Below are 57,671 nucleotides of genomic sequence, written 5' to 3' on the forward strand. Positions count from 1 at the left end.
TACGCCGCTCGCAGTTACCCGGACGCCGACGAACTGATGCTGCTGGCGCCGATGAAAAAGGATCTCCCGCCGGAGGTCTTCACCTCAATCTATAACCCGCCGAAATCAGACGGACGCGGGTTTGACCGGGAAAATCTGCTCAAGGCGCTCAGCCTGCTTAAAGACGCGGGCTGGGCGTTAAAAGACCAGAAGCTGGTGAATGTCAGCACCGGCCAGCCGTTTGTGTTCGAACTGCTGACCGGCACGGCCGGCAACACGCAATGGATCCTCCCCTTCCAGCGCAATTTGCAGCGCCTGGGCATCACCATGAATATCCGCCAGGTCGATAACTCGCAGCTTTCAAGCCGCCTGCGCAGCCGCGACTACGACATGATGCCAAGTTTATACCGCGCAATGCCTTACCCAAGCCCGGATTTGCAAATTATCTGGGCCTCGGAGTACATCAATTCCAGCTATAACGCGCCAGGGGTACAAAGCCCGGTGGTCGACAAGCTCATTGAGATGATTATCGCCAACCAGGGCGACAAGAAAAAACTACTGCCGCTGGGCCGTGCCCTTGACCGCGTGCTGACCTGGAACAACTACATGCTGCCGATGTGGTATATGTCGGCCGACCGCCTGGCCTGGTGGAATAAGTTCTCCCGCCCCGCCATTCATCCGCTCTACAGCACCGGATTTGATAACTGGTGGTATGACGTCAACAAAGCGGCGAAGCTGCCCGCCGACCGACGTCAGGGGGAATAACGTGGGCGCTTATATTCTGCGGCGTTTGCTGCTTATCATTCCCACGCTGTGGGCAATCATCACCATCAACTTTTTCATCGTGCAGATTGCCCCTGGTGGGCCGGTGGATCAGGCCATTGCCGCAATACAAATGGGCCACACAACCGGCATGCCGGGCATGAGCAACGACGCTATGGGCAGCGGTCATGCCCGAACGGGCGTGGGTGACGCCACCAGCAGCCAGTATCGTGGGGGCCGCGGCCTTGACCCGGAAGTCATTGCCGATATTGTGCATCGCTACGGGTTCGACAAACCGCTACACGAGCGCTATTTCACTATGCTCGGCGATTACTTGCGTTTCGACTTTGGCAACAGTCTGTTCCGTAGCTCCTCGGTGATTAAGCTGATAAAAGACAGCCTCCCCGTTTCCATTTCCATCGGACTGTGGAGCACGCTGATTATTTATCTGGTGTCGATTCCGCTGGGGATCCGTAAGGCGGTCAGCAACGGCAGCAGCTTTGATATCTGGAGCAGCATTTTCATTATTATCGGCTATGCCATTCCGGCATTTTTGTTTGCCATCCTGCTGATTGTGCTGTTTGCCGGCGGGACTTATCTCGACTGGTTCCCGCTGCGAGGACTAACGTCGGCCAATTTTGACGCCCTGCCCTGGTACAGCAAAATCACTGACTATCTGTGGCACATCACGCTGCCGGTGCTGGCGACGGTTATCGGCGGCTTTGCCACGTTAACCATGCTGACGAAAAACGCCTTTCTCGATGAAATTCGCAAGCAATACGTGGTGACGGCGCGAGCCAAAGGGCTGGATGAGAAAAAAATTCTGTATCGCCACGTCTTTCGTAACGCGATGCTGCTGGTGATTGCCGGTTTCCCGGCGACGTTTATCAGCATGTTCTTCACCGGCTCGCTGCTGATTGAGGTGATGTTCTCCCTTAACGGGCTGGGCCTGTTGGGCTACGAAGCCACAATTTCCCGCGACTACCCGGTGATTTTCGGCACCCTTTATATTTTTAGTCTGATTGGCCTGCTGACCAACATCATCAGCGATGTCACCTACACGCTGGTCGACCCCCGTATCGATTTTGAGGGACGCGGATGAGCCGATTAAGCCCGGTAAACCAGGCGCGCTGGGCGCGCTTTCGTCAGAACCGTCGCGGCTACTGGTCGCTGTGGATCTTTGCGCTGATTTTTGTCCTGAGCATGGGCGCTGAGCTGGTCGCCAATGAGCGCCCGCTGGTGGTGAACTACGAGGGCAAACTCTGGTTCCCGGCGCTGAAAAACTACAGCGAAAGTGATTTTGGCGGCCCGCTCTCAACCCCTGCGGACTACCAGGATCCCTGGCTAACGGAACGCCTGAATGAAAAAGGCTGGGTCCTCTGGGCGCCGATCCGTTTTAGTAGCAACACCATCAACTACGCCAGCAATGTCCCTTTTCCTTCGCCGCCCAGCGCACAAAACTGGCTTGGCACCGACGCCAACGGCAGCGATGTGCTGGCGAGGATCCTCTACGGCACACGAATTTCCGTGCTCTTCGGCCTGTTACTCACCTTTTTCTCCAGCATCATTGGCGTGCTGGCCGGGGCGGTGCAGGGCTATTACGGTGGACGCATTGACCTGTGGGGACAACGGTTGATTGAAGTCTGGTCCGGCATGCCGACGCTGTTTTTGATCATCATGCTCTCCAGCGTGGTACAGCCCAATTTTTGGTGGCTGCTGGGTATCACCGTTTTGTTTGGCTGGATGGGACTGGTGGGCGTTGTGCGGGCGGAATTTTTACGCACCCGCAACTTCGACTATATTTGCGCGGCGCGGGCGATGGGCGTCAGCGACTGGTCAATCATGACCCGGCATATGCTGCCCAACGCCATGGTGGCTACCCTGACCTTCCTGCCGTTCATTCTGTGCGCGTCGATAACGACATTAACCTCGCTGGATTTCCTTGGTTTTGGTCTGCCGCTGGGGTCGCCCTCTTTGGGGGAATTGGTGCTTCAGGGCAAAAATAATCTTCAGGCACCGTGGCTGGGCATCTCCGCGTTCTTATCTCTGGCCATTTTACTCTCCCTGTTAATTTTTATTGGCGAAGCGGTTCGTGACGCCTTTGATCCGGCTAAGGCGCGCTGACCATGACCACTCCGCTTCTCGCTATCAACGATCTTTCTATTGCTTTCCAGCAGGGCAAAAACCTGCGGCAGGTGGTGGACTCGGTTTCGCTTCAGGTGGAAGCGGGTGAAACCCTTGCGCTGGTCGGCGAGTCTGGCTCAGGCAAGAGCGTGACGGCGCTTTCAGTGCTGCGCCTGCTGCCGTCTCCGCCGGTGGTTTATCCCTCCGGGGAAATTTTGTTTCACGGCAAAGACCTGCTAAACGCACCGGAAAAGACGCTGCGTGGCGTGCGCGGCAACAAAATCGCAATGATATTTCAGGAACCGATGGTGTCGCTCAATCCTTTGCACACCCTCGAAAAACAGCTGTATGAAGTGCTCTCTCTCCACCGGGGAATGCGGCCTGAACCTGCTCGCGCGGAGATCCTCACCTGCCTCGATCGCGTGGGCATTCGCAACCCTGCGACCCGGCTCCAGGACTACCCTCACCTGCTGTCCGGCGGCGAACGCCAGCGCGTAATGATTGCGATGGCGCTGCTGACTCGCCCTGAATTGCTGATTGCCGATGAGCCGACGACGGCGCTGGATGTTTCGGTTCAGGCGCAGATCCTGCAACTGCTGCAAGAGCTGAAGCAGGAACTGAATATGGGCCTGCTGTTTATCACCCACAACCTGAGTATCGTGAAAAAGCTGGCGGACAACGTGGCGGTGATGCGTCACGGCAAATGCGTGGAGCAACAGCCCACCACCGATCTGTTCAGTCATCCACAGCATCCCTATACCCAACAGCTGCTGAACGCTGAACCGTCCGGCGACCCGGTGCCGCTGGCAGCAGACGTTATTCCCCTGCTCAAAGTTGAGGATCTGCAGGTTGCGTTTCCCATTCGCCGGGGCCTGCTGAAAAGAACGGTGGGACACCACTACGGGCTTAAAAATCTTAGCTTTGAACTGCGGCCAGGGGAAAGCCTCGGGCTGGTTGGGGAATCAGGATCGGGCAAAAGCACCACCGGCATGGCGCTGCTGCGATTGATTCATTCCACGGGCACTATTTGGTTTGACGGCCAGCCGCTCCACCAGTTCAACCGTAAGCAGCTGCTGCCGCTGCGCCGCCAGGTGCAGGTGGTGTTCCAGGATCCTAATTCGGCACTGAATCCACGCCTGGATGTGCTGCAAATTGTAGAGGAAGGCCTGCGGGTGCATCATCCGGCGTTAAACGCCGCAGAACGTAAGGCCAAAGTGGTTCAGGCGCTGGAAGAGGTCGGGCTGCAGGCGGATATGCTCCACCGCTACCCGGCTGAGTTTTCCGGTGGCCAGCGCCAGCGCATCGCTATCGCCAGAGCGTTGATTTTGCAGCCGCGGCTTATCGTGTTGGATGAACCGACCTCTTCGCTCGATCGCTCGGTTCAGGCTCAGATTCTGACGCTGCTAAAATCTCTCCAGGAAAAACACCGCCTGGCTTATATCTTCATCAGTCATGATTTACAGGTAGTGAAAGCACTTTGCCATCAGATGGTGGTACTGCGTCAGGGAGAAGTGGTCGAACAGGGAGACTGCAGGCAGATCTTTAGCGCCCCACAAAGCGACTACACGCGTCAGCTTCTGGCGCTCGCCTGAGATTCAGAAAGGGTTATGGCTGGAAAAAGATTCAGCGATAGCAACGCCCACGTTTTTCAGGCGACAGGTTGCCGCCAGCTCGTCCTGCAGGTTAACGAACAGGCACGGCTCGCCTTCACACTCCACGACGGAGCTGTCCACTTCAATATCGCTTAATGCCTGGCTGAGCGTATCCATGATTGGCCACGCTTTTTCCCCGTCCGGGCTAAGCAGCTTCAGGCCAATCAGGCAATCATCATCCTGTTGCGCATTTTGCGGAATCGGTTCAACTCTGGAGCCTGCAAAACCCGTCAACCAGCGGTAGCTCTGCGGCAGACGATGCACGATGGACAGTTGTATGGTGTTCAATTTCATTTCCCCGGAAGTTCCAATCGGCAATTTATCTCAAACTCTTTACACAAAGGTTAACACAATGTTGATAAATTGCGTTTAAACGAGCATTAAAACGGCTCACATCTCATGTAGAGATTTCAAAACTAACGCTTTATTTTTGTGCTATGGCACGCGTTTCGGCGCTATATGTATCGCTTTCTGAGATCTAACTCAACCTTTTTAACTACAAAGTTGTGACTTTTTACAGTTGAGCCTTTTACATATGCGAAACATATATCCTATATCAACAGAGATTATACGGGAATTTTCGGGAAGAGTACGGGCGTTTCTGAACTGAAACGCCCGCAGTTTTCAGGCTTTCGAGTGGCGGGCTTTGCTGGCGTAGAAGTAGAACAGCACGGAGGCCGTCGCACAAATAGCGATGGACCAGATCATCGGCCACGCGGTGTTAAAGGTGGCCACCGAGAGCAGCGCCCCGGTTAACGCGCCAATGCCAAAGCGGAATGTTCCGGCCAGCGAAGACGCCGTGCCGGCCATATGCGGGAATTCATCCAGAATGACCGCCATCGCATTGGATGACACCAGCGACACGCAGCTGATAAACACCGCCACGCCAAGCACCATCGCCCAGAAGCCAAAACTCAGCTGGCTACTGACCACCAGCCATACCGCCATGGCAAACTGAATGCATAGCCCGGTACGGAACATGTTGATCGCCCCAACCCGACGCACAAAGCGGCTGTTGATCATGGTCATGAAGAACAGAAACACAACGTTCAGCGCAAAGTAGTAGCCAAAGTGCTGCGGTGATACATGGTTTAATTCGATGTAGACGAACGGCCCGGCGCTGAGGAACGAGAACATCCCGGCAAAGCTGAAGCCGCTGGCCAGCATATAGCTCAGCACCCGCTTATGGCGGAAAAGCGTGGCAAAATTGCCCGCCGTGGTGCGCAGATTAAACTTCTGCCGCATTTCTGGGGCGAGCGTTTCGTGAATAAAGAAGAAAATCATCGCCGATGCAAGCAGCGCGGCGGCGGCCAGAATCCAGAAGATCGTGTGCCAGCTATACCACACCAGCACTGCGCCCCCGATCATTGGCGCTACCAGCGGCGCAATGGTGGTAATCAACATCACGAAGGACATCATCCGGGAGAACTCTTCCTTCGGATAGATATCGCGCATCAGGGCGTTGATCACCACGCTCGCCGCCGCGGCCGCTAGGCCGTGCAGAAAACGCATCCAAATTAGTTGATCGATAGTCTGTGAAAGCGCACAAGCAATTGCCGCCAGCGCGAACACCAGCGTGCCGCCCAGCACCACCGGCTTGCGCCCAAGGCTATCGGCCATCGGCCCGTAGAAGATCTGCCCGATGGCAAAACCCAAAATATAGGTACTGAGGGTCATTTGTGCGCTGCCCGCCGGGACATTAAAGCCCTGGGCTATCATCGGCAGCGCCGGTAAATACATATCAATGGACAGCGGCATCAGCATCGCCAGCAGGCCAAGGATTACGATAATACCGACAGAAGAGTTCTGTTTACGGCTCAAAAGTGACTCCGGTGATTAGGGCATGCCGACGCTGGCAATTTCCTGTTCGGTTAACGGGCGGTACTCCCCCGGCGCCAGTTCAGCATCCAGGGCGATGCCGCCAATCCGCTCACGGTGCAGGCCAACCACATGATTGCCCACGGCGGCAAACATGCGTTTTACCTGATGGTAACGGCCTTCGCTGATGGTCAGACGCACTTCCGTCGGCGTGATCACTTCCAGCACGGCAGGTTTGGTGAGGTCTTTCTCATTATGCAGTTGAACGCCTTTGGCGAAGTGTTCCGCCGTGCCTTCTTCAACCGGTGATTCCAGCGTCACCAGATAGGTTTTCTCGCAGTGATGGCGTGGAGAGGTAATGCGGTGTGACCACTGGCCGTCGTCCGTCATCAGTACCAGGCCGGTGGTGTCAATATCCAGACGACCTGCAGCATGTAACTTGTGCGCCACCGGCTCGTCGAGGAAGTAAAGCACCGTTGGGTGATCGGGATCGTCGGTAGAACAGACGTACCCCTGCGGCTTGTTCAGCATGAAGTAGCGCGGGCCGTGCTGCTGGGTCAGTGAATTACCGTCAAACGCGACCTGATGTTCCGGCAGCAGTTTAAAAGAGGCGTCGCGCACAACTTCACCGTCAATGGTGACGCGGTTAGCACGGATTTCACGGCCAGAAATAGCACGGCTGATGCCGAGCTGCTGAGAGATAAATTTGTCGAGTCGCATTAGTGTATTGCCTGTTTCATGAAGGTGCCGACAAGTGAGCGTGCGGCAGGGGCTGGAGCCCACATTCAGGTGGAAATTGGTTTGCCTGATAATTAGTTTGCCAGTATAGCGACATCAAAAACTCTCTCAAGGTAAAACGGTGCTTTATGGCATAATCGTTGCAGTCATTTGATAACAAGGTTGAAAAACCGCCCGGCCATGTCTTTTACTCTTCGTCCTTACCAGCAAGAAGCGGTGGATGCCACCCTCAGCTACTTCCGCAAGCATCCTGAACCTGCCGTCATCGTGTTGCCCACCGGTGCGGGCAAAAGCCTGGTGATTGCGGAGCTTGCAAAAGTGGCGCGCGGGCGCGTGCTGGTGCTGGCTCATGTGAAAGAGCTTGTGGCGCAAAACCATGCGAAGTATGTCTCTCTCGGGCTGGAGGCAGATATTTTCGCCGCTGGCCTGCAGCGCAAGGAAAGCCAGGGCAAAGTCGTGTTCGGCAGCGTTCAGTCCGTGGCCCGCAACCTCGAGCATTTCCACGGTGAGTTTTCCCTGCTGATTGTCGATGAGTGCCACCGCATCGGCGACAGTGACGAAAGCCAGTATCAGCAAATTCTGGCGCATCTGCGCGGCAACAATCCCCGGCTGCGGCTATTGGGGCTGACCGCCACGCCCTTCCGCCTCGGCAAAGGCTGGATTTATCAGTTTCATTACCACGGCATGGTTCGCGGCGATGAAAAGGCGCTGTTTCGCGACTGCATTTACGAGCTCCCGCTGCGCTATATGATTAAGCATGGTTACCTGACGCCGCCGGAACGGCTGGATATGCCGGTGGTGCAGTACGATTTTAGCCGTCTGCAGGCGCAGTCCAACGGGCTGTTCAGCGAAGCGGATCTGAACCGCGAGCTGAAACAACAAAAACGCATCACGCCGCATATCATTAGCCAGATCGTTGAATTTGCCGCAGACCGACGCGGCGTGATGATCTTTGCTGCCACGGTAGAGCACGCGAAAGAGATAACCGCCCTGCTGCCCGCAAGCGATGCAGCCCTGATCACAGCCGACACGCCAGGACCTGCCCGCGACACGCTCATCGACGCTTTTAAAAATCAGCAGTTCCGCTTTTTGGTGAACGTGGCGGTACTGACCACCGGCTTTGACGCGCCGCACGTGGATCTGATAGCCATTCTGCGCCCTACCGAGTCCGTGAGCCTTTACCAACAAATTGTTGGTCGCGGCCTGCGTCTCTCTCCGGGGAAAAAAGACTGTTTGATTCTCGACTATGCCGGAAACCCACACGATTTATTCACGCCCGAAGTGGGCCACGCCAAAGGGAGGAGCGACAACGTGCCGGTGCAGGTTTTTTGCCCTGCCTGCGGGTTTGCCAATACCTTCTGGGGAAAAACCACCGCTGATGGCAAGGTGATTGAACACTTTGGCCGCCGCTGTCAGGGCTGGTTTGAAGACGATGACGGCCTGCGCGAGCAGTGCGATTACCGCTTCCGCTTCAAAAACTGCCCAAACTGCAATGCTGAAAACGATATCGCCGCCCGCCGCTGCCATCAGTGTGACCACGTCCTGGTCGACCCGGACGATATGCTTAAAGCGGCGCTGAAGCTGAAAGATGCCCTGGTGCTGCGCTGCAGCGGCATGACGCTTCAGTCCGGCGGAGACGCTAAAGGCGATTGGCTTAAAATCACCTATTACGACGAAGATGGCGCAGACGTCAGCGAGCGCTTCCGTCTCCAGACGCCGGCCCAGCGCATGGCGTTCGAACAGTTGTTTATCCGCCCGCACTCGCGCGCGCCCGGCGTGCCGTTACGCTGGATCACCGTAGCGGATGTTGTGGCTCAGCAGCCGCTGCTACGCCATCCAGATTTTGTGGTAGCCCGTAAAAATGGCCAGTTCTGGAACGTCCGTGAAAAGGTTTTTGACTACCAGGGGCGCTTCCGCCGGGCCAACGAATTACGCGGCTAACGGGTACTTTTCATTGCCGGCAGAGCCGGATACGGCTATAATGCCGCCCGCTTTTGCATCCGCAAAGCAGAAAACTTTACCTGCTGCTGGGTCGCCTGTAGCAGGCTTATTTAAAGAGAAACAGTCAATGTTTACTATCAATGCAGTAGAACGTAAAGAGCATGGCAAGGGTGCGAGCCGCCGCCTGCGTGCAGCAAACAAATTCCCAGCTATCGTTTACGGTGGCGCGGAAGCTCCTGTATCCATCGAACTGGATCACGACGCCGTAATGAACCAGCAGGCTAAACCTGGTTTCTACGAAGAAGTTCTGACCCTGTCTATCGACGGTAAAGAAGTAAAAGTGAAAGTTCAGGCTGTGCAGCGTCACCCGTTCAAGCCAAAACTGACTCACATCGACTTCGTTCGCGCTTAATCGCGAGTTAAGTTCGAAAAAAACCCCGCTTCGGCGGGGTTTTTTGTTATATAAGCATTTCCGACGCCACGCCTGGCCAAAAGAGACAAATTCCATGGTTGAAAAAATCCCTGCGGGTGCATCGCGGGTACCCGCCGTAGAGAAGGATATCCAGGCTATCAGGACGATACAAAGCTACCACGCCCATATCTATTTCGAGACGCCTGAACAAAGGCTGATTGCGGAACGGATTCGGGCAGAGATTGCGCTGCGTTTTTCAGTCCTGCTGGGGCGCTGGCACGATGTGCCCGTTGGCCCTCATGCGCTGCCAATGTATCAGGTTGCTTTTATGCCGGAGGCGTTTGCTCGATTTGCGCCGTGGTTGATGCTGAACCGCTGCGGGTTAACCGTACTGCTGCATCCCAACACCGGGCAACCCAGGGCCGATCATACCGATCACGCCGTCTGGATGGGGCAAAAGCTGGAGATCCGCCATTTGCAGCAACTGCCTGAAAACGAAGGACCGGAGCCAGACTACATCCCGAATACTGCCCCGACGGTGTCGCCTTAAGCATCAGCAGGATGATACGGCCCGGCTAAAAACAGGCGGGCCGTGTTGGCAGGTTATTTACCAGAGGAACGGCGTTGAAGCTGATCGCGCAGATTCGGCGGCGTCCCCTTAATAGTTAGGGTGTCGGTTGCCGGATCCCAGAAAATACGCTCCCCCAGCAGCATGGCATCGAAGTTAATCGTCAGCCCGCCGCCGCTGCCAGCGTATTTGGTCAGCTGCCGCAGCGTGCCGCGATCCGCCGGGAAGCTCTCTTCCAGCTCATAGCCTTTTTCGGCGGTGAACTGCTGGAAGTTTTTGTCGTCAACCGCCCACGGCAGCTCATCCGCCAGCGAAGAAAGTTCAATCTCTTCCCCCGCCTGAAGCTGTTCGTTGCAGTAAGCGTAAACCTGCTGGCGCGCGGCCTGGCGTTCGTTTTTGTCCAGTTGAGCTTCGTTCGTGAAGTCGTCCAGCGCCTGCAGCAGACCTTTGTTCTGCGCTTTGGCGTTCAACCCTTCGCTGGCGCCCAGGAAATCCATAAAGAAATCGGCCACTTTGCGCCCCACTCTGCCCTTCAGGAAGGTCAGGTAGCGGGTAGATTCCGGGTTGGTTTCCCACTCGGTCAAATCAATACGCGCCACGATATCCGCATGGTTGATATCGAGATAGTGAGTCGCGCTGATATCCAGCTCTTCGTTAACGCGCATGCTGCTCAGATTGTTCAACACCGCCACCAGCAGATATTCGACCGCCAAATATCGATAATGGCAGAACAGCACGATACCGCCGTCGGCAAACGGGTATTTTGCCAGCTCATCGCGAAGACGACCGGTCGCCGCACGGGTAAAGGCAAGAAAATCCTCATCGCCATTTCGCTGCAGGCGCAGCGCTTCGGCCAGTTCGCTCTCTTCGCTGAACAGGCCGTAAGCTTTATTTTTAGCGCTATATACGCGATGCAGTTCCGCCATCATCTCTTCGACGGCACCGTCAGTTGCCAGCAGCGAGTCGCGCAGCACGACGTCCAGCGTCTGCTCATCGCGCTTAATCAATTGATGCAGGGCAATCTGGTTGATATCCAGACTCATGTTAAACTCTCCTTTAAGACCGGGCGGTATTCAACCACTGCCGCTCCCGGGACGCAAGTCGTGATAAAAAAGCGGAAAAATCGTCCCTGCTACGGTAAGATAATGCCCTTTCCCGAATACGAATGATTTTTAATTTATGCCACAAACATCCCGCTACAGTGACGAACAAGTTGAAGCGATGCTGACCGAACTGGCAGCCGTGCTGGAAAAACACCACGCGCCTACCGATCTTTCCCTGATGGTATTGGGAAATATGGTCACCAATCTGATAAACACCGACGTGGCGTCCGCTCAGCGTCGTCCTTTGGCTCGCTCCTTTGCTGAGGCGCTTCAAGCTTCGGTGAGCGAAGATAAAGCCCACTAAGGAACTATCGTAACAAGTTATGGTGACTAACCGTCAGCGCTACCGCGAAAAAGTTTCCCAAATGGTCAGTTGGGGGCACTGGTTCGCCCTGTTTAATATCCTGCTGGCCATGCTGCTGGGTAGCCGCTATCTGTTTATCGCCGACTGGCCAACGACGCTGACGGGGCGAATTTATTCGTACGTGAGCGTTGTTGGGCACTTCAGTTTTTTGGTGTTTGCCGCCTATTTACTGCTTATCTTTCCGCTGACGTTTATCGTCATGTCGCAGCGCCTGCTGCGCTTTATTAGCGCGGCCCTGGCCACGGCGGGCATGACGTTACTGCTGATAGACAGCGAAGTTTTCACGCGTTTCCACCTCCACCTGAATCCCACCGTCTGGGAACTGGTGATTAACCCTGACCAGGGGGAGATGGCCCGTGACTGGCAGCTGATGTTTATCAGCGTGCCGGTGATTTTGCTTATTGAGATGCTGTTTGCGACATGGAGCTGGCAAAAACTGCGCAGCCTCGGGCGTCGTCGGCAATACGCGCGTCCTTTAGTGATTCTGTTCTTTATTTCTTTCTTTAGTAGCCACCTGATGTACATCTGGGCGGATGCTAACTTCTATCGCCCGATTACCATGCAGCGGGCTAATCTGCCGCTCTCATACCCAATGACCGCCCGTCGTTTTCTTGAAAAACACGGTCTGCTGGATGCCAAGGAATACCAGCGCAGGCTGGTGGAGCAAGGTAGCCCGGCAGCGCTGTCGGTCCAGTATCCGCTGAGTAATCTGCAATTTCGCGATATGGGTCTTGGTAACAATGTGCTGCTGATTACCGTTGACGGGCTGAATGCCGCAAGCATGAGCAAAGATATGCCAGCGTTGAAGGCATTTGCCCACGATAATATCCGCTTTACTCAGCACATGAGTTCCGGGAATAACACCGATAGCGGCATGTTCGGCCTGTTCTACGGTATCTCCCCGGCTTATATGGACGGTGTGCTGTCAAACCGCACCCCTGCCGCACTGATTACGGGTTTAAATCAGCAGGGCTACCAGCTTGGCCTGTTTGCATCCGACGGCTTTAACTCGGCGATGTACCGCCAGGCCCTGCTGTCTGATTTCTCGTTGCGCCCGGCCAAAAACCAGACCGACGGCCAGACGGCAACACAGTGGATCAGTTGGCTTAACCAGTATGCTTCCGAGGACAATCGCTGGTTCTCCTGGGTCGCCTTTAACGGCACCAGCATCGACGATAACGAAAATCAACAGGGCTTTGAGCAGCGCTATTCCCGCGCAGCCGGTAATGTTGATGAGCAAATTAAACGCGTACTGGATGCGCTGGAAGCGGCAGGCAAGCTGCAAAACACGGTGGTTATCATTACCGCAGGCCACGGGATTCCGCTCGGCGACCAGCGTGACTCTTTCGCCTGGTCACGTGCGCGGATTCAAGTGCCGCTGGTGATTCACTGGCCGGGCACACCTGCGCAGACCATCACCAAACTCACCGATCATCAGGACGTGATGACCACCCTGATGCAGCGTCTGCTGCACGTTAAAACGGCAGCCAATGAGTACTCTCAGGGGGAGGATTTATTTGCCGCGACGCGCCGTAACAATTGGGTGATTGGTGCCGACAATCAAACCCTGGCCGTGACAACGCCCGAGATGACGCTGGTGCTGAATAACAACGGCAACTATCGGATGTACGATCTGCAGGGTAAACGGATCAATGAAACCAAGCCGCAGCTTGATTTGCTGCTGCAGGTGCTGACTGACGAGAAGCGCTTCATCGCCAACTAATTGTTTATTTATAAGACAGTTAGCTGCGTATTCCCTTGCAATCAACGCGGAAAAATGTACTATGATTCTTCTGCGTCGGCACGTAGCGCAGCCTGGTAGCGCACCGTCATGGGGTGTCGGGGGTCGGAGGTTCAAATCCTCTCGTGCCGACCAAATAAACATTGAAAACCAGCCTCTTATGGCTGGTTTTTTTGTGCCTGGATTTTGCCTGAACAGCCAAAAGAAAAGCCGCCTGAACTGGCGGCTTTGTGCGGTGTTTTACACTTACAACAGGAACAGCGTAGCCAGCCCCAGGAAGATAAAGAATCCGCCGGTATCGGTAATGGCGGTGATCATCACGCTTGAGCCGACGGCAGGATCTTTGCCCAGTTTGGTCATCGTCATTGGAATCACGACGCCCATCAACGCCGCAACCAGAAGATTCAGGATCATCGCCAGCGTCATCACGCCGCCCATTGCCGCGTCGTTGTACAACAGCCAGGTAATGCCCCCCATCACGCCACCCCACACTAGCCCGTTGATTAACGCGACGCCCAGCTCACGCAGCATCAGGAAGGAGATGTTTCCGGCCTGAATATGCTGCAACGCCAGCGCACGTACAATCATGGTGATCGTCTGGTTACCTGTGTTACCACCGATGCCCGCCACGATCGGCATCAGCGATGCCAGAGCCACTAGTTGCGAAATGGTATGTTCAAATAATCCAATCACGCGTGAGGCCACAAACGCCGTACAAAGGTTAATGGCAAGCCAGGCCCAGCGGGTGCGCACGGCTTTGCTGACGGGTGCAAAGACATCCTCTTCGGTGCTCAGGCCGCCCATGCGGCGCAGGTCGTTGTCGGTTTCCTCGTACACCACGTCAACAATCTCATCCACCGTTAAGCGCCCCATCAGCTTGCCGGTACTGTCAACCACTGCGGCGCTGATCAAGTCATCGCGTTCAAAGGTACGCGCGGCCTGCTCGTCATGATCTTCCGGCGCGAAGCAGGTGGGGTTGTCGTCCATCACCTTCAGCACCGGCGTTTGCGGCGAATGCAGTAGAATCGCGGTGAGGTCCAGCTCACCCAACAGCGTTTTGTCCCGGCTGGTGACAAACAGTTTGTCGGTGTTCTGCGGTACTTTGCCGCGAATACGAAGGTAGCGCTGCACAACGGCAAGCGTGACATCTGGGCGCACGGTGATCACTTCAAAATCCATGATTGCGCCAACGCTGTGCTTGTCATAATGCAGGATCTGGCGAACTTGCGTGCGCTCATTCTGCGGCAGCGTGGCCAGCAAACGCCCGACCAGATCGCGAGGAAGGTACTGCGCCAGATAGATCTGATCGTCGATATCCAGCGGGCGCAGCGCATTAAGCAGCGCTTTATCGCTCATATCTTCAATCAGGTCATCCCAGACCGTCTCTGAAGCCTCAACCAGCACGCTACCGCGTCGGTCTTCGGTGACGAGGCTCCATAGCGCTAAGCGCTCTTCCGTTGGCAAGGCTTCCAGGACATCGGCGAGATCCGGCGCGGGCAATCGCCCAACCAGCGTCACTATCTCGGCGATATCCTGCTCGGCGCTCTGTGTTTCAGCGAAAGGTTCTTTGGCCAGAATACCGCTGGCGACGGCTTTGTTGGTCAACAGAATTTGCAGAATACGTGCCCTGTCCTGGTCACGCTCTTTGGTGCTGTACTTCTGAATGGCGGTCATAAAATAATTCCCTGGAAACGACGAGTTAGTTTATAGCCTGACGGGACGAAGAAAACAAAAAACCAGCCTTAATTGGCTGGTTTTTTTACTTTGTTTAGGTGGCGCTGACTCAATGACCCGTTCTTGCCACGGCATCGCGTGAAGCTTGTGCCCGCTCGTCGCCGGTCAGCTCGCTGAGTTGGCCCTGGCGCATTTCCAGAAGCCGGTCAGCGTGAATAAAGTAGTGATCGTCATGGCTGATGGCAAAGACCGTTTTCCCCATTTGCTGCATTAACGGCAGCAATACCTGGTAGAATTCACGCCGGAAATGAGGATCCTGGTCTGCGGCCCATTCGTCAAGCAGGATGATATCTCGCTCTTCCGCTATCGCCAGCAGCAGCGCCACGCGCTTGCGCTGCCCTTTCGAAAGCTTGAGGTTGAGAATGGTGCCGTTGTCCAGCTCTAGCTTACTGCTCATTTTCAGCCGCTCGAGCCAGCTGTTTACCAGCTCAGAATTAGCCGGTTTACCCTGTGCCCCCAGAAGGCGGTCAAACAGCCAAACGTCGGTGAATACCGCTGAGAATAGCCGACGGTAGTCATCCTGCGTCCGGGCCTCAACGCGCTGGCCATCAAGATAAATCGCCCCGCTGACCGGCTGATAAAGTCCTGTCAGCAACATCGCCAGGGTCGATTTTCCGCTGCCGTTACCGCCAATCAGAAACAGCAGTTCCCCGCGCTTGATAGTGAGGTTCAGCGGGCCAACGCTAAAGCTATTATCCCCGTATTGAAACACCACATCGCGCATTTCAATCTGCTGCCAGTTCCCGGCGGCCTTCGAACGGGGGAACGCAGCATCGTACGGGGCGAGCTGGAACTTATTCAGCTTATTGAAGGCAACCTGGGCGCTCAGCAGCGTCGGTAACGCCCCGACGGCGGAAAGGAGTGGCGTACGCAAAAATAGCAACGTTAAAGAAAAGGTTGCCGCTACGTTGGTGTCGGACCAGCCCAGGCTATTAGCCATATAAAACACCAGCCCAATCGCACCCAGCATCATAATGTTGGACCAGTTCACGGCGCTAAGGTGGTAGGTATCTGCGCGGATAATATTGTTTCGATAATCGGCAGCGTGAGGCGTGTAGGTGTCTTCGTACATCCGCGCCGCACGTTCGCGGTTCAGGGCCAGTTCCTTACGCCCTTCGATAACGGTTTGATAATCGTGATAAAGCTGGTCTTCAATTTCACGAAGCTGGGCCATGTGTTTGTATACCCGCGCCACCAGCAGATAACCGCCCACAATGGTGATAACCAGCCATACGGTGGTCACGCCCAGCATTTTAGGTGACAGCCAGGCAAGGTAAGCGGCGGAACCGATAGCCAGAATAATGCCTTGTACCAGTTCCGGCAGGCGAACAAAGGCAATCGTAATGTTGCGCACGTCGCTGGTTAGCCCCGCCAACAGCGCAGCACTGCCCAACTGCTCGACGCGCTCTACGTCGGTGTCCATCAGGCGCTTGATAAACTCGCTACGCAGACGAAAAACAAAATGGTGTCCAAGGGTGGTTAACGCCAGCTGCGAACCCAGCGTCACGGCCATCAGCAACAAGAGTAATCCCATGAACTCTGGCAGAACCGCGAAGGTAAGATCGGGTGTCTCAATCAGACGCTGGTTAATGAACGCAATCAGGCCAATGCCTAGCGCCGCACTGGCCAGGCTTAACGCCATGACCATTACAAAAGGCCAGCGATACTGGCGATAAACCACACGAAGTAGCTCCATAATTCCCTACCGGCAAAATAAAACAGCGAGCAGTTTAAACGGCTCGCCGCCCACATCAAGAATAATTCTTATTTTTATTCGCCTTACGAAGCACGACGAAAGGTCAGGTTGTAGCGGAATTGGTCGGTGAGAGGATGAAAACCGGGTTTGAGCGGCAGAATACCGTGATAAAAAAGCCTTGATGCGCCCCCCCATACCACAACGTCACCATGCTCCAGCATGATACGTTGCAAAGGGTCTCCGCGCTGCAGGCCACCAAACTGAAATATGGCAGGCAAGCCAAGCGAAACCGAAACAATGGGCTGGCGCAAATTAGGCTCGTCTTTATCCTGATGAAGAGAGAGTTTGGTGCCTGCGGCATAGCGGTTGATCAGGCAGGCATCGGGTTCAAAATCCAGATAACCCGCCGCGAGCGAGGCTCGGTGGCAAATGGACAGAAATACTTCCGGAATCAATGGCCAGCCCTGCCCGGTCAGCGGATCCTGTGGCGAATAGAGGTAACCATTCTGATTGGTGCTCCAGCCTAATGCGCCGCAGTTGGTCATAGCCACCGACATGGTGTAGCCGCCAGGCGTCACCATATGGCGGAAAGGCGCCTGCTGAGAAACCTGCCCAACACCGGCCAGCAGCGCGGCGGCCTCTTCCCGGGCAAAGCGCCGCAGAATTGTCGCACCCTCGGCAAGCGGCTCTTCCCACGGAGATTCATCAGCAAACAAATCCAGCATTATTCTTTCTGCCTTCTCGTTTCGTTTTCCAGCAGCTGACGCTTGCGCTCCACGCCCCAGCGATAGCCGGACAAACCACCGTCGCTGCGGATCACCCTGTGGCAGGGAATGGCGACTGCAAGCGTATTAGCCGCGCAGGCTCCGGCCACCGCCCGTACGGCAGCAGGTTTACCGATACGTTCCGCCAGTTCGCTATAGCTAACGGTAGATCCTGGCGGAACGGATCGTAACGCCTGCCATACCTGTTGCTGAAATGCCGTCCCGCGAATGTCCAGCGGCAGCGAAAACTCAGCCGTAGGCGATTCGATAAAACCAATGACCTGTGCCACGCGTGAAGCGAATGCCTCATCGCCCGGAGTAAGTTGTGACGAAGGAAATTCAGTTTCCAGCTCACCGATAAGCGTTTCGGCGTTCTCACCCAACAGGATTGCACAAATACCGCGCTCGCTTTCCGCCACCAGGAATTCCCCCAGTTGGCAGGTGCCAACTACAAATTGGACATGAGCACGGGCACCACCTTTACGATACTGGCTTGCCGTCATGCCCAACGCAGCATCCGCCTGATGGTAATACGCGCTCCCTGACTGAAAACCCGCATCAAAAATGGCGTTTGTCACCCCTTTCCCTTGTGCCAGGCCAGCACGTAAACGACGAGCGCGATGCGCTTTTTGCCATGCGTTTGGCGTCAGGCCCGTGACGCTTTTAAAGAGGCGGTGGAAATGAAAGCTGCTCATGGCGACCCGCCCGGCTAGCTCATCCAGGGTCAGCGGCACTTCGCTGGATTCAATAATCCGGCAAGCTTCTTCAATGCGCGCCACTCGCTGGCGCTCAGGGGCAAGCTTATCCGGCTGACAGCGCTTGCAGGCGCGAAACCCGGCTTCTAGCGCCGCTTCGGGTGTGGCGTAGAAAGCGGTATTTTCACGTAGCGGACGGCGAGCGCTGCAGGAAGGCCGGCAGAAAATACCGGTGGTTTTGACGGCAAAAACGAATTGCCCGTCGGCCTGCGTGTCGCGCTGTTCCACCGCCTGCCAGCGCTGCTGCTCTGTAATATACCCGTTTGTCTGCTTCATCATCGCGACCTCATGCTTAATTTAACGATACCATCATGGCAGCACAGGCCGGATGAAAAACTCGGGTTCTTGCTTTTTAATTTTTTTCGTCAAGCAAGAAGGTTTTGAACTGAGGCGACATCCAGCTCCGGAATCCGTCCCCTTCTTTGCTGATAAGGTAAACGGCCAGGCCTTCTTTCTCCGCAACCTGTTTGGCTTTTTCTTCCCCTAAGACCATCAACCCCGTGTCCCAGCCATCTGCTTCCATCGCCGTTGGTGCAATGACGGTAGCGGAAACTAATTTATGTTCAATAGGCCGCCCGGTCTGTGGGTTAATGATGTGGGAAATACGCTTACCGTCCAGCTCGTAATAGTTGCGGTAACTGCCTGAGGTACTGATCCCGTGGCCGTTGATATCCACCATTGCCTGCACGGCATTCTCCCGATCGGTCGGTTTCTGAATAGCCACCCGCCAGGCTTTTCCCGCCGGATTAGTGCCGCGGGTGGTGACCGCGCCTCCGACAGAAACAAGATAGCGGCTAATGCCATTTTGCTCCATCAGGCGGGCCAGATGGTCGGCGGCGTAACCCTCCCCGATGGTCGACAGATCGACATACAGGCCGGGAAGATCTTTTTGCAGCCATTGCTTACCGGCAGCATTCACCACCTTCAGATGCTGCAAACCGGTTAAGGCTTTGGCGGCATCGATTTGTGCCTGATTCGGCGTGTGCAGCGGCTGTTTATCGGGCCCGAAGCCCCACAGATTGACCAAAGGCCCGACTGTAATGTCCATCGCCCCATCGGTTTTCGCACCGATGCGCAGCGACATCGTGACAATATCACTCATCGCCTCACTCACCGGATACGGTTCAGTGCTGGCGGACTGGTTAAAAAGGGAAAGCGCCGAGTCTTTTTTCCAGGTCGACATCAGCCGATCGTCGGCATCCAGCTGATCCTGAATTTTTTTCTGCAGTGAGGCTTTCTGTGCATCATCAACGTCCGCCAGGCTCACGCGCCAGTAAGTTCCCATGGTTTTCCCCTCAAGCACCATGGCCTTTGTGGCGTCAGGCTGAGCGTTATCGCAGCCTGAGAGAGCGAAAAGAGCGACGGCAAGCCAGCCGTAACGAATAATGCGTAAATCCATGGTGTCAGTCTCCAGTTTCGGGAGCGTAAGGGTACAGCAAAAGCGGCCGGGAGAGGGAGCAAGCGGCGAGCCATTGAGGTTTGAGACATAAAAAAGGCGCCTTGCGGCGCCTTTGTTAGCTTGAGCTAAATTAGAACTGGTAAACCAGGCCTACACCCACAACGTCATCGGTACCGATGCCGGTTGCCTGAGTGAAGGCATTTTTGTCCAGCAGATTGATTTTGTAGTCAACGTAGGTAGACATGTTTTTGTTGAAGTAGTAAGTCGCGCCCACATCAACGTATTTCAGGATATCCTGGCTGCCGTAACCTTCGATGTTTTTACCTTTAGACTGCAGGTAAGCGATGGATGGACGCAGGCCGAAATCGAACTGGTACTGAGCAACCACTTCAAAGTTCTGTGCTTTGTTTGCAAAGCCAGATTTGTTGATAGCAGTAGCGTTATAGCTCTGAGTGTACTGTGTTGCCAGATAGATGTTGTTCGCGTCGTATTTCAGACCACCGGTGTAGGTGGTTGCATCATCACCGTGACCCAGCACGCCGGCAGCGTTCTGATCTGCGGTACGTTTAGAGCTGGAAATTGCAGAACCAACGCTGAAGCCTTCGCCCAGTGCATAGGTCAGGGAGCCGCCGAAGCCGTCACCGTTTTGGTTTACAATACCACGACCGCCTTCGGATTTAGCTTCGCCAGACTGGCTACCGTTTTTACCCTGGTACTGCAGAGCAAAGTTCAGGCCATCAACCAGACCGAAGAAGTCAGTGTTACGGTAGGTTGCCACGCCGTTAGCACGAGACTGCAGGAAGTTATCTGCACCGTAAGTATCGCCACCAAATTCTGGCAGAACGTCAGTCCAGGAAGTGACATCGTAAACAACGCCGTAGTTACGACCGTAGTCGAAAGAACCCGCATCACCGAACTTCAGACCAGCAAAGCCCAGACGAGTCCAGGATTGGTTGCTGGAGTTTTCAGTGTTGTTCGCCTGAACGTTGTATTCCCACTGGCCGTAACCGGTCAGCTGGTCGTTGATCTGAGTTTCGCCCTTGAAGCCAAAACGAACGTAGGTTTTGTCGCCGTCATTACCTTTATCGTTGGAGAAATAGTGCAGACCATCAACTTTACCGTACAGGTCTAATTTATTGCCGTCTTTGTTGTAAATTTCGGCTGCATTTGCAGCGCCTGCTACCAGCAGAGCCGGTACCAGAAGGGACAGTGCTTTAACTTTCATCTTATTAACCCTCTGTTATATGCCTTATTTTATTTACCACTGCTTACTGATTAACCCTCTAATCAGTCGGCAAATTCATTGTCCAAAACAAATACTGAATAATCCAACGAGAATATGATACGAAAACTATATAGATGTTTCATTTATCAATATAGATGTATCAAAATGTAAATTAGAGGGAACTTTTTTTAGCACGAATAGCTAAAAATATAAGCATTAATAATCAAAAAATAATAACAGCACAATTAAATCAATATGTTACATCTAAAATAAAAAAGTAGCACTCAATGATAATTTTTTTATTAACTTAGGCGATAGAATCATTATCGCTATCATCATTAACTTTATTTATTACCGTCATTCGAATCTGAATGTCCGTTTACCCCTATTAGTACCGGATGCTTGCATCCGGTTTTTTTTTACTCATCTTTACACAAATTTAATATCTGTGTGCTAGCTATGCAATTTATAACGTCTGTTAATTAATCAGCCTGCTTTTTTTCTCCATATTTCATACAGAATGCGGATTTTTCTTAAACAATTCTATTTCCCACGCCCAACATACCCTCAGAAAATATTTGTACAAATCTCGCCCAGCTGTACAAATTACCAACAAGACTTAAGGTAAATTATTATTTAAGGATTTTTCCTAATAATCAGTCACCTGAAAAAAAACAGAGAACACCTTATACTGCGTCAGATTGCTGACGACACCGCCATATAAAGGTATTCTTAGCATCTGCAAGCGCTAAACCGCTAAGGCGAAACGGCTCACTCAAGCAGTTGGGCTACCTATCATCCAGGATTGGCGAGGCTTCGCCGGGTTGCATACATACAATGAGCCAGTCTGAAAATACGCCGCTAAATAAGTTTTCACTGTTCCCCGGCAACATTACCCGCTTCTTTTTGCTGCTGATCGTCGTTCTGCTCGTCTCGATGGGCGTCCTGGTGCAAAGCGCCGTTAATGCCTGGCTAAAGGACAAAAGCTACCAGATTGTCGATATCACCCATGCTCTGCATAAGCGTGTAGAAACCTACCGCTACGCCACATGGCAAATCTACGACAACATCGCGACAGCCCCGACAGCCTCTGGCGAAAATCTCCAGGAAACCCGGCTGCGTCAGGACGTCTATTACCTCGATAAACCGCGAAGCAAAACCGAGGCGCTGATTTTTGGCTCCCATGACAGCTCCACGCTGGAAATGACGCAGCGGATATCCGGCTACCTGGACACGCTGTGGGGAGCGGAAAGCAGCCCCTGGTCGATGTACTACCTTAATGGCCAGGACAACAGCATGATTCTGGTCTCAACGCTGCCGCTCAAGGACCTGTCATCTGGTTTTAAAGACTCCGGCGTCGGCACCATCGTGGATTCACGCCGCGCGGAGATGCTGCAGCAGGCTAATGCCCTCGATGAGCGGGAAAGCTTCTCGCCTCTGCGCAAACTTAACTGGCAAAACGGCCATTATTTCACGCTGAGAACCACCTTTAACCAGCCTGGGCATCTGGCAACCGTGGTCGCATTCGATCTGCCGATTAACGATCTTATCCCGCCCACTATGTCCCTGGACAGCTTCCAGTTGGATCCTGACGAACGCCAGCGGACAGCCGCGACAACTTCAACGGATAAAGACGATCCGGACAGCGTCAGCATTAACTTTAATAGTGCACGAATTGAAATTACGGCTCCGGTAGCGACGACGCAGCTCCAGCTGGTGTGGCAAGTTCCGTTTGGGACGCTGATGATGGACACGCTGCAAAATATTCTTCTGCCGCTGTTGCTGAACATCGCGCTGCTCGGTCTGGCCGTTTTTGGCTTTGCAACCTTCCGCCAGCAGCCTCAGCGGCAGGCGGAAAGCAATTCGGGGAATGGCGAGCTGCAAATACTGCGTGCGCTAAATGAAGAGATCGTCGCGATCCTGCCCCTTGGCCTGCTGGTTCACGACCTCGACGCGAACCGTACCGTGATCAGCAATAAAATTGCCGATCACCTGCTCCCCCACCTGAATTTGCAAAATATTATTTCGATGGCGGACCAGCATCAGGGGGTCATTCAGGCCACGGTCAACAACGAGCTGTATGAGATTCGTCAGTTCCGTAGCCAGATAGCCCCGCGCACGCAGATTTTTGTGATCCGCGATCAGGATCGCGAAATTCTGGTGAACAAAAAACTCAAACAGGCCCAGCGTCTGTATGAGAAAAACCAGCAGGGCCGGGCCGCCTTCATGCAGCATATCGGCGAAGCCCTGCAGCTTCCGGTTAAGCAACTGGCGGAACATGCTGCAGAAATTAACGACAGCAAACATCTGCAGCTGGCAAATGATGCCCAGGTCATTGTCCGTCTGGTCGACGAGATCCAGCTCCTCAACATGCTGGAAGCCGACAGCTGGAAAACCAGCGTCAGCGAGTTTTCTATTCAGTGCCTGATTGATGAAGTTGCCCTGTCGATGCTGCCGATTATCAAGCGTAAAGGGCTGCAGCTGCTCATCAACAATAACCTGCCGGCCGATGAAAAACGCCACGGCGACAAAGACGTGCTGCGCAAAATCCTTGAGCTGCTGCTGCACTATTCCGTGACCACTACGCAGATTGGCAAGATCACGCTTGATATTAGCGAGGAAGAAGTCGGGCCAGATCGCCTCTTGTTCCGCGTCCTGGATACCGGTAACGGTATCGGCGGCGGTGAAATTGATAACCTGCACTTCCCGTTCCTCAACGAAACCAGCGAAGACCGCTATGGGCAGGCCAACGGGCTGGCTTTCTACCTTTGCGATCGCCTTGCTCGTAAGCTCGGCGGGCATCTGAACATCAAAACGCGCCCGGACATCGGCACACGCTATAATTTACATATCAGGATGGCCGCAGAATCACAGGCAGATTCGCGGGATGAGAGACTGCTGGATGACGTTGTGGCGATGCTGGATATCACCTCCAACGAGGTCCGAACGATTGTGACCCGCATGCTGGAAAACTGGGGCGCGAACTGCATTTCCCCGGACGAAAGACTCGCGAGTCAAGACTTTGATATCTTCCTCACTGATAATCCGTCTAATCTTACTGCTTCGGGCTTGCTTTTAAGCGATGATGAAAACGGGATGCGGAAGATTGCACCTGGCCAGTTCCGGGTAAACTTTAATATCAGCAATGCGATGCAGGACGCCGTTCTGCAGCTGATTGAAAACCAACTGGCGGAGGAAGACACACCCGATTCGCCTCTGGGCGGCGACGAAAACGCTCAGCTGCACGCCAGCGGTTATTACGCGCTGTTTGTCGACACGGTACCGGAAGATGTCACCAGACTGTATACTGAATCTGCAGCGGGCGACTTTGCCGCTCTGGCGCAGACTGCGCACCGCCTGAAGGGCGTGTTTGCGATGCTGAATCTGGTGCCCGGCAAACAGTTATGTGAAACGTTGGAGCACCACATTCGTGAAAGTGATGCTTCAAACATACAAAAATATATCAGCGACATTGATGCTTACGTCAAAAGTCTGCTGTAGCAAGGTAGCCTATTACATGAACAACATGAACGTAATTATTGCTGACGACCATCCGATTGTTCTGTTCGGCATTCGCAAATCTCTTGAGCAGATCGAATGGGTGAATGTTGTCGGTGAATTCGAAGACTCCACGGCACTGATCAATAATTTACCAAAGCTTGAAGCCAACGTACTGATAACCGATCTGTCCATGCCAGGCGATAAATACGGCGATGGCATCACACTGATCAAATACATCAAGCGCCACTTCCCTAACCTGTCGATCATCGTGCTAACCATGAACAACAACCCGGCAATCCTCAGCGCGGTGTTGGATCTCGACATTGAGGGGATTGTGCTGAAACAGGGTGCGCCAACCGATCTGCCAAAAGCGCTCGCCGCGTTGCAGAAAGGCAAGAAATTCACCCCTGAGAGCGTTTCCCGCCTGCTGGAAAAAATCAGCGCAGGTGGCTACGGCGATAAGCGCCTGTCGCCGAAAGAAAGCGAAGTTCTGCGCCTGTTCGCCGAAGGTTTCCTGGTGACCGAGATAGCCCGTAAGCTGAACCGCAGCATCAAAACTATCAGTAGCCAAAAGAAATCAGCGATGATGAAGCTGGGCGTCGAGAACGACATTGCCCTGCTGAATTACCTTTCCTCAGTGAGCCTGACGCCGGCGGACAAAGAGTAATCTCCGCCACGGCCACCAAGAAAAAGCCCCGCATGAAAATGCGGGGCTTTTTTATGAGCTTAGTTTACGAGGCATCGCGTGTACTTCGCACTCGGGCAGCATAAACCGCCAGCGTCTGTTTAATCACATCCAGCGTGACCGGTTTAGACAAGCAGCTGTCCATACCGGATTCCAGACAGCGCTGCTTCTCTTCCGCCAGCGCGTTTGCCGTCACGCCGATGACCGGCAGCGTCAGCCCCAGTTGGCGAATGCGTTGCGTCAGGCGATAGCCGTCCATGTTCGGCATGTTGACGTCACTGAGTACGATATCGATATGATTTTTGCTGAGCACGTTCAGCGCATCAATCCCGTCATTCGCCGTTTTGCACTGATAGCCGAGCGATCCGAGCTGATCGGCCAGCAAGCGACGGTTGATCGGATGGTCATCCACCACCAGGATCATCATGTCATCGTTTCGCTCGCTTATCTCACTGGCCGCCGTCAGCGCCGGAGAACTGCCAGGCACATCCACAGTAATGCTGTAAATCCTCCCCAGCAGCGGCAGCAACTCGTGCGGTGCTGCGACGCTGTGCACCCAACGGCCAGGTTCAAATTCAACGGGAATACCGATATGGCGGCGGCAGAAGACAATTGCCGCCCGGCCGCCCCACGGCGCCACCAGATTATCATCGGTAATCAGAATATCGTCGCTGCCCGGCGTTTCACCCGACCAGGACTGCGCCTGTAGCCCGTTTTTGATCAGCAAAGATTCCAGGTAGCTACTGAGATAATCATTGCGAATAGCCAGCCAGCAGCGCTTGTCCGCCAGCCCTTCAACATTATTCTTCGGCGCAAACTGCGCTTTATACAGCGGGATACGCACCGTAAACTGGCTGCCCATTCCCGACTCGGTATCCACCGAAATATCGCCATCCATCATGCTGATTAGCTTTTCGCAAATCGCCAGCCCCAGCCCGGTTCCCTGGAAATTACGCTGCACGCCGGTCCCCACCTGGAAGAACGGGTCAAAAAGCCGGGTCACTTCTTTGGTCGGGATCCCTACCCCGGTGTCGCGCACCCGGAAGCTCAGGTAATCGCCGTTGATAGAAACATGCAGGATAATACAGCCAATATCGGTGAACTTAATCGCATTACTCAGTAAGTTGGAGATAACCTGCTGCAAGCGCATAGGGTCACCCTGCAGCGTGAGCGGTACATCATCGTCGATAAAGCAGTACAGCCCCAGCTGCTTGCGAACCACCAGCGGCAGATAGTTGGCGGTAATGTGGCTCATCACCTCGCGCGGAGAAAACTCACGCGGCTCAATTTTCAACTGCTCTGACTCGATTTTCGAGAAGTCGAGAATGTCGCTGATGATTTTCAGCAGCAGGCTGGATGAGTTGTTCATCGCCGTGACCAGCCTGTCCACGCCCTTCGGCAGCTCTTTGGTCTGCAGGAGATCCAGGTTACCTATGATGCCGTACAGCGGCGTACGCAGTTCATGGCTGACAGTGGCGAGGAACATAGATTTAGACTGGCTCGCCTGCTCCGAGGCCTGAGCCATTTCCTGCAGGGACTCCTCCATCTTCACGCGGGCACTGACGTCAACCAACACGCAAATTGCCACGTTCTCATTGCGGTAGCGCGAATGCACAAAGCTGATCTGCAGATTGGTGTGGTTGCTGGTCATGACATCGACAAAGTTGACCTGCTGGCCACAAATAATCTGCGTCAGCCGCTGCCTGTCCTCGTGCGTCAGCATATTGAGGTAATTGTGCGCCAGTTCGTTACTCAGAATATTAGTGCCGTCCTGGGTGCGCAAAATACAGATACCCACGGGTGCAGACGCGACGATCTTCCGGTTGAACTGCTCGTGCTCCTCCAGCCGCTGGGCATCGCTCTCGGCCGGAATAAATATCCGGCGCTCATACATTCGCGCCAGGGTAAACAGCACAATGCCTACCAGGACGTTGAGTAAAACCGCATTGAGGATAAGCATTCTGATGCTTTCCAGCACCAAATCGACAGGCACAGAGTAAATCACGCTCAGCGAGGACGGCGGCAGGTTTTTCTTTAGTACCAGCGCCTTAAAGCCAGAGGTATAGCCGAACCAGGAGCGATCCTGAATCCAGCGACTTTCCGGTTCAATGCGCGATTCCGGGCCGGTCAGCGATATCAGCGGGTGCCCGTTTTCATCCAGGATAGTGACGCCAATAGGCAGCGTGCCCGGCGTCAGGAAATTCTCCATACGCACCGTTTGCTCAATCCCCAGCAGCGCCTGGAGGCGGTTCGCCAGATAGACCGGCGTCAGCGTGTAGAAATAGCCAATGCCGGGGCGCGGCCCCTGCCCAATCCAGTAAATGCTGTTCGCCCGTTCATCCTGCGGCGCGGTACGATACTTCATGATGCGTTCATGCAGCGTTTTCAGCGCGTTTTCCCGTTCCAGCGGCATATCACGCAGCCCAAAATCTGCCATGCAGAGATTATCGCCGCCAATCAGGAACACCCGGTTGAGGTCGTACGCCGCGGAGAAGTTATCGCGCCAGTAGCGCAGGAACCAGGAGAGAGACTGCAGCGAGCTTCGCCAGGTCACGCTCACTGCCGAACAGTCAGAGTCCGGGAAAAGCGGCATAAACGTTGGCGCCTCGGTTTTATCCGCGCTTTGATCGAGCGGAGGAAGCACGCCATTGGGCGCCGTGAGACGGTTTTCAGCAATGTACTTCAGCTCTTTCACCACGTCCGAAGTGCGCTGGATGTAGCGCTGGGCCTGGTCAAAGCTGATGTTAAACTCCTGGCGAATCTCCGACTCTTTATCGTGCAGCGCGTTGACGATGTAAAACACGGAAAACAGCGCGATAAGCAGCCAGAGCAGAAGCGCCAGCGCCCTGAACAGGTAGCGCGAAATTTTAAGGGTGCTGCGAAAAGAGACGAAGTATTTCAAATTGGGCCTGAAAGTACGCGAGCGAGTGAACGGAGATGCGCTTAAGGTAGCCGCAAAACCTTTGTCCCGCAACGGCAAACAAAAAGGGCCGCCAAAGCGACCCTTTATTTACGACTATTCTGGATTATTCGTCCGCTTCATCGGCAACATCATCATCGGTATCCGCTTCAGGCGCGATATCATCGTCCCCTTCCGCCACGCTACCGTCGATGCTGTCCAGCTCTTCGTCATCCACAGGTTCGGCGACGCGCTGCAGGCCCACAACGCTTTCGTCTTCCGCAGTACGGATGAGAATAACGCCCTGGGTGTTACGCCCGACCACGCTGACTTCAGACACGCGGGTACGCACCAGCGTACCGGCATCGGTGATCATCATGATCTGGTCGGTATCCTCCACCTGCACCGCCCCAACGACGCTGCCGTTACGTTCGGTGACTTTGATAGAGATAACGCCCTGCGTTGCACGAGACTTGGTTGGATACTCGGCCGCCGCGGTGCGTTTACCGTAACCATTCTGGGTAACGGTCAGAATCGCGCCGTCACCGCGAGGAATGATCAGAGACACCACTTTGTCGTCACCGGCAAGCTTGATCCCGCGAACGCCCGTTGCGGTACGGCCCATGGTACGAACGGCGTCTTCTTTGAAGCGCACCACTTTACCTGCCGCCGAGAACAGCATGGCTTCGTCGCTACCGTTAGTTAAATCAACGCCAATCAGCTCGTCACCCTCGTTAAGGTTAACGGCGATGATGCCCGCTGAACGCGGACGGCTGAAGTCGGTCAGCGCAGTTTTCTTCACGGTACCGCTTGCGGTCGCCATGAACACGTTGATGCCTTCTGCGTACTCGCGCACCGGCAGAATCGCGGTAATACGCTCGTCCTGCTCAAGCGGCAGCAGGTTCACAATTGGACGGCCACGCGCGCCACGGCTCGCTTCCGGCAGCTGATAAACCTTCATCCAGTACAGGCGACCACGGCTGGAGAACAGCAGGATCGTGTCGTGGGTGTTGGCCACCAGCAGGCGGTCAATGAAGTCTTCTTCTTTAATACGGGCGGCCGACTTGCCTTTGCCACCGCGGCGCTGCGCTTCATAATCGGTCAGCGGCTGATACTTCACATAGCCCTGGTGAGACAGGGTGACCACCACATCTTCCTGGTTGATCAGATCTTCAATGTTGATATCTGCGGTGTTGGCGGTGATCTCGGTGCGACGGTTGTCGCCGAACTGATCGCGCATCGCTTCCAGCTCTTCGCGAATCACTTCCATCAGGCGCTCTGCGCTGCCCAGGATGTGCAGTAATTCAGCGATTTGCTCCAGCAGCTCTTTATACTCGTCGAGCAGTTTTTCGTGCTCAAGGCCGGTCAGTTTCTGCAGACGCAGATCCAGAATCGCCTGAGCCTGCTGCTCGGTGAGGAAATATTTACCGTCGCGGATGCCAAACTCTGGCTCCAGCCACTCAGGACGTGCGGCATCATCACCCGCACGCTCAAGCATTGCAGAAACGTTGCCCAGGTCCCAGGAACGGGCTACCAGGCCCGCTTTCGCTTCGGCAGCATTTGGCGAGTTACGGATAAGTTCAATGATCGGGTCGATATTCGCCAGGGCGATAGCCAACCCTTCAAGGATATGCGCGCGATCGCGGGCTTTGCGCAGTTCGAAGATGGTACGACGGGTCACCACTTCGCGGCGGTGGCGCACGAACGCAGACAGGATCTCTTTCAGGGTCATGATCTTCGGCTGACCATGGTGCAATGCCACCATGTTGATACCGAAGGAAACCTGCAGCTGAGTCTGGGAATACAGGTTATTGAGCACCACTTCGCCCACGGCGTCGCGTTTAATCTCAATAACAATACGCATACCGTCTTTATCAGACTCATCGCGCAGGGCGCTGATGCCTTCCACGCGTTTGTCTTTCACCAGCTCGGCGATTTTCTCGATCAGGCGAGCTTTGTTCACCTGATACGGAATTTCGTGAACGATAATGGTCTCGCGGCCGGTCTTCGCGTCCGCTTCTACTTCAGCACGGGCGCGAATATAAATTTTACCGCGGCCGGTGCGATACGCTTCTTCAATACCGCGGCGGCCGTTAATGATAGCGGCAGTCGGGAAATCCGGGCCTGGAATGTGTTCCATCAGCCCTTCAACGCTGATGTTCTCGTCTTCAATATAGGCGAGGCAGCCGTTGATCACTTCGGTAATGTTGTGCGGCGGAATGTTCGTCGCCATCCCGACTGCGATACCGGATGAACCGTTTACCAGCAGGTTAGGAATTTTGGTTGGCATGACGTCTGGAATTTTTTCGGTGCCGTCGTAGTTATCGACGAAATCAACCGTCTCTTTTTCCAGGTCTGCCATCAGCTCGTGGGCGATTTTCGACATACGGATTTCCGTATAACGCATCGCCGCGGCGGAGTCGCCGTCTACGGAACCGAAGTTACCCTGGCCGTCGACCAGCATGTAACGCAGGGAAAATGGCTGTGCCATACGGACGATGGTGTCATAAACCGCGGTATCACCATGAGGGTGATATTTACCGATAACGTCACCAACAACACGGGCGGATTTTTTGTATGCTTTGTTCCAGTCATTGCCCAATACGTTCATCGCGTAAAGCACGCGACGGTGTACCGGCTTAAGTCCATCGCGGACATCTGGCAGTGCGCGGCCGACAATAACCGACATCGCATAATCCAGATACGAGCTCTTTAGCTCTTCCTCAATGTTGACCGGCGTAATTTCTCTGGCAAGGTCGCTCATGTAACCGCTATCCCTCTACTGTTTTCCCGGATTCAAAGGTCGCAAATTATAACACATCCGGCCCTGTGTGGGGAAACCTCAACGCAATTGTCGGCGCTTTATTCACGCCGTTAGCCTGATATACTGCCAGCCTTAACATCTGCAAGGAGTCACCGCTGTAATGAATGCTGAAAACCAACCGGTTACGCAGAACGTCGACCACGAGGAAATCGCCAAATTTGAAGCTGTCGCTTCCCGCTGGTGGGATCTGGAAGGTGAATTTAAGCCGCTGCACCGCATCAACCCGCTGCGTTTAGGCTATATCAACCAGCGCGCCGGTGGGCTGTTCGGTAAAACCGTGCTCGACGTTGGCTGCGGCGGCGGTATTCTGGCGGAAAGCATGGCTCGTGAAGGTGCCAACGTCACCGGCCTGGATATGGGGTTTGAACCGCTGCAGGTGGCCCGCCTTCACGCACTGGAAAGCGGCGTTAAGGTGGACTATGTCCAGGAGACGGTTGAAGAACACGCGAGCAAACACGCCGGGCAGTACGACGTCGTAACCTGTATGGAAATGCTGGAGCACGTGCCTGACCCACAATCGGTGGTTCACGCCTGCGCGCGTTTAGTCAAACCCGGCGGCCACGTCTTCTTCTCTACCATTAACCGCAACGGCAAAGCCTGGCTGATGGCCGTCGTCGGCGCTGAGTATGTGATGCGCATGGTGCCGAAAGGCACGCACGATGTTAAAAAGTTTATCAAGCCCGCCGAACTCTTACGCTGGGTGGATGAAACCCCGCTGCGCGAGCGCCATATGACCGGATTACATTTCAACCCGATCACCAACGTATTCAAGCTGGGCCCAGGGGTAGATGTTAATTATATGCTGCATACTGAAGCATAAATCGGCATATCGTATAAGGATTGATTATCGATAATTGCGCCAGAACCGTTGCGCAATTATCGATGAAGTTTAAGAAATCAGCACCCGATCAAAATTTTCATTTTTTTTGCATCCCATTGACAATTCCCTCAAGCCTTATGTGACGTGGACTTACGAAAAAAGCGCTCCGCCGAACCTCATTTTATTGACGAAATCAATACTTGTACTGAACGGATTCCTTACTAGAATACTCACCATCTAGTGACCATTTTGTCACCCACCCCCTATATATAGTATTTATCCACAGAGTTAGTCACAGGCTGGCGGATGTGTATAAATCAGGGGAAAACTCATCTCACGGACAGGTAAAACTCACATGAATCAGAGTCTGCTGGTTACAAAACGCGATGGCAGCAAAGAGCGCATCAATCTGGATAAAATTCATCGGGTACTCGACTGGGCCGCTGAGGGTCTGAACAACGTCTCCGTTTCCCAGGTTGAACTGCGTTCCCATATCCAGTTTTACGACGGCATCAAGACCTCTGACATTCATGAAACCATCATCAAGGCCGCAGCTGACCTGATCTCCCGTGACGCACCGGATTATCAGTATCTCGCCGCTCGCCTGGCAATTTTCCACCTGCGTAAAAAAGCCTACGGTCAGTTTGAGCCGCCGAAGCTTTACGATCAGGTTGTGAAAATGGTTGAGATGGGTAAATACGATCGTCACCTGCTGGAAGACTACACGGAAGAAGAGTTCGAGCAGATGAACGATTTCATCGATCACTGGCGTGACATGAACTTCTCTTACGCGGCAGTGAAGCAGCTCGAAGGCAAATATCTCGTGCAGAACCGCGTTTCCGGTGAGATCTACGAAAGCGCGCAGTTCCTCTATATTCTGGTCGCCGCCTGCCTGTTCTCCGGCTACCCGCGTGAAACCCGCCTCAGCTACGTGAAACGTTTCTACGACGCGGTTTCCACCTTCAAGATTTCCCTGCCTACGCCAATCATGTCTGGCGTGCGCACCCCGACCCGTCAGTTCAGCTCCTGCGTACTGATCGAGTGCGGCGACAGCCTGGATTCCATCAACGCTACCTCCAGTGCGATCGTGAAATACGTTTCCCAGCGCGCAGGTATCGGCATCAACGCCGGCCGCATTCGTGCGCTGGGCAGCCCGATTCGCGGCGGTGAAGCGTTCCACACCGGCTGTATCCCTTTCTATAAGCACTTCCAGACGGCAGTGAAGTCCTGCTCCCAGGGCGGCGTGCGCGGCGGGGCTGCAACGCTGTTCTACCCGATGTGGCATCTGGAAGTGGAAAGCCTGCTGGTGCTAAAAAACAACCGTGGCGTGGAAGGTAACCGCGTGCGCCACATGGACTACGGCGTACAGATCAACAAGCTGATGTATACCCGCCTGCTGAAGGGCGAAGAGATCACCCTGTTCAGCCCGTCTGACGTGCCGGGACTGTATGACGCTTTCTTCGCCGATCAGGACGAGTTTGAGCGCCTGTACACCAAATACGAGAAAGACGACAGCATCCGTAAACAGCGCGTGAAAGCGGTGGAACTGTTCTCCCTGATGATGCAGGAACGCGCCTCCACCGGCCGTATCTACATCCAGAACGTTGACCACTGCAACACCCACAGCCCGTTCGACCCGGCGATTGCCCCGGTGCGCCAGTCCAACCTGTGCCTGGAAATCGCCCTGCCGACCAAACCGCTGGACGACGTCAACGACGAGAACGGCGAAATCGCCCTGTGTACGCTGTCTGCGTTCAACCTTGGCGTGATTGAAAGCCTGGACGATCTGGAAGAGATGGCTGTGCTGGCTGTGCGCGCACTGGACGCTCTGCTCGACTACCAGGATTACCCAATTCTGGCGGCAAAACGCGGCGCAATGGGTCGTCGTACCCTGGGTATCGGCGTGATTAACTTTGCCTATTATCTGGCGAAGCACGGCGTGCGTTACTCCGACGGCAGCGCAAATAACCTGACGCACAAGACTTTCGAAGCCATTCAGTACTACCTGCTGAAAGCGTCAAACGAACTGGCGAAAGAGCAAGGTGCCTGCCCGTGGTTCAACGAAACCACCTACGCAAAAGGCATTCTGCCAATCGACACCTACAAGAAAGACCTGGATGCTATCAGCAACGAACCGCTGCATCTGGACTGGGAAGGTCTGCGTGAGTCCATCCAAACTCACGGCCTGCGCAACTCCACGCTTTCTGCCCTGATGCCGTCTGAGACCTCATCGCAGATCTCCAACGCCACCAACGGCATCGAGCCACCGCGCGGCCACATCAGCATTAAAGCGTCGAAAGACGGGATCCTGCGCCAGGTTGTGCCGGATTATGAAGCGCTGAAAAACAATTACGAGCTGCTGTGGGAAATGCCGAGCAACGATGGCTATCTGCAGCTGGTTGGCCTGATGCAGAAGTTTATCGACCAGTCGATCTCTGCCAACACCAACTATGACCCAACGCGCTTCCCGTCAGGCAAAGTGCCAATGCAGCAGCTGCTGAAGGATCTGCTCACCGCCTATAAATTCGGCGTGAAGACCCTGTACTATCAAAACACCCGTGACGGCGCGGAAGACACTCAGGATGACCTGGCGCCTTCCATCCAGGACGATGGCTGCGAAAGTGGCGCATGTAAGATTTAACGCTTAATCCCCTCTTACGAGGGGATTTTTCCGACGTATTACAGGATTTAACCTCATGGCTTACACTACTTTTTCACAGACGAAAAACGATCAGCTCGCCGAGCCTATGTTCTTTGGCCAGTCGGTTAACGTGGCGCGCTACGACCAGCAGAAATACGACATCTTCGAAAAGCTGATTGAAAAGCAGCTCTCCTTCTTCTGGCGCCCGGAAGAAGTGGACGTCTCCCGCGACCGCATCGACTTCCAGGCGCTGCCGGAGCATGAGAAACACATCTTCATCAGCAACCTGAAGTACCAGACGCTGCTGGACTCCATCCAGGGCCGCAGCCCGAACGTCGCGCTGTTGCCGCTGATCTCCATTCCTGAGCTGGAAACGTGGGTTGAAACCTGGGCGTTTAGCGAGACCATTCACTCTCGTTCTTACACCCACATCATCCGCAACATCGTGAACGATCCGGCGATCGTCTTTGACGACATCGTCACCAACCAGGAAATCCTCAAGCGCGCCAAAGACATCTCTGGCTACTATGACGACCTGATTGAGATGACCAGCTACTGGCACCTGTTGGGCGAAGGCACACACAACGTGAACGGCAAAACCGTCACCGTGAACCTGCGTGCGCTGAAGCGTCAGTTGTACCTCTGCCTGATGAGCGTTAACGCCCTGGAAGCGATTCGCTTCTATGTGAGCTTCGCCTGTTCCTTCGCCTTCGCCGAACGCGAGCTGATGGAAGGTAACGCCAAAATCATCAAGCTGATCGCCCGTGACGAAGCCCTGCACCTGACCGGCACCCAGCATATGCTGAACCTGATGCGCAGCGGTGAAGACGATCCGGAAATGGCGGAAATCGCCGTTGAATGCCGCCAGGAATGCTACGACCTGTTCGTGCTGGCCGCCCAGCAGGAAAAAGAGTGGGCCGACTACCTGTTCCGCGACGGCTCGATGATTGGCCTGAACAAAGACATCCTTTGCCAGTATGTGGAGTACATCACCAACATCCGCATGCAGGCCGTGGGCCTTGACCTGCCGTTCCAGACTCGCTCCAACCCGATTCCATGGATCAACGCATGGCTGGTGTCCGACAACGTCCAGGTTGCGCCGCAGGAAGTGGAAGTCAGCTCCTACCTGGTGGGCCAGATTGACTCGGAAGTCGATACCGACGATCTGAGCAACTTCCAGCTGTAAACAATGGGCCGCATTACGCTCAGCATTACCGGCGCGCAGTTGATGAGCGAAGAAGAACACCCTTCGCTACTGGCGGCGCTGGAGTCACACAAAGTCTGCGTAGAGTATCAGTGCCGGGAAGGCTATTGCGGTTCATGCCGCACTAAGCTGCTGGCGGGGGAAGTTCAGTGGCTGACCGAGCCGCTGGCATTTATCCAGCCCGGTGAAATTCTCCCCTGCTGCTGCAAAGCACGGGGAGATATCGAACTCGAGATGTAGTGATGTAAAAAAGGCCGCAAATGCGGCCTTTTTCATTAGCGATTACGGCTTATTAAGAAACCGTACGGCTTTGTCCGGGAAGTCGGTAAACAGCCCATCTACGCCCGCCTGGTTATACAGCACGTCGTACAGCTGATTCACATCGCTCACGTAGTCCGGCAACGCGTCCGCCCTCACCGTATAAGGATGCACGGTCAATTTGTTGGCGTGTGCTTCGGTCACCATATCGGTGAGCCTCACGTTCCCTTTGGTTGACGCCTTCTCCACCAGCATATGGTAGTCCGGGCCAATGCCGTCGGCATACTCGGCAATCTGCTTCATCGCGCCCGGCTTAAACATCCAGTCGTAACTGTAGTTCACCCACTTGCCGTCCGGCTGTTTTTCCTGAGTCTCATTCCAGTCGGTATAGGCGATAAGCTGCACCAGGTTAAGGTTCATGCCCATCTTCGGCTCAAGCTCGTTTTTAATGCGCTTCAGCTCGGCGGCGTCAAAGCACTGAAGATAGATCTTGTCCTGCTTGCCGGTGTAGCCGTACTGCTTCAGTACCTCAAGGGTTTTTGCCGCGATATCTTTGCCTTCCTGATGGTGGAACCACGGCGCTTTTATCTCAGGATAGATACCGATGTTTTTCCCGGTGGAATGATTCAGCCCCTGAACAAACTCGATCTCTTCTTCAAAGGTGTGCACCCGGAAGTCGGATTTGCCCATCGGAAAACGCCCCGGATAAGTTTGCACCTGCTTGCCGTTAACGATATCGAAGCCCTCGGTGAACTTCAGGGACTTAATTTCCGCCAGCGTAAAGTCGATGGCGTAGTAGCGCCCGTCTTTGCGCGCCCGATCCGGGAAACGCTTCGCGACGTCGGTCACCCTGTCCAGATAGTGGTCATGCAGCACCACCAGCCTGTCGTCTTTGGTCATCACCAGGTCTTGCTCAAGGTAATCCGCGCCCTGGGCATAGGCCATCGCTTTTGCCGGTAACGTATGCTCAGGCAGATAGCCGCTGGCGCCCCGGTGGGCAATCACGATTTTGTCCGTGGTCTGGGCGAAGACGCTGCTGGTCGCCACCAGCACCACGCCCGCCAGTAAAGATTTTGCCATCAGTTTCATGATGCTCTCCTTAGCCGTTTTTCAGCATTTTTTCATCGTGGTGTTTGCGCTCGCCAATCATCACCACAATCAGCAACAGCACGGCCAAAATACTGCCGCCAATCATCACGATAAAGCCGCCGTCCCAGCCGAAGAAGTCCACGGTGTAGCCGACAATCGCGCTGGCCGCGACCGAGCCGCCCAGGTAACCAAACAGGCCGGTAAAGCCCGCTGCCGTCCCTGCCGCTTTCTTAGGTGCAAGCTCAAGCGCATGCAGGCCAATCAGCATTACCGGGCCGTAAATCAGGAAGCCGATAACAATCATACAGGCCATATCCACACCCGGATTACCCGGCGGGTTGAGCCAGTAAACCACGGTAGCAATCGTCACCAACACCATGAAGAACACGCCTGTCGCGCCGCGGTTACCTTTAAATACCTTATCCGACATCCAGCCGCACAGCAGCGTGCCTGGAATACCCGCGTATTCATAAAGGAAGTAGGCCCACGAGGATTTATCCAGCGCGAAGTGTTTTACTTCTTTCAGGTAAGTTGGCGACCAGTCCAGGATGCCGTAACGCAGCAAATAGACAAACACGTTGGCAATGGCGATGTACCACAGCAGACGGTTCGGGAAGACGTACTTCATGAAGATCTGCTTAGCCGTCAGCTCTTCTTCCGCTTTCTCGCTGTAATCGTCCGGGTAGTCGTTTTTGTACTCTTCAATCGGCGGCAGGCCGCAGGATTGAGGCGTGTCGCGCATCAAGCCGAAGGCAATAATGGCCACAATAATGGCGGCGAAAGCGGGCATGTATAGCGCCGCATGCCAGTCGTTAAACCACGCCATCCCCAGCAGGAACAGCAGCGGAGGAATACCGCCCCCGACGTTATGGGCGCAGTTCCAGACGGAAACAATGCCTCCACGCTCCTTCTGCGACCACCAGTGCACCATGGTGCGCCCGCACGGCGGCCATCCCATGCCCTGGAACCAGCCGCAGGCGAACAGCAGCACAAACATGACTGCGATGCTGGACGTTGCCCAGGGCACAAAGCCCATAAACAGCATCACGGCGGCGGCAAGAATCAGCCCGGCGGGTAGAAATACGCGCGGATTCGAGCGGTCAGAGACCGAGCCCATGATGAATTTCGAAAATCCGTAGGCGATCGAAATCCCTGAAAGCGCAAAACCGAGATCGCCTCGGGAGAAGCCCTGCTCCACCAGATACGGCATCGCAAGGGTAAAGTTTTTCCTTACCAGATAGTAAGCGGCATAACCGAAGAAGATACCCATGAAAATTTGCCAGCGCAGGCGGCGATAGGTCGGATCTATCTGCTCCTCTGGCAAACGCGTCTTATGCGCGGCGGGTTTGAAGATACTTAACATACGAGCCTCCGTGGCGTTGATGTTCAGCGGGAGCAAGCGGCTCCTGCCAAATGTTCTTTTGCGAGCGCATGGTAGTTATCCGGGCGCGTATTTACTGTGAAACATCGCACACAATGTTACATTTTTATTACAGAAAGGCGAAATGGTGCATATTTTCACTAATTATTTTCGTTTATTGCTCGAATTTGCTCGCAATCAAACATTCCACACTTTCTTTGTGGCTGAATAACGGTAAATAAAAAGGGGTAAAGGAGCACCATGTGAGCAGAGAAGCGGACGTGATTATCATCGGTGGAGGGGCAACCGGTGCCGGCATAGCGCGAGACTGCTCCCGCCGCGGGCTGAAAGTACTGCTGCTTGAGCGTCACGACATCGCAACCGGTGCCACAGGCCGCAATCACGGCCTGCTTCACAGCGGCTCACGCTATGCGGTCACCGATGGGGAATCCGCCAAAGAGTGCATCGAAGAAAACCGCATTCTGCGGCGTATTGCCCGCCACTGTATCGAGCCCACGGATGGCCTGTTTATCACCCTGCCGGAAGATGATCTGGCGTTTCAAAGCGGGTTTATCGCCGCCTGTCGCCAGGCCGGTATTCCTGCAGAAGCGTTGGATCCCCGAGAGGCATTACGGCTTGAGCCGTCCGCCAACCCATCGCTTCTCGGCGCGGTTCGTGTCCCGGATGGCACGGTCGACCCATTCCGCCTCACCGCCGCTAACATGCTTGATGCCAAAGAACACGGCGCAGAAGTGCTGACGGGCTGCGAGATCACCGGGCTGATTCGCGAAGGCTCACGCGTTTGCGGCGTGCGAGTCTTCAACCACCTTACCCGCCAGGCAGGCGAGTTTAGTGCACCAATGGTGGTAAACGCCGCAGGGATCTGGGGGCAGCACATCGCAGAATACGCCGATCTAAGCGTAAAAATGTTCCCGGCCAAAGGGGCGTTACTGATCCTCGGGCACCGCATCAACAACATGGTCATCAACCGCTGCCGTAAACCAGCAGACGCCGATATTCTGGTCCCCGGCGATACCATTTCGCTTATTGGCACCACCTCCACGCATATCGACTACGACCAAATCGACAATATGTGCGTCACACCGGATGAAGTGGACACGCTGATTCGTGAAGGGGAAAAGCTGGCACCGGTGCTTGGCCGAACCCGTATTCTTCGGGCCTACGCTGGCGTCAGGCCTCTGGTTGCCAGCGACAACGATCCCACCGGGCGCAGCGTCAGCCGTGGAATTGTGCTGCTGGATCACGGGAAACGCGACGGCATGGACGGCTTCATCACCATTACCGGCGGCAAACTGATGACCTATCGTCTGATGGCGGAGTGGGCAACGGATCTGGTTTGCGAGCGTTTAGGGAATACCACCCCCTGTTCCACCGCCTCGGCGTCGCTGCCGGGCTCCGAACATACGGCAGAACAAACGCTGGGGAAAGTTATCTCCTTGCCACCGACAATTCGCGGTTCCGCCGTCTGGCGGCACGGCGACCGCGCAACGCGGCTGCTGAATAACAGCCGACTCAGCAACAGCCTGGTGTGCGAATGCGAAGCCGTCACCACCGGCGAAGTGCGCTATGCCATTGATGCCCTCGGCGTAAAAAACCTGGGAGATTTGCGCCGCAGAACGCGCGTTGGCATGGGCACCTGTCAGGGCGAGCTGTGCGCCTGCCGGGCAGCCGGTCTCCTGCAACGCTTCCAGCTCACTACGCCTGCACAATCGCTGGAGCAACTCTCTCACTTCCTCAACGAACGCTGGAAGGGCGTTCGCCCTGTCGCCTGGGGAAATGCATTGCGAGAAAGCGAATTTACCGCCTGGATTTATCAGGGACTATGCGGTCTGGACAACGGAGAACAGGGATGAAATTTGACACGATTATCATCGGCAGCGGCCTGGCCGGGCTGACAGCTGGCATAAAACTGGCGGAAAGCGGCCAGCGCTGCGCCATCGTCAGCCGCGGGCAAAGCGCGCTGCACTTCTCTTCTGGTTCGTTGGATTTGCTTTCAACGTTACCGGACGGCACTCCCGTTCACCAGCCAGAGACGGCGCTGGAAAATCTGGCGGAGCAAGCGCCTCAGCATCCTTACAGCCTGATGGGCAAAGAGCGCGTGCTGGCGCTCGCTGCAGAGAGTGAGCAACTGCTGGCCAGGGCTGGCATTCCGCTGGTGGGTCATCATCGCCAAAATCACCTCAGAATCACGCCGCTGGGCAAGCAAAGGGCCAGCTGGCTCAGCCCGCCGGAAGTGCCGCAGGCGCCGTTGCCCTGGCAAAAAGTGACGGTCATTAATATTGCTGGCTTCCTGGATTTTCAGGCAGAGCTGGTGGCGGGTTCACTGTCTGCCGCCGGCTGTAACGTGCACGTCGCCGAGCTCACCCTGCCCGTACTGGATGTCTTACGTAACAACCCAAGCGAGTTTCGCGCCGTGAACATCACCCGGGTGCTGGATCTGCCGGAAAACCTTCCGGCGCTGGTGGATGAACTCAGGCTGCTGCTGGGCAGCGGCGAGGCTATGATTCTGCCCGCTTGCCTGAACCTGGAAGCACGAACGGTGGCCGCCGTGGAGCAAGCCCTCGGCGTGCCGGTAAAACTCCTGCCAACGCTGCCGCCTTCGGTGCTTGGGATGAGGCTACACAATGCGCTCCGCCGCCGTTTTCAGACCCTGGGCGGGCTTATTATGCCCGGAGATACCGTAACCGGCGCTCAGCTTGAACAAGGGCGTATCAATGCCCTGTTCACCAAAAATCATCGTGAAGTGCCGCTGCGGACCCGGCATGTCATCCTGGCCAGCGGCAGCTTTTTCAGCGGCGGGCTGGAGGCTACCCGGCAACATGTCATCGAGCCCATCTTCGGGCTGGACGTGAACATCGAGGCCGAGCGAGCCGCCTGGAGCAAAACAGATTTCTTTACGCCGCAGCCCTGGCTGCAATTTGGGCTAACCGTGAATAACCACTTCCAGCCGTTCCATCACGGGGAATACACCAAAAATCTCTACGCTATTGGCTCGGTGCTGGGGGGCTTTGATCCTATTCATCAGGGATGCGGAGCCGGCGTATCGATGCTCACGGCGCTCTGTGTGGCCAATCAAATCCTTGTTGCCGCGGAGGCTTGCCATGAACCTGCTTGATGAAACCAGCTTTGAAAGCTGTATTAAATGCACGGTCTGCACCACGGCTTGCCCGGTAAGCCGCGTTCGCCCGGAATATCCGGGGCCAAAACAGGCCGGGCCCGACGGAGAAAGGTTGCGCCTGAAAGATCCCTCCCTGTACGACGACGCGCTGAAGTACTGCACCAACTGCAAGCGCTGCGAAGTCTCCTGCCCGTCCGAAGTCAACATTGGCGATATCATCCAGCGGGCGCGGGCCAGATATGGCGAACATAAACCTTCGCTGCGCGATGCTGTTCTCAGTCATACGGATTTACTCGGTACGCTCTCCACGCCTTTCGCCCCGCTGATCAACGCCACGACCGGTTTGAAGCCCGTACGCAAGCTGCTGGATAAAACCCTCAAAATTGATTCCCACCGCGAGTTGCCCAAATATTCCTTCGGCACATTTCGCCAGTGGTATCGGCGCCAGGCCGCGCACCAGGCCAGCTTCCCGCAGCAGGTTGCTTTCTTCCACGGCTGCTTCGTGAACTACAACCATCCGCAGCTCGGCAAAGACATGGTCAAAGTGCTTAACGCGATGGGCATCGGCGTCCAGCTGTTGCAAAGAGAAAAATGCTGCGGCGTGCCGCTTATTGCCAACGGCTTTATCGAAAAGGCAAAGAAACAGGCAAGGGTAAACGCCAGCTCGCTGGAAGAGGCCGTCATGCAGCGCGGGCTGCCGGTTATTGCGACCTCGTCAACCTGTACCTTCACGCTGCGCGATGAATATCCGCATATTCTTGGTATCGACACGGCCCCGGTTCGCGAGCAGATTGAACTCGCCACGCGTTATATCTGGAAACTGCTGGAAGAGGATGGCAGAACGCTGCCGTTAAAAAACACGCCGCTGCGTATCGCCTATCATACGCCTTGCCATATGGAGAAAATGGGCTGGACGCTCTATTCCATTGAGCTGTTGCGCCGCATTCCCGGCGTGGAACTGGTGATGCTGGACTCCCAGTGCTGCGGCATTGCCGGGACCTATGGGTTTAAAAAGGAAAATTACCCGACTTCCCAGCAAATTGGCGCCCCGCTGTTCCAGCAAATAGAAGAGAGTGGCGTAGACCTGGTGGTGACGGACTGCGAAACCTGTAAATGGCAGATAGAAATGTCGACCAGCAAACGCTGCGAGCACCCGATCACGCTACTTGCTCGGGCGCTCGCCTGAAGGTTAAAGGCTGACTGACTCTACGACCTTAATCCAGCCGTGTTCGCTTTCCAGCGGCTGGCCGTTGAACCAGCGGCGCAGCACGTTCAGCGCCATCATGGCGCAAACTTCCTGGCGTATTGCCAGCGCGTGGCGGCTGGTGCCAAACTTCACGGCCAGGCCAAAAGTGCCGTCTGGCGTGGAGATCGCAAAATTTATCTGCTGATCTTCTTCGCCCGAAATCACCAGGGCCAGATCGCTCTGTTGATTCAGGCACCATTCTGCGCTGGACGCTAATGCTTCAGCCAATGTTTCAGGTGCCTGCGGTAAAACGCGGCTCGCCCGGAGCACGGCCTGCGCCCGGTTTAACTGCAGCGTCAGCAGGCCTCCGGTGAACTGTTCGCTCACGGCCAGAGTCAGGGAGCGTTCGCCCAGGCGGCGCGCTATTTGTGCTGGAAGCCCTTCGGTGCCCTCAAAAATCAGACTCTCACCTGCCACGCGGCGGACTTCCGGCCAGACGGCCTCCATCGCTTCACGCTGGCCGGCCGGGCCGGTAAGTTTAAGCTCAATGATCGGCATCGATGAGCGATAGCCCATCACCACGCCCTTCGGCAGCGCCAGCGGATCAAGCGATTGCGCCAGCTCGCTCTCTGAGCGTCCAAAAGTCGTTAAACGCAGGCATATCGGCGGTTCAGGGAGGGTAAAACGTTCACGCAGCCGGGGCATGATTTGTTTGTCCACCATAGCCTTAAACTCTGACGGTACGCCGGGAGTGAAAAACATCAGGCAGCGGTTTAAGGTCAATGCAAAGCCGCAGGCGGTGCCGACGGGATTGTCGATCATTTCACTGTTAGCCGGGATTTGCGCCTGCTTGCGGTTACTCGGCGCCATCACACGCCCGCGCTCGGCAAAAAACTGCTCCATATAGGTTAACCATTCCGCGTGCTCGACCAGCTCAACGCCCGCCGCCGTCGCCGCCGCCAGCGCGCTTAAATCATCGCTGGTTGGTCCCAGGCCGCCGTTAACAATCAGCACATCCGCTTCGTGGCTGCGCTCTTTCAGCACGGCAACCAGGTCAGGCAGACTGTCGCCGACCGTATTGCGGCGCGACATGGGTAAACCCTGGTGAAAGAAATAGTCGGCAAGCCAGGCCGCATTGGTATCGGTAATTTGCCCGTACAGCACTTCGTCGCCGGTGGACAGCATTTCTACTTTTAACATCTTTTACTCCGCAGCAGGGGAACGCCCCACTATAGCGCAGGCACCAAAGAACGGCAGACATAAAAAACGCGGCTAAAAGCCGCGCTTAGACTACTGACCAACCTCTGGGCATAGAAAAAACGCCAAAGGATTCGTCAAAAAACGGAAAATCAATTCATTGATTTTCGGCTGATAACCGCAAAGAGGGAAAAACCACGCTTTTTTCCTCTTTGTCTGCAACATTAACGCGGCTAAAAGCCGCGTTAAGGGATTAGAAGCTGGCGCTCACGCCCACATACGGACCGTCGGCCACGGTGTCGGTACGATCGCCGTCTTTGCCGCCAAGGCTAATATAGCGGTAACCCACTTGCGCTGAAAACGGACGCATAAAGTTCCAGCTTGCACCGGCGCTGGCCTCTTTGTAGTCCTTCACGCTGCTGGACAGAGAGTCCGGGGAATAGTAGTAATCGCCAAAAATGGCAATGTCAGAAGTGATTGGCCATCTCAAACCGCCACCCGCCGCAAGCGCATAACCTTCTTTGCGATCTTTTGCGTGCAGGTAAACGCCACGACCGCCTACGGTTGCCATCATCGGCCCCAGAGGAATATTAAAACCGAGGCCAAGGCCTACGGTATCACCGTTGTCGTCGTTATGCGCATAGTTACCGGTTACCGCGATGCCGCTGCTTTCGGTGCCAAAACCCACGCCGAGGTTAGTGTATTCTTTGCCGACTTCAGCACTCACGCCAATTGCGCTGGCACCTGCGGAAACCAGCAGCAAACCCGCGCCGCCGGCTAAAAGTAATTTATTCATTCCTTGGTTCCTGAAAAAGAAAAAGGGCTGCCCTTAAAAATGCCATTGGATGGCGTGGCGCATTATCTTATTAACGCACTAGAAAATGCCAATATTTCCTTGATTGTAAGAAAATGAAAAGACGCCTTTTTGTGTGACAAGATCAATGCAGCCGGGTAGCGCGAAATGACACATTGAGCAGGTGAATAATAAACACAGTAAAAAAGTGGATTTAAATAAACGCTTTTTTACTGTGAAACCTGGCTCCCAAGGAGGCATTAATGAGCAAGAAAGGATTAACAACCGGCGCAGGCGCTCCCGTTGTAAACAACAACAATGTTGCTACCGCAGGCCCGAGAGGCCCGATGCTACTTCAGGACGTCTGGTTCCTTGAAAAACTCGCCCACTTTGACCGCGAAGTGATCCCTGAGCGCCGCATGCACGCTAAAGGCTCCGGCGCGTTTGGTCATTTCACCGTGACGCATGACATCACCCGCTACACCCGGGCAAAATTATTCTCAGATGTCGGCAAAAAAACTGAGCTGTTCCTGCGCTTTTCCACCGTGGCCGGTGAGCGCGGCGCGGCGGATGCCGAACGAGATATTCGCGGCTTTTCCATGAAATTCTATACCGAGGAGGGCAACTGGGACCTGGTGGGCAACAACACGCCGGTGTTCTATCTCCGTGACCCGCTGAAATTCCCCGACCTGAACCACGTCGTCAAACGCGATCCGCGCACCAACCTGCGTAACCCTACGTATAAATGGGATTTCTTCTCGCACCTGCCGGAAGCCCTTCATCAGTTGACCATTGATTTCAGCGACCGTGGCCTACCGCGCTCTTATCGTCACATTCACGGTTTTGGCAGCCATACCTTCAGCTTTATCAATAGCGACAATCAGCGCTTCTGGGTGAAGTTCCACCTCAAATCCCAGCAGGGTATTGAGAACCTGATGGATGATGAAGCCAGCCGTCTGATTGCAGAGGACCGCGAAAGCTCCCAGCGCGATCTGTACGAATCCATTGAGGCCGGTGATTTCCCTCGCTGGACGTTGTTCGTGCAAATTATGCCGGAAGCCGAAGCGTCACAAACGCCGTACAACCCGTTTGATCTGACCAAAGTCTGGCCACACGGCGACTATCCACTGATAGAAGTGGGCGTGCTGGAACTGAACCGCAACCCGGAAAACTACTTCTCTGACGTTGAACAGGTGGCGATGTCCCCGGCCAACGTCGTACCGGGCATTGGTTTCTCACCCGATCGCATGTTGCAGGGTCGCCTGTTCTCCTACGGTGACGCACACCGCTACCGCCTGGGCGTGAACCATCATCAAATTCCGGTGAACGCGCCAAAATGCCCGTTCCACAACTACCACCGCGACGGAGCCATGCGGGTGGACGGCAACAGCGGCAATGGCGCAACCTACGAGCCAAACAGCTTTAACGTTTTCCAGGAACAGCCAGATTTCAGCGAGCCGCCGTTGAGCCTGGAAGGCGCAGCCGACCACTGGAACCATCGCGAAGATAGCGACTACTTCAGCCAGCCGCGCGCGCTGTATAACCTGCTGAGCGATGAAGAGCATCAGCGTATGTTTGTGCGCATTGCGGGTGAGATGAAAGACGTCCCGGAAAGCATTCAGAACCGTCAGATTTGCCTGTTCAGCCAGGTACATCCTGAATACGGTGCCGGGGTAGCGAATGCACTTCAGGCACTGAAGAACAATAAGTAATACCTTGCAGGGGTTATGCCCCTGCTGCCCACTCTGTCAGCCTGCGGCGGGAGATTTTAATCCCGCCCTGTTTTAACTCCTGCGGCAGCGCCAGCCAGCGCACAGGCCTCTGAAAACGGGGCAGTTTTCCGTCAAGCCAGGCGGCAATGTCGTTAAACTCACATCCGGCACTGATCTCAACCACGGCAACGGGCCGCTGGCCAAATTCAACGTCGTCCACCGGCACCACAAACACCTGCTGAACCGCTGGATGCGCGGCAATTACCCGCTCAACCTCCTCCGGCTGGATGCCCTCCCCGCCGCTGAAAAACTGGTTATCAAGACGCCCGACAATCGTCAGGCGGCCCGAATGCAAAACGCCCCTATCGCGGGTAGCAAACCAGCCCTGTTCATTCACCAGAGGAATAAGTTGCCCGTCCCGCCAGTAGCCGCTGGCCAGGCTATTCGCCTGTATCCACACTTCTTCATCGACGATTTTTACCTTCCGGCCTGGCAATGGAGCCCCCACATCTGGCTGACCGTCGGCGCGTTTGGCGCAAACCGTAGAGGCCAGCTCGGTGAGCCCATAACCACACCAGCAACGCACTCCACGTGCTTCCGCCTGCTGCGTCAGTTCAACGGGGATAGCCGCCCCGCCAAGGAGCACTTCACGCAACGCCAGAGGTTCCTGTTTTTCCAGCAGCCGCCACAGTTGTGTGGGCACTAATGAAGCGTGGGTACAGCCATGCAACGCCTCGTTTATCGATTGCGCGCTTGATATCGCCAACTGGCCGCCGGCATACAGCCAGCGCCAGAGGATCCCCTGCCCGGAAACGTGAAACAGCGGTAAAGATAAAAGCCAGCTATCGTCGGGGCCGTAATGCATCATCGCCAGGACACCCGCTGCGCTGGCAAGGTGGGCCGAGAATGTATGCACCGCTGCTTTGGGTAACCCGGTTGAACCAGATGTCAGCGTCATGGAAGCCAGACGCATCGGCTGCCAGCTTTCGTGCCAGGAAAGTGCACTAGTCAGCGATAATGGAACCACATCCGGCAGAGGTTCGCTGTCGGTCAAAGTTAACCCGTAGCTCAGCGTCATCGACGGTAAAAGCTGCGCCAGCAAACTATCAGGCAACTGAGGATTTAACGGCAGAATGCGCGCCCCACACTGCCATAACGCCAGCCAGGCGAGCAGCGTTTGCGGGCCATTTTTCGCTTTAAGCGCAACACCATCGCCTTCTTTTACTCCTTGCTGGCGAAAACCTCCCGCCAGCGTATCCACGCGCTGGCACAGCGTTTGCCAGGTTAATAGTTCATCGTCGAGACGGAGCGCAACACTTGTGCTCCTGGCATCGGCCCAGTGACGCCACGGCCAGTCGGGAAAGATCATCGAATACGCTCGAGTCCGTCCACGGTAACACACGGCAGAGGGCTGCCGGGCCAGCTGCGCTCAAGCTGAGACTGCATCAGGGATAAAGTATCCAGCCCAGGCAAGGTTCCCGGCGTGAGCCAGGCGGCGATGCGGGCCAGTTGAGTCAAACCGAGGCTGGACTCAATGGAGGAACTGATCACCGCTTTCAGCCCCAGACAATGTGCCGCCGCAACCTGCTCACGCACTTTGTTCAGGCTACCGGTAAGCGTCGGTTTGATCACCACTGCTGAAACGCCCGGCTCAGCGGTGAAAGTAAAATCAGCCTCCCGCAGGCTTTCGTCCCAGGCAATTGCAATTCCCGTATCCCGGCTGAACTCTCGGGACTGCTCGCGGGTTTTGCACGGCTCTTCAATAAAATCGATGCGCGAGCGATGATCCGGGTTGACGTATTTAGCGAACTGCTTCGCTTTGAGCGGGGTCCAGCTGCGGTTAGCATCCAGACGCAGACGAAGTTCAGGCACGGCTTCAAGCAATAAATTAACCACCATGCCATCGCGAACGGCCTCGTACAGCCCCACTTTCACCTTCGCGATTTTTTCGCCCGACATTTCTGCCAGTGCCAGGATCAGCTCGTCGGGGTCGCCGGTGCACAGCGGGGCGGCGCGGTAGTCAGCGGCCTGTGGCAGCGTACCTTCAGCCTCAGCCAGCGCACAACTCAAGCCAAAAGCGACCGACGGCAACTCGGGTAACGGAGTCGATTCATCTGCCAGCCATTGTTCAAGCCAGCGGTCGACCTGCGCCTGAGCCTCCACGAGTGTTTCCTGACTAAATCCCGGCAGAGGGGAAATTTCGCCCCATCCGCTGCGTTCGCCCACTGTCAGGCGCACCAGAAGCCCATCTCTAAATTTGAGACGCTGGTCGCGAAGCACTACGCCAGCCTCCATCGGGATTTGAAAGCGCCACAGCGCCGCGCTCCGCATCACGGATTCCGTTTAAATTTGCTGAAGTCCGGCTGACGCTTCTGGTTAAACGCGTTGCGCCCTTCCTGGCCTTCTTCGGTCATGTAGAACAGCATCGTGGCGTTCCCGGCCAGTTCTTGCAGCCCCGCCTGACCGTCGCAGTCAGCATTCAGCGCCGCTTTCAGGCAACGCAGCGCCATCGGACTGTTCTGCAGCATTTCACGGCACCAGCGAACCGTCTCTTTTTCCAGATCGGCAATCGGTACAACGGTATTCACCAGGCCCATATCCAGCGCTTCTTTCGCATCGTACTGGCGGCACAGGAACCAAATTTCGCGAGCTTTTTTCTGGCCGACAATACGCGCCATGTAGGAAGCGCCCCAGCCGCCGTCGAAAGAACCAACTTTCGGGCCAGTCTGGCCAAATACGGCGTTTTCCGCCGCGATAGTCAGGTCACACATCATGTGCAGCACATGGCCGCCGCCGATGGAGAAACCCGCCACCATCGCCACAACTGGCTTAGGGCAGGTGCGAATTTGGCGCTGGAAGTCGAGCACGTTCAGGTGATGTACGCCGCTTGCGTCCTGGTAGCCGCCGTAGTCACCACGCACTTTTTGGTCACCGCCCGCACAGAAGGCTTTTTCTCCTTCGCCGGTCAGAATAATGGTGCCAATGTTGTCGTCATAGCGCGCATCGGCCAGGGCATTGATCATCTCTTTGACGGTCAGCGGACGAAACGCATTACGCACTTCCGGGCGGTTGATGGTGATTTTGGCGATACCGTCGCTGGATTTGTGGTAACGAATATCGGTGTAACCTTCGGAGCAATCCAGCCATTCAATCGGGGCATAAAGCATTTGTTCATCAGGATAAATCATGAAAGATCCTTACAGGTCATATTGACGAAAGAGGGTTAACAGAGCGGAACTAAACGCGGCGGGAGCTTCACGGTGGGCGTTGTGTCCTGCCCCGGAAATAAGAGCCAGGGAACAGTTAAGCTCGGCGGCAACGGCGCGAAACTTTTCGTCTCGTTCACCGCAAATAAAATGAAACGGCGCGGCTAGCTGGCCAAGTGGCTCACGTAAATCGGGCTGTCGGGAAAGCGACGTTGCCTCAAGCATCCGGGCTAGCGTCTCGGGATTGTTTTGCGCACGCAGGGCGACTAAGTCAGTGCGTTGCGCGCGGCTGAGGGAACGGAAAACAGGCTGCTGATACCAGTCGTTCAACACGGTCTGGATATCTTCGTGCATCAAACGCTGCGCCCAGCGGGCATCGTTCAGCGCTCTCGCCTCGCGATCTGCCCCACTTATCAGGCCAGGATGACTGCCTTCTACCACCAGGCCACGCAGCCCTTTCGACTCAGCCTGACTGGCGTGATACATCGCGATGCGCCCGCCCAGGGAGTAGCCCACGAGCCAATAGTGATTTATACCGTGATGCTTGAGGGTATTTCGTAACGCGTTATCAACCTCGGCAAAACTCTGCACGTGAAGATCGGTGGAACCACCGTGGCCGGGCAGGTCCACGCACAGCTGCGGCCAGTCGGAAAAGTGCGGCTTAATCGCCTGCCACTCATGATGGCTACCAAGAAAACCGTGCAGCCAGACTATGTGTGGCAGAGTTGAACGGTGGCCCGAATGCGGCGCGGCATGAAGGATCATGCCTGGCTAACCAGGGCCAGCAAATGCTGCAGCGTCTGAGCGCCGGCGGTTTCCGGCACGCTAATTTCAATCACCGTCGCGCCAGGGCGCAACCAGGCCCGACGAACGGCCTCTTCAAGCGCCTGCCAGTTTTCAGGGTTCTGATACCCCAACTCAAACATGGCGGCTGCGTGGGAGAAGTTCACGTTTTGCGGCATACAGTAAAAACGCTCACGCTCTTCGGCAGGCGTCGGCAAAAGTGAGAAGATCTGGCCACCGTTATTGTTGACCACCAGCAGCACAAACGGTGCCGAGGCGTGACGCAGCAGTGCAAGGGCATTAAGATCATAGAGCGCCGAAATGTCGCCGACTATCGCGAGCGTGGAGCGCGCCGTTGCCCGCTGAACGCCTGCGGCGGTTGACAGCAGGCCATCAATGCCGCTCGCCCCTCGATTGCTGTACACCGGATACCCCACGGGAAGCTGGGCAAAAGCATCTATCAAACGCACAATTAAACTGTTGCCAACAAACAGCTGACCGCCTTCCGGCAGCAGCTGTGACAGGCGCTGGGCAACCTGTGCCTCACCAAATTCTCGGGTTCCTTGCTCAACCTTTTCCAGCGTCTGCCAGGCCAGAGACGTTAGCGCTTCGGCCCAGGGCAGGCGTTTTTCTGCCGGATGTTTTTCCAGCCAGGTTTCAACGCTGGCAACCAGACGGCGGCCACGGTGGTTGGCAGGATCGAGACGCCCGGGCTGCTTGTCCACCAGCCAGTACTCTTCCGGCCTGCAGGCGGCCTGCCACTGAAGAACCCGTTTTCCGGTCAGACTGCCGCCTAACTGGATGACAATTTGCGCCTGTTCAAGACAAGTCACGGCCTGGCTATTGCTTAGCCACAGGTCCGCACACGGCAGAGGCTGTCCGGTCTGTGAAAGCACATCGCCGATAAGCGGCCAGCCAAGCATTTGCGCCCAGGCTGCGACCTGCTCACCTTCGCTGGCAGAAAGCCGTCCGGCCACTACCACTCCGCGTTTTTGCCGCCAGAAGAACCAGTCTCTTTGCTTCGGCACGGCATTGTCGTGCACTTCACGCAGCCAGGGGGTGTTGCCTTCCCACCAGCCTTCAAGCTGGTTTTGCCAGTCGACGCCGGTATCGTCCGGCGCGCCATAAAGTGGCTCAGCAAAGGGGCAATTGATATGCAGTGCGCCCCCGTTGAGCTGGCCGACGGCGCTGTCAATGGCAGAGACCAGCCAGCTGGCGTGAATATCATGCGTTGGGCGAGGCAGATTGAGTGCAGCGGAAGGATGGGAGTTAAACAGTCCCGGCTGGCGAATCGCCTGGTTCGCACCACAGTCGATAAGTTCGGGCGGGCGATCTGCCGTCAGCAAAATCAGCTTTTCGCCGGTCAATCCGGCTTCTATCACGGCGGGATAAAGATTGGCCACGGCGGTGCCGGAGGTGACAATGATTGCCACCGGCTCGCCGCTGGCCTTTGCCAGCCCAAGCGCCAGATGGCCCAGGCCCCGTTCATCAAAGTGAGTATGGCAAATGAAACTGCGGTTTTCCGCCGCGCTGAGCGTCAGCGGCGTGGAGCGGGAGCCGGGCGCGATACACACATGCCGCACCCCATGTCGGGTTAATGCTTCGAGTATGACGCCCGCCCAGCGGCGGTTAAATGAGCTTATCGACATAATATTGTCCGCAGTCAATTTCGACTTTCGATTATAAATACTATGGCAAGGGTTAAATTGATTTGCGTCGTGAATAGCTTATTCAGTTACCACTGCCGATCAGTAACGTCTTCAAACCGGCCGCTTTGTTTTCAATTTCCTGCCACTCTTCTGCGGCAACCGAGCCGGCGACAATGCCCGCCCCGGCATAAAGACGAACGCCGGTATGGCTCACTTTTGCCGAGCGCAGCGCCACACAAAACTCCGTTTGATGGCGGGACAGATAACCCGCCGAACCTGCGTACCATTCACGCGCAAAAGGCTCATTCGCGGCAATAAATGCCCGAGCCAGCTCACGCGGTAACCCCGCCACGGCGGCGGTAGGCTGCAGCTGTTTAAGGCAAAGCGCATCGTCCTGATGCTTCAGCTGCGTCCAGATGCAGCGACGCAAATGCTGCACTTTGCGCAGCCGCATAACCTGCGGCGGCAACACATCCAGTGCACCAACCGCAGCCTGTAAGCGCTGGCAGATGTCTTCGACCACCAGCATATTTTCACGCTGGTTTTTGTCATCTTTCAGCAGCCACTGGCCTAGTGTAGCGGCCTGAGCATCGTCCGGGTGGTTAGCTACCGTTCCGGCCAGGGCCTCCGTTCGCAGCGCATCGTCGATTCTTCGCCACAGGCGTTCCGGGCTGGAGCCAAGAAAGGCATTTTTCGCATCAAACGCCATCAGGAAATGGTAGCAGTTCAGGTTCACCCGGCGGCTGGCGGCCATGAATCCTGCGGCAGAAACCGGGGAAGAAAACGCCAGATCGGTGGCCCGGGCGAGCACGACTTTATCCAGCGCTTTCTGGCTGATGGCGCTGACGGCCTGATCCACCAGGCGGTTCCATTCGGGCTGCTCCGGCAGATGGCTTTCACCCAGGCATTTGAGATTGAGCTGCGGGAGAAGTTTCGCCGGCAGAAGCTGCTCAATAAAAGCCGCAGCCGCCAACGCATCCTGCTTCAAGGAAGTTTCGCTGTACAGATGCAGCCAAAGAAACGCCTCCCCCCCTACTCGCCGCCATTCCAGCCGCGAGAGAAAAAGAAAACCGTGGGACGGATCAAAGGCATTTAATCCCCAGACGCGCAGGAAAGGCTGTTCCGGGTGGGACTGCAGAAAAGCCTGGGCGTCTTCCAACGCAGAAAAACTCAGCAATCCCCCCAGGGCAGCCACTTCTTCGTTACCGTTACGCTGCTGCCAGTAAAATTGGGGATAACGTGACTGAGCCGTGAGCCAGGCGAGAGGATCGGAGGCGTCACTCAGCGTGACCGGCACGCACAGGCGCTGAAGGCCCGGCTTATCCGCAAATTCCCCTGCTAATTCCTGCTGCATTTGCTGCAGTGCGACGGCTACTGAATTCACGTTTACCTCACGCCCCGTAAAAACCCCTGATTATACGTGGTCGTTCCCACAAAAAAAAATCCTACCCAGGGGGTAAGATTTTTTATTTGCCATTTGCAGGCGCGGTCAAGATTATCGGCGAAGCAAAAGCCCAACCACCAACCCGACTGCAGCCCCGATGCCAATACCCTGCCAGGGCTTTTCATGCACGTAATCATCGGCGCGGTAGACCGCTTTTTTGGTGCGGTAATAGTAAGTGTCGGAAGCGTTGCTGATGCGTGCTTTGACGTCATTCAGCGCCTGCTCGGCCTTTTCCTTTAGCTCAATGTACTTCTGGTCAGCCGGGTCGCCGGAGGCGCGAAGCACTTCTTCAAGCGTGTCGCTTAAAAGTGCGAGGTCATCATCGAGACGAGATTCATACGGTTGCATCACTGTTCTCCGTGTTAAAAAATTCCTCGTCCGCTAACTATAGACAACCGGAGCTGATTTCGCCTGCGTTAGCCGTTGGCCATCCCGATATGCGGGATACCATCTTCGTCATACACTTCGGTGACCGGGTAGAAGCCGAACTGGGCATAAAACGCCTGTAAATGCGCCTGAGCGCCCAGGTAAATTACACGGTCAGGCCATTGGCGCTGGCAGGCGGCAAGCGCCTGAGTCATGAGCTGTTGCCCAAGCTTTTCGCCGCGCACCGACGCATCAACAATAACCCGGCCAATGACCACCGGCTCCAGCTCGTTGTCACTCTTTAGAATGCGGGCATAGGCAATCAGTTTGCCGTCCCGCCAGCCGAGGATATGGCGGTTCTCTCCCACCAAGTCTTCACCATCAACATCCAGATATGCACAACGCTGCTCAACAATAAAGACTTCGCAGCGCAGGGCCAAAAGGGCATAAAGGTCGGTGGTGCTCAGTTCAGAATGGTGTAAATCCTGCCAGTTAAGCATTGAAAAACTCCTTTTGATTCAGGCGCCACCTGACGGATTACTGGTGCCGCTCAAGCAACTGTTTTAGCACAGTTTCCAGAGGCGTGGCACCTTTCACCGTGTCGCCGGCGAAATCAATCCAGCCTTCGTTAAAGCCGTCCAGCATCTGCATGCGTGGGAGCGGGTTTTTCATGCCCTGAGCAAGGAAATCTGCCTCCCAGTTTTCCCGCGGCACGGCTTTTACCGTTACCGGCCGCCCCAAAACTTGAGAGAACGCTTCGGCTGCCAGCTGCGGGCTGTAGCGCTGCGGTCCTTCCAGTTCCACAATCCGGGTGCCTGATTCTGGCTGAGTCAATAATTCGGCGGCAAGCTGGCCGATATCGACTGTCGCAATCATTGGGATAACGCGCTCAAGCGGCTGCAGGTGGCTGTAGATAGTCCCGGTCTCTTTGGCACTTTCTACATCCCAGAGGAAGTTCTCCATAAACCAGCCCGCGCGGAGGAACGCGACGGAATCACAAACATCCGTGAGCTCTTTTTCCATCATTCCTAATGCGTTCAGCAGATTTGGCTGGGTGGCCTGCGCCCCGATGGTTGAAAGGCAAACTACGTGCTGTGGACGTGCCGCCTGCAGAGCGTGCCTGATGGCCGCAATATTTGCACGCGGCTCAGCAAAATCGCCGGAAGGATCGAACACCGGCGGCAGCAGGATAAAGACCGCTTCGGCCCCGCTGAAGGCCTGTGCCAGCGCTTCGCCATCGTGCATTTCAGCCAGCGCAACGTCTGCGCCCTGCTGTGCCCAGGGCTGTCCCTTAGCTTCAGAGCGGACGACGGCCCGAATCTCATGCCCTTGAGCAAGCAATGCTTCTGCCAGTGCACCGCCAACTTGTCCGGTAATACCTGTAATTGCGAACATAATGTTTCTCCAGTTTGAGATCCCCCGCAGGGTGTGGACGGCATTATGCGGATGCAGCTATGTTGTATCGATAGCACCTAAGACAATTCACTGATGACTGCGGAGCACTAATATGATTTTTAACGATCGGACCTTTGATGGTCTGTCCGTGTTTACCGCCGTAGTGGAAAGCGGCACATTTGCCGCCGCCGCGGAGGTGATCAATATGTCACCGCCGGGGGTCAGCCGGGCGATTGCCCGCCTGGAGAAACGCCTCGGCATCCGCCTTTTTGACCGCACCACCCGCGCAGTGGCATTGACCGTTGAAGGCAAAGCGTTTTATCGTCAGATCCTGCCGCTGCTGGCCGCGCTGGAGGACGTGACCAGCACCGCGTCGCTCTCCACTAAAGCCATTACCGGCAGACTTCGGGTCAACATCGATCCGTTCTTCTCTAGCCTGATCCTGGGGCCTCAACTGGAAACGTTTATGTCCCGCTATCCCGATCTTGAACTGGATCTGGTCACAAGCGATCGGCTGGGGGATATGATTGGTGATGGTTTCGATCTGGCTGTTCGTTTTGGCGTCCCTCGAAATAGCACGCTGGTGGCACGCAAGCTGCTGGAAACTCGCATCATGACGGTTGCTACCCCGGCCTATCTGGCGCGGCACGGCAGGCCTGAAACACCACAGGCGCTATTGGGGCATACCTGCATTCATTTCCGCGATCCGGAAACCGGCAGGCCGTTTGAATGGGAGTTTCATCGTAAAGGAGAAGTGATTAAAGTCCCGGTCAGCGGGCGCCTGACGCTGAACGACGCCCGCACTTTGCATGAGGCCTGCCTGAGCGGGCACGCGATTGCCCAGATGATGACGTTTGGCTCTGACGATCTTGTGAAACAGGGACTGTTGGTGGATTTATTTCCCGACTGGCCGGACGAGCGTTTTCCGCTTTATGCTTACTACCCTTCACGTATCAATCCCGCCGCACGCACCCGCTGTTTTCTGGATTTTATCCTCGAGCTAGCCAAAAACTAAGCCCATAAAAAAACCGCCAGCAAGTGGCGGTTTTGAACTGTCTTGTTAACCCGATTACATCAGCGGCTGCGCCAGCTGCACCAGGCTGATAAGCGGCTGCGGATAAATACCGAGCAACAGCACCAGCAGGGAGGAGATCAGCACCACCACGCCGCCCGCAGTCAACGCCCAGTTAGATGGGGTGTCGCGGTTAAGCTGCTGAGGTGCGCTCAGGTACAGACTCACGGTCACGCGCAGGTAGTAGTACAGGCCGATGGCGCTGCCCAGAACCACGGCGCCGGTCAGCCACCACAGGTGAGCCTGAACGCCCACGGCAATGATGTAGAACTTGCCGATGAAGCCCAGGGTCATTGGGATACCTGCCAGGGAAAGCATCATCACGGTCATCACCGCAGAAAGCACCGGCTTGTGCCAGAACAAACCGCGGTAGGAGAACAGCGAGTCGGCATCCGGGCCACGGTACGGGCTGGACATCAGGCTAACCACGCCGAATGCACCCAGGCTGCTGAACAGGTAACCCGCAAGGTAAACGCCTACCGCTTCCATCGACATATTGCCGGTTTGCAGCGCAATCAGTGCCACTAACAGGTAACCAAGGTGCGCGATGGAAGAGTAGCCCAGCAGACGCTTAATGTTGGACTGGTTCAGCGCCATCAGGTTACCGAACAGGATTGACGCGAAGGCGATAATACCCAGCACGACGCGAACCGCTTCGCTGTTGCCCACTGGGGCGTACAGGAACAGACGCATCACCACGCCAAAGATGGCGATTTTGCTGGCGGTTGCCAGGAAGGTGGAAACCGGGGCAGGCGCGCCCTGGTATACGTCTGGGGTCCACAGGTGGAACGGCACCAAAGAAAGCTTGAAGCCAAGACCGACGATCATCAGACCCAGGCCCGCCAGCAGCAGAGGTTCGTGCAGCATGTTGTCCGCCAGGCTCTTGCCGAGGCTAACAAACGACAGGCTACCGGAATCAGCGTATACCAGCGCCATACCGAACAGCAGGAAGGACGATGCCGCCGCTGACAGAATGGTGTACTTGATGCTCGCTTCCAGAGAACGCTTCTGGCGGAAGGCGTAGCCAACCAGACCGAACAGCGGCAGAGAGATCAGCTCAATGCCGAGGAACAGCGCCGCGAGGTGGTTCGCATTAGCCAGCAGAATACCGCCCAGGGCAGCAATCAGGACCAGCAGATAGAACTCTTCGCGGTTGTCGGTGTAGCCCTGCAGCCACGGATAAGCAAAGGTACAGGTTGCCAAGCTCGCCAGCAGTACCAGCCCGGTGTAGAGCATGGCGTAGCCGTCAACGCGCATCAGCGGGGTGACATCCATCGCCCCTGCCTGACCGACAAAACACAGTGAAATCAGCGCGGCGTTAAGGCCGATAACCGACAGCGTAGCATTCAGAAAATGGTCGCGTCGCCACGCAATGGAGAGCATCACAACCACCACCGTCAATCCGACGATCAACAGCGGTAGCAGCGCGATCAAATGTTGAGGAGTTATTGTCATGGCGAATTACGGCCTTGTAGTAGAAAGTGAACTGGTAAACCACTGCTGAATATTGCTCATCGCAGAATGCGAGGTATCCAGAATCGGCTGCGGGAAGAAGCCCAGCAGAACTAACAGCACCACCAGCAACAGAATGATAAAGAACTCGCGCATGGACATGCCAGGCAGTTGTTTATCGCTGATTTCGCTCTTAGCTTTCCCGAAGTACGCGCGATGCA

At 55.4% G+C, this 57,671-nt stretch carries 46 protein-coding genes, 1 tRNA gene and 1 pseudogene (2 of these 48 cut by a window edge); 21 read left to right on the forward strand and 27 right to left on the reverse strand.

All coding sequences use genetic code 11. The annotated features are described in order from the left end of the window. The 4 genes in view from AAIE02_RS11100 to yejF are tightly spaced (at most 2 nt apart) and all read left to right on the forward strand, a layout consistent with a single transcriptional unit that may run on beyond the window. Positions 1–744 carry the final stretch of an extracellular solute-binding protein gene (locus AAIE02_RS11100; protein ID WP_498532693.1) on the forward strand. It extends 1,056 nt beyond the left edge of the window, so the window shows 744 of its 1,800 coding nt (coding positions 1,057–1,800); the start codon falls outside the window, past its left edge; it ends in the stop codon at positions 742–744. Between the two features lies 1 nt (position 745). Next, positions 746–1,843, forward strand: a complete 1,098-nt coding sequence (locus tag AAIE02_RS11105) for a microcin C ABC transporter permease YejB (protein WP_498532531.1) — start codon at positions 746–748, stop codon at positions 1,841–1,843. Then, positions 1,840–2,865: a microcin C ABC transporter permease gene (locus tag AAIE02_RS11110; protein WP_498532532.1), complete on the forward strand. Its 1,026-nt coding sequence runs from the start codon at positions 1,840–1,842 to the stop codon at positions 2,863–2,865. The genes AAIE02_RS11105 and AAIE02_RS11110 overlap by 4 nt, the downstream gene beginning before the upstream one ends. 2 nt (positions 2,866–2,867) lie before the next feature. Beyond that, a complete protein-coding gene (gene yejF / locus AAIE02_RS11115) occupies positions 2,868–4,457 on the forward strand; it encodes a microcin C ABC transporter ATP-binding protein YejF (RefSeq protein ID WP_498532533.1) in 1,590 nt (529 codons plus the stop codon). 3 nt (positions 4,458–4,460) lie between these two features. On the opposite strand, the gene AAIE02_RS11120 is transcribed toward yejF, so the two are convergent. The 3 genes from AAIE02_RS11120 to rsuA all read right to left on the reverse strand — a co-directional run bounded on the left by AAIE02_RS11120 (position 4,461) and on the right by rsuA (position 7,055). Next, a complete protein-coding gene (locus AAIE02_RS11120) occupies positions 4,461–4,805 on the reverse strand; it encodes a YejG family protein (protein ID WP_008459886.1) in 345 nt (114 codons plus the stop codon). Positions 4,806–5,141: 336 nt separating this feature from the next. After that, positions 5,142–6,338, reverse strand: coding sequence for a Bcr/CflA family multidrug efflux MFS transporter (locus AAIE02_RS11125; protein WP_498532534.1), 1,197 nt, complete (start codon positions 6,336–6,338; stop codon positions 5,142–5,144). Between the two features lie 15 nt (positions 6,339–6,353). Continuing rightward, positions 6,354–7,055, reverse strand: a complete 702-nt coding sequence (gene rsuA / locus AAIE02_RS11130; protein ID WP_008459884.1) for a 16S rRNA pseudouridine(516) synthase RsuA — start codon at positions 7,053–7,055, stop codon at positions 6,354–6,356. Between the two features lie 198 nt (positions 7,056–7,253). Between rsuA and radD the strand changes: the two genes are divergently transcribed. From radD to AAIE02_RS11145, 3 genes are all read left to right on the forward strand, one after another. Beyond that, positions 7,254–9,014: a DNA repair helicase RadD gene (gene radD, locus AAIE02_RS11135; RefSeq protein ID WP_166991009.1), complete on the forward strand. Its 1,761-nt coding sequence runs from the start codon at positions 7,254–7,256 to the stop codon at positions 9,012–9,014. A 127-nt stretch (positions 9,015–9,141) separates the two neighbouring features. Further along, positions 9,142–9,426: a 50S ribosomal protein L25 gene (rplY, locus tag AAIE02_RS11140; RefSeq protein WP_008459879.1), complete on the forward strand. Its 285-nt coding sequence runs from the start codon at positions 9,142–9,144 to the stop codon at positions 9,424–9,426. 94 nt (positions 9,427–9,520) lie between these two features. Continuing rightward, complete coding sequence (locus tag AAIE02_RS11145; RefSeq protein ID WP_166991005.1) at positions 9,521–9,976, forward strand: DOPA 4,5-dioxygenase family protein; 456 nt, start codon at positions 9,521–9,523, stop codon at positions 9,974–9,976. A 53-nt stretch (positions 9,977–10,029) separates the two neighbouring features. Here AAIE02_RS11145 and yejK read toward each other — a convergent pair whose 3' ends face one another. Then, positions 10,030–11,037, reverse strand: coding sequence for a nucleoid-associated protein YejK (gene yejK, locus AAIE02_RS11150; protein ID WP_008459874.1), 1,008 nt, complete (start codon positions 11,035–11,037; stop codon positions 10,030–10,032). A gap of 136 nt (positions 11,038–11,173) precedes the next feature. Here yejK and AAIE02_RS11155 point away from each other — a divergent pair, with 136 nt between their 5' ends. The 3 genes from AAIE02_RS11155 (at position 11,174) to AAIE02_RS11165 (ending at position 13,337) form a co-directional block, all read left to right on the forward strand. Continuing rightward, complete coding sequence (locus tag AAIE02_RS11155) at positions 11,174–11,401, forward strand: YejL family protein (protein WP_008459871.1); 228 nt, start codon at positions 11,174–11,176, stop codon at positions 11,399–11,401. A gap of 19 nt (positions 11,402–11,420) precedes the next feature. Further along, on the forward strand, positions 11,421–13,184 hold the full coding sequence (gene yejM, locus AAIE02_RS11160) for an LPS biosynthesis-modulating metalloenzyme YejM (protein ID WP_498532535.1): 1,764 nt from the start codon (positions 11,421–11,423) through the stop codon (positions 13,182–13,184). Positions 13,185–13,260: 76 nt separating this feature from the next. Then, positions 13,261–13,337 (forward strand) — tRNA-Pro (locus AAIE02_RS11165). Between the two features lie 111 nt (positions 13,338–13,448). Here AAIE02_RS11165 and mgtE read toward each other — a convergent pair. The 6 genes from mgtE to AAIE02_RS11195 all read right to left on the reverse strand — a co-directional run bounded on the left by mgtE (position 13,449) and on the right by AAIE02_RS11195 (position 20,775). Continuing rightward, entirely contained in the window at positions 13,449–14,876 is a 1,428-nt protein-coding gene (gene mgtE, locus AAIE02_RS11170) for a magnesium transporter (RefSeq protein ID WP_166872271.1), read from the reverse strand. Positions 14,877–14,985: 109 nt separating this feature from the next. Next, the gene (locus AAIE02_RS11175) at positions 14,986–16,632 is read right to left on the reverse strand and encodes a multidrug ABC transporter permease/ATP-binding protein (RefSeq protein WP_498532536.1); all 1,647 of its coding nucleotides are present in this window, start codon (positions 16,630–16,632) and stop codon (positions 14,986–14,988) included. Positions 16,633–16,715: 83 nt separating this feature from the next. Next, positions 16,716–17,357 carry a DNA oxidative demethylase AlkB gene (gene alkB / locus AAIE02_RS11180; protein ID WP_498532537.1) on the reverse strand — a complete coding sequence of 214 codons (642 nt, stop codon included), beginning with the start codon at positions 17,355–17,357 and terminating at the stop codon, positions 16,716–16,718. Further along, a complete protein-coding gene (gene ada / locus AAIE02_RS11185) occupies positions 17,357–18,430 on the reverse strand; it encodes a bifunctional DNA-binding transcriptional regulator/O6-methylguanine-DNA methyltransferase Ada (protein WP_498532538.1) in 1,074 nt (357 codons plus the stop codon). Before ada ends, alkB begins: the two co-directional genes overlap by 1 nt. Positions 18,431–18,503: 73 nt before the next feature. Further along, the gene (gene apbE, locus AAIE02_RS11190; protein WP_498532539.1) at positions 18,504–19,550 is read right to left on the reverse strand and encodes an FAD:protein FMN transferase ApbE; all 1,047 of its coding nucleotides are present in this window, start codon (positions 19,548–19,550) and stop codon (positions 18,504–18,506) included. Positions 19,551–19,680: 130 nt separating this feature from the next. Further along, positions 19,681–20,775, reverse strand: a complete 1,095-nt coding sequence (locus AAIE02_RS11195; RefSeq protein ID WP_213712754.1) for a porin OmpC — start codon at positions 20,773–20,775, stop codon at positions 19,681–19,683. An 837-nt stretch (positions 20,776–21,612) separates the two neighbouring features. Here AAIE02_RS11195 and rcsD point away from each other — a divergent pair. Both rcsD and rcsB read left to right on the forward strand, forming a co-directional pair. Further along, complete coding sequence (gene rcsD / locus AAIE02_RS11200) at positions 21,613–24,276, forward strand: phosphotransferase RcsD (protein ID WP_498532540.1); 2,664 nt, start codon at positions 21,613–21,615, stop codon at positions 24,274–24,276. Positions 24,277–24,292: 16 nt separating this feature from the next. Further along, a complete protein-coding gene (rcsB, locus tag AAIE02_RS11205) occupies positions 24,293–24,943 on the forward strand; it encodes a response regulator transcription factor RcsB (protein ID WP_008459849.1) in 651 nt (216 codons plus the stop codon). A 64-nt stretch (positions 24,944–25,007) separates the two neighbouring features. Here the strand turns inward: rcsB and rcsC are convergent, their stop codons facing one another. Beyond that, complete coding sequence (gene rcsC / locus AAIE02_RS11210) at positions 25,008–27,863, reverse strand: two-component system sensor histidine kinase RcsC (protein ID WP_008459848.1); 2,856 nt, start codon at positions 27,861–27,863, stop codon at positions 25,008–25,010. 124 nt (positions 27,864–27,987) lie between these two features. Continuing rightward, positions 27,988–30,624 carry a DNA topoisomerase (ATP-hydrolyzing) subunit A gene (gyrA, locus tag AAIE02_RS11215; RefSeq protein WP_336981683.1) on the reverse strand — a complete coding sequence of 879 codons (2,637 nt, stop codon included), beginning with the start codon at positions 30,622–30,624 and terminating at the stop codon, positions 27,988–27,990. 160 nt (positions 30,625–30,784) lie between these two features. Here gyrA and ubiG point away from each other — a divergent pair, with 160 nt between their 5' ends. The 4 genes from ubiG (at position 30,785) to yfaE (ending at position 35,589) form a co-directional block, all read left to right on the forward strand. Beyond that, complete coding sequence (ubiG, locus tag AAIE02_RS11220; protein ID WP_166872251.1) at positions 30,785–31,504, forward strand: bifunctional 2-polyprenyl-6-hydroxyphenol methylase/3-demethylubiquinol 3-O-methyltransferase UbiG; 720 nt, start codon at positions 30,785–30,787, stop codon at positions 31,502–31,504. 355 nt (positions 31,505–31,859) lie between these two features. After that, positions 31,860–34,145 (forward strand): class 1a ribonucleoside-diphosphate reductase subunit alpha, encoded by a 2,286-nt coding sequence (gene nrdA, locus AAIE02_RS11225; protein WP_336819237.1) that lies wholly within the window; start codon positions 31,860–31,862, stop codon positions 34,143–34,145. A gap of 55 nt (positions 34,146–34,200) precedes the next feature. Beyond that, a complete protein-coding gene (nrdB, locus tag AAIE02_RS11230) occupies positions 34,201–35,331 on the forward strand; it encodes a class Ia ribonucleoside-diphosphate reductase subunit beta (RefSeq protein ID WP_008459840.1) in 1,131 nt (376 codons plus the stop codon). Between the two features lie 3 nt (positions 35,332–35,334). After that, entirely contained in the window at positions 35,335–35,589 is a 255-nt protein-coding gene (yfaE, locus tag AAIE02_RS11235; RefSeq protein WP_008459838.1) for a class I ribonucleotide reductase maintenance protein YfaE, read from the forward strand. Positions 35,590–35,631: 42 nt separating this feature from the next. Here the strand turns inward: yfaE and glpQ are convergent, their stop codons facing one another. Continuing rightward, positions 35,632–36,696 carry a glycerophosphodiester phosphodiesterase gene (glpQ, locus tag AAIE02_RS11240; RefSeq protein ID WP_166990984.1) on the reverse strand — a complete coding sequence of 355 codons (1,065 nt, stop codon included), beginning with the start codon at positions 36,694–36,696 and terminating at the stop codon, positions 35,632–35,634. Between the two features lie 10 nt (positions 36,697–36,706). Beyond that, entirely contained in the window at positions 36,707–38,059 is a 1,353-nt protein-coding gene (glpT, locus tag AAIE02_RS11245) for a glycerol-3-phosphate transporter (RefSeq protein WP_166990981.1), read from the reverse strand. A gap of 260 nt (positions 38,060–38,319) precedes the next feature. On the opposite strand from glpT, the pseudogene glpA reads away from it, so the two are divergent. From glpA to glpC, 3 genes and pseudogenes are all read left to right on the forward strand, one after another. Beyond that, positions 38,320–39,937: pseudogene (gene glpA, locus AAIE02_RS11250) on the forward strand (anaerobic glycerol-3-phosphate dehydrogenase subunit A). Further along, complete coding sequence (glpB, locus tag AAIE02_RS11255) at positions 39,927–41,192, forward strand: glycerol-3-phosphate dehydrogenase subunit GlpB (protein WP_498532541.1); 1,266 nt, start codon at positions 39,927–39,929, stop codon at positions 41,190–41,192. The pseudogene glpA and the gene glpB overlap by 11 nt, the downstream one beginning before the upstream one ends. Further along, the gene (gene glpC / locus AAIE02_RS11260; protein WP_498532542.1) at positions 41,179–42,381 is read left to right on the forward strand and encodes an anaerobic glycerol-3-phosphate dehydrogenase subunit GlpC; all 1,203 of its coding nucleotides are present in this window, start codon (positions 41,179–41,181) and stop codon (positions 42,379–42,381) included. Before glpB ends, glpC begins: the two co-directional genes overlap by 14 nt. 3 nt (positions 42,382–42,384) lie before the next feature. Here glpC and AAIE02_RS11265 read toward each other — a convergent pair whose 3' ends face one another. Both AAIE02_RS11265 and AAIE02_RS11270 read right to left on the reverse strand, forming a co-directional pair. Continuing rightward, positions 42,385–43,581 carry a nicotinamide mononucleotide deamidase-related protein YfaY gene (locus tag AAIE02_RS11265; RefSeq protein WP_498532543.1) on the reverse strand — a complete coding sequence of 399 codons (1,197 nt, stop codon included), beginning with the start codon at positions 43,579–43,581 and terminating at the stop codon, positions 42,385–42,387. Between the two features lie 250 nt (positions 43,582–43,831). Beyond that, complete coding sequence (locus AAIE02_RS11270) at positions 43,832–44,374, reverse strand: YfaZ family outer membrane protein (protein WP_008459823.1); 543 nt, start codon at positions 44,372–44,374, stop codon at positions 43,832–43,834. Positions 44,375–44,634: 260 nt separating this feature from the next. On the opposite strand from AAIE02_RS11270, the gene katA reads away from it, so the two are divergent. Further along, the gene (gene katA, locus AAIE02_RS11275) at positions 44,635–46,083 is read left to right on the forward strand and encodes a catalase KatA (protein WP_498532544.1); all 1,449 of its coding nucleotides are present in this window, start codon (positions 44,635–44,637) and stop codon (positions 46,081–46,083) included. A 13-nt stretch (positions 46,084–46,096) separates the two neighbouring features. Here the strand turns inward: katA and menE are convergent, their stop codons facing one another. The 9 genes from menE to AAIE02_RS11320 all read right to left on the reverse strand — a co-directional run bounded on the left by menE (position 46,097) and on the right by AAIE02_RS11320 (position 54,926). Next, positions 46,097–47,452: an o-succinylbenzoate--CoA ligase gene (menE, locus tag AAIE02_RS11280; RefSeq protein WP_498532545.1), complete on the reverse strand. Its 1,356-nt coding sequence runs from the start codon at positions 47,450–47,452 to the stop codon at positions 46,097–46,099. Beyond that, positions 47,449–48,414 carry an o-succinylbenzoate synthase gene (gene menC, locus AAIE02_RS11285; protein WP_498532546.1) on the reverse strand — a complete coding sequence of 322 codons (966 nt, stop codon included), beginning with the start codon at positions 48,412–48,414 and terminating at the stop codon, positions 47,449–47,451. The genes menE and menC overlap by 4 nt, the downstream gene beginning before the upstream one ends. Next, positions 48,414–49,271 (reverse strand): 1,4-dihydroxy-2-naphthoyl-CoA synthase, encoded by an 858-nt coding sequence (gene menB / locus AAIE02_RS11290; RefSeq protein WP_008459804.1) that lies wholly within the window; start codon positions 49,269–49,271, stop codon positions 48,414–48,416. The genes menC and menB overlap by 1 nt, the downstream gene beginning before the upstream one ends. Positions 49,272–49,280: 9 nt before the next feature. Continuing rightward, complete coding sequence (gene menH, locus AAIE02_RS11295) at positions 49,281–50,054, reverse strand: 2-succinyl-6-hydroxy-2,4-cyclohexadiene-1-carboxylate synthase (protein WP_498532547.1); 774 nt, start codon at positions 50,052–50,054, stop codon at positions 49,281–49,283. Continuing rightward, entirely contained in the window at positions 50,051–51,721 is a 1,671-nt protein-coding gene (menD, locus tag AAIE02_RS11300; protein WP_498532548.1) for a 2-succinyl-5-enolpyruvyl-6-hydroxy-3-cyclohexene-1-carboxylic-acid synthase, read from the reverse strand. Before menD ends, menH begins: the two co-directional genes overlap by 4 nt. Positions 51,722–51,803: 82 nt before the next feature. Continuing rightward, positions 51,804–53,105: an isochorismate synthase MenF gene (gene menF / locus AAIE02_RS11305; RefSeq protein ID WP_498532549.1), complete on the reverse strand. Its 1,302-nt coding sequence runs from the start codon at positions 53,103–53,105 to the stop codon at positions 51,804–51,806. 111 nt (positions 53,106–53,216) lie between these two features. After that, on the reverse strand, positions 53,217–53,513 hold the full coding sequence (elaB, locus tag AAIE02_RS11310) for a stress response protein ElaB (protein ID WP_166872207.1): 297 nt from the start codon (positions 53,511–53,513) through the stop codon (positions 53,217–53,219). Positions 53,514–53,581: 68 nt separating this feature from the next. After that, on the reverse strand, positions 53,582–54,031 hold the full coding sequence (locus AAIE02_RS11315) for a GNAT family N-acetyltransferase (protein ID WP_498532550.1): 450 nt from the start codon (positions 54,029–54,031) through the stop codon (positions 53,582–53,584). A 37-nt stretch (positions 54,032–54,068) separates the two neighbouring features. Continuing rightward, positions 54,069–54,926: an NmrA family NAD(P)-binding protein gene (locus AAIE02_RS11320; RefSeq protein WP_498532551.1), complete on the reverse strand. Its 858-nt coding sequence runs from the start codon at positions 54,924–54,926 to the stop codon at positions 54,069–54,071. 112 nt (positions 54,927–55,038) lie between these two features. Between AAIE02_RS11320 and AAIE02_RS11325 the strand changes: the two genes are divergently transcribed. Then, positions 55,039–55,941: a LysR substrate-binding domain-containing protein gene (locus AAIE02_RS11325; protein WP_166990940.1), complete on the forward strand. Its 903-nt coding sequence runs from the start codon at positions 55,039–55,041 to the stop codon at positions 55,939–55,941. A 54-nt stretch (positions 55,942–55,995) separates the two neighbouring features. Here the strand turns inward: AAIE02_RS11325 and nuoN are convergent, their stop codons facing one another. Beyond that, positions 55,996–57,453: an NADH-quinone oxidoreductase subunit NuoN gene (gene nuoN, locus AAIE02_RS11330; protein ID WP_498532552.1), complete on the reverse strand. Its 1,458-nt coding sequence runs from the start codon at positions 57,451–57,453 to the stop codon at positions 55,996–55,998. A gap of 6 nt (positions 57,454–57,459) precedes the next feature. After that, positions 57,460–57,671 carry the 3' portion of an NADH-quinone oxidoreductase subunit M gene (gene nuoM, locus AAIE02_RS11335; RefSeq protein ID WP_166872195.1) on the reverse strand. Its footprint extends 1,318 nt past the window's final position, so 212 of the gene's 1,530 nt are visible here — the last part of the coding sequence; its start codon lies off the right edge, out of view — the gene reads right to left on this strand; its stop codon occupies positions 57,460–57,462.

It is taken from the genome of Cedecea sp. Ae19-4, from assembly GCF_059801165.1.

Coding starts and splice junctions, on each gene's coding strand:
- AAIE02_RS11110 (WP_498532532.1), top strand. CDS start 1,840: ATGAGCCGATTAAGCCCGGTAAACCAGGCGCGCTGGGCGCGCTTTCGT.
- yejF (WP_498532533.1), top strand. CDS start 2,868: ATGACCACTCCGCTTCTCGCTATCAACGATCTTTCTATTGCTTTCCAG.
- rsuA (WP_008459884.1), bottom strand. CDS start 7,055: ATGCGACTCGACAAATTTATCTCTCAGCAGCTCGGCATCAGCCGTGCT.
- radD (WP_166991009.1), top strand. CDS start 7,254: ATGTCTTTTACTCTTCGTCCTTACCAGCAAGAAGCGGTGGATGCCACC.
- rplY (WP_008459879.1), top strand. CDS start 9,142: ATGTTTACTATCAATGCAGTAGAACGTAAAGAGCATGGCAAGGGTGCG.
- AAIE02_RS11145 (WP_166991005.1), top strand. CDS start 9,521: ATGGTTGAAAAAATCCCTGCGGGTGCATCGCGGGTACCCGCCGTAGAG.
- yejK (WP_008459874.1), bottom strand. CDS start 11,037: ATGAGTCTGGATATCAACCAGATTGCCCTGCATCAATTGATTAAGCGC.
- AAIE02_RS11155 (WP_008459871.1), top strand. CDS start 11,174: ATGCCACAAACATCCCGCTACAGTGACGAACAAGTTGAAGCGATGCTG.
- yejM (WP_498532535.1), top strand. CDS start 11,421: ATGGTGACTAACCGTCAGCGCTACCGCGAAAAAGTTTCCCAAATGGTC.
- mgtE (WP_166872271.1), bottom strand. CDS start 14,876: ATGACCGCCATTCAGAAGTACAGCACCAAAGAGCGTGACCAGGACAGG.
- AAIE02_RS11175 (WP_498532536.1), bottom strand. CDS start 16,632: ATGGAGCTACTTCGTGTGGTTTATCGCCAGTATCGCTGGCCTTTTGTA.
- alkB (WP_498532537.1), bottom strand. CDS start 17,357: ATGCTGGATTTGTTTGCTGATGAATCTCCGTGGGAAGAGCCGCTTGCC.
- ada (WP_498532538.1), bottom strand. CDS start 18,430: ATGATGAAGCAGACAAACGGGTATATTACAGAGCAGCAGCGCTGGCAG.
- apbE (WP_498532539.1), bottom strand. CDS start 19,550: ATGGATTTACGCATTATTCGTTACGGCTGGCTTGCCGTCGCTCTTTTC.
- AAIE02_RS11195 (WP_213712754.1), bottom strand. CDS start 20,775: ATGAAAGTTAAAGCACTGTCCCTTCTGGTACCGGCTCTGCTGGTAGCA.
- rcsD (WP_498532540.1), top strand. CDS start 21,613: ATGAGCCAGTCTGAAAATACGCCGCTAAATAAGTTTTCACTGTTCCCC.
- rcsB (WP_008459849.1), top strand. CDS start 24,293: ATGAACAACATGAACGTAATTATTGCTGACGACCATCCGATTGTTCTG.
- gyrA (WP_336981683.1), bottom strand. CDS start 30,624: ATGAGCGACCTTGCCAGAGAAATTACGCCGGTCAACATTGAGGAAGAG.
- ubiG (WP_166872251.1), top strand. CDS start 30,785: ATGAATGCTGAAAACCAACCGGTTACGCAGAACGTCGACCACGAGGAA.
- nrdA (WP_336819237.1), top strand. CDS start 31,860: ATGAATCAGAGTCTGCTGGTTACAAAACGCGATGGCAGCAAAGAGCGC.
- nrdB (WP_008459840.1), top strand. CDS start 34,201: ATGGCTTACACTACTTTTTCACAGACGAAAAACGATCAGCTCGCCGAG.
- yfaE (WP_008459838.1), top strand. CDS start 35,335: ATGGGCCGCATTACGCTCAGCATTACCGGCGCGCAGTTGATGAGCGAA.
- glpQ (WP_166990984.1), bottom strand. CDS start 36,696: ATGAAACTGATGGCAAAATCTTTACTGGCGGGCGTGGTGCTGGTGGCG.
- glpT (WP_166990981.1), bottom strand. CDS start 38,059: ATGTTAAGTATCTTCAAACCCGCCGCGCATAAGACGCGTTTGCCAGAG.
- glpB (WP_498532541.1), top strand. CDS start 39,927: ATGAAATTTGACACGATTATCATCGGCAGCGGCCTGGCCGGGCTGACA.
- glpC (WP_498532542.1), top strand. CDS start 41,179: ATGAACCTGCTTGATGAAACCAGCTTTGAAAGCTGTATTAAATGCACG.
- AAIE02_RS11265 (WP_498532543.1), bottom strand. CDS start 43,581: ATGTTAAAAGTAGAAATGCTGTCCACCGGCGACGAAGTGCTGTACGGG.
- AAIE02_RS11270 (WP_008459823.1), bottom strand. CDS start 44,374: ATGAATAAATTACTTTTAGCCGGCGGCGCGGGTTTGCTGCTGGTTTCC.
- katA (WP_498532544.1), top strand. CDS start 44,635: ATGAGCAAGAAAGGATTAACAACCGGCGCAGGCGCTCCCGTTGTAAAC.
- menE (WP_498532545.1), bottom strand. CDS start 47,452: ATGATCTTTCCCGACTGGCCGTGGCGTCACTGGGCCGATGCCAGGAGC.
- menC (WP_498532546.1), bottom strand. CDS start 48,414: ATGCGGAGCGCGGCGCTGTGGCGCTTTCAAATCCCGATGGAGGCTGGC.
- menB (WP_008459804.1), bottom strand. CDS start 49,271: ATGATTTATCCTGATGAACAAATGCTTTATGCCCCGATTGAATGGCTG.
- menH (WP_498532547.1), bottom strand. CDS start 50,054: ATGATCCTTCATGCCGCGCCGCATTCGGGCCACCGTTCAACTCTGCCA.
- menD (WP_498532548.1), bottom strand. CDS start 51,721: ATGTCGATAAGCTCATTTAACCGCCGCTGGGCGGGCGTCATACTCGAA.
- elaB (WP_166872207.1), bottom strand. CDS start 53,513: ATGCAACCGTATGAATCTCGTCTCGATGATGACCTCGCACTTTTAAGC.
- AAIE02_RS11315 (WP_498532550.1), bottom strand. CDS start 54,031: ATGCTTAACTGGCAGGATTTACACCATTCTGAACTGAGCACCACCGAC.
- AAIE02_RS11320 (WP_498532551.1), bottom strand. CDS start 54,926: ATGTTCGCAATTACAGGTATTACCGGACAAGTTGGCGGTGCACTGGCA.
- AAIE02_RS11325 (WP_166990940.1), top strand. CDS start 55,039: ATGATTTTTAACGATCGGACCTTTGATGGTCTGTCCGTGTTTACCGCC.
- nuoN (WP_498532552.1), bottom strand. CDS start 57,453: ATGACAATAACTCCTCAACATTTGATCGCGCTGCTACCGCTGTTGATC.